The organism is Streptomyces mirabilis (assembly GCF_039503195.1).
Taxonomy (GTDB): domain Bacteria; phylum Actinomycetota; class Actinomycetes; order Streptomycetales; family Streptomycetaceae; genus Streptomyces; species Streptomyces mirabilis_D.
In genome coordinates this window covers 9,160,131-9,217,801 of sequence record NZ_JBCJKP010000001.1, presented here as the reverse complement: position 1 = coordinate 9,217,801, position 57,671 = coordinate 9,160,131, and the positions used below count along the sequence as shown (strand labels likewise).

General features: G+C 71.0%; 44 protein-coding genes and 2 pseudogenes (2 of these 46 cut by a window edge). 13 read left to right on the top strand and 33 right to left on the bottom strand.

Going from position 1 to position 57,671, the window contains the following annotated elements; all coding sequences use genetic code 11:
• The 6 genes in view from AAFF41_RS41825 to AAFF41_RS41800 are tightly spaced (at most 44 nt apart) and all read right to left on the bottom strand, a layout consistent with a single transcriptional unit that may run on beyond the window.
• Nucleotides 1-1,849, bottom strand: the 5' portion of a protein-coding gene (locus AAFF41_RS41825; RefSeq protein WP_343325692.1) for an alpha-mannosidase. Its footprint begins 1,169 nt before the window's first position; 1,849 of the gene's 3,018 nt are visible here — the first part of the coding sequence; its start codon is at nt 1,847-1,849; its stop codon lies beyond the left edge, outside the window.
• Nucleotides 1,850-1,892: 43 nt separating this feature from the next.
• The gene (locus tag AAFF41_RS41820) at nt 1,893-3,905 is read right to left on the bottom strand and encodes an endo-beta-N-acetylglucosaminidase (protein ID WP_343325691.1); all 2,013 of its coding nucleotides are present in this window, start codon (nt 3,903-3,905) and stop codon (nt 1,893-1,895) included.
• The gene (locus tag AAFF41_RS41815; protein WP_343325690.1) at nt 3,902-5,161 is read right to left on the bottom strand and encodes a glycoside hydrolase 5 family protein; all 1,260 of its coding nucleotides are present in this window, start codon (nt 5,159-5,161) and stop codon (nt 3,902-3,904) included. Before AAFF41_RS41815 ends, AAFF41_RS41820 begins: the two co-directional genes overlap by 4 nt.
• 37 nt (nt 5,162-5,198) lie before the next feature.
• A complete protein-coding gene (locus AAFF41_RS41810; protein WP_425526206.1) occupies nt 5,199-6,116 on the bottom strand; it encodes a carbohydrate ABC transporter permease in 918 nt (305 codons plus the stop codon).
• Between the two features lie 44 nt (nt 6,117-6,160).
• On the bottom strand, nt 6,161-7,057 hold the full coding sequence (locus tag AAFF41_RS41805; RefSeq protein WP_319749168.1) for a carbohydrate ABC transporter permease: 897 nt from the start codon (nt 7,055-7,057) through the stop codon (nt 6,161-6,163).
• Between the two features lie 8 nt (nt 7,058-7,065).
• A complete protein-coding gene (locus tag AAFF41_RS41800; RefSeq protein WP_343325689.1) occupies nt 7,066-8,358 on the bottom strand; it encodes an ABC transporter substrate-binding protein in 1,293 nt (430 codons plus the stop codon).
• A gap of 220 nt (nt 8,359-8,578) precedes the next feature.
• On the opposite strand from AAFF41_RS41800, the gene AAFF41_RS41795 reads away from it, so the two are divergent.
• The gene (locus AAFF41_RS41795; RefSeq protein WP_319749170.1) at nt 8,579-9,622 is read left to right on the top strand and encodes a LacI family DNA-binding transcriptional regulator; all 1,044 of its coding nucleotides are present in this window, start codon (nt 8,579-8,581) and stop codon (nt 9,620-9,622) included.
• 109 nt (nt 9,623-9,731) lie between these two features.
• Here the strand turns inward: AAFF41_RS41795 and AAFF41_RS41790 are convergent, their stop codons facing one another.
• The 3 genes from AAFF41_RS41790 to AAFF41_RS41780 are packed head-to-tail and all read right to left on the bottom strand — an operon-like array spanning nt 9,732 to nt 15,511.
• Nucleotides 9,732-11,264 (bottom strand): alpha-L-fucosidase, encoded by a 1,533-nt coding sequence (locus tag AAFF41_RS41790; protein WP_343325688.1) that lies wholly within the window; start codon nt 11,262-11,264, stop codon nt 9,732-9,734.
• Nucleotides 11,265-11,283: 19 nt separating this feature from the next.
• The gene (locus AAFF41_RS41785; protein WP_319749172.1) at nt 11,284-13,179 is read right to left on the bottom strand and encodes a family 20 glycosylhydrolase; all 1,896 of its coding nucleotides are present in this window, start codon (nt 13,177-13,179) and stop codon (nt 11,284-11,286) included.
• Entirely contained in the window at nt 13,172-15,511 is a 2,340-nt protein-coding gene (locus tag AAFF41_RS41780; RefSeq protein ID WP_319749173.1) for an alpha-L-fucosidase, read from the bottom strand. Before AAFF41_RS41780 ends, AAFF41_RS41785 begins: the two co-directional genes overlap by 8 nt.
• Before the next feature lie 252 nt (nt 15,512-15,763).
• Here AAFF41_RS41780 and AAFF41_RS41775 point away from each other — a divergent pair, with 252 nt between their 5' ends.
• On the top strand, nt 15,764-17,107 hold the full coding sequence (locus AAFF41_RS41775; RefSeq protein ID WP_343325687.1) for an amidase: 1,344 nt from the start codon (nt 15,764-15,766) through the stop codon (nt 17,105-17,107).
• A gap of 28 nt (nt 17,108-17,135) precedes the next feature.
• On the opposite strand, the gene AAFF41_RS41770 is transcribed toward AAFF41_RS41775, so the two are convergent.
• Nucleotides 17,136-17,618: a GNAT family N-acetyltransferase gene (locus AAFF41_RS41770; RefSeq protein WP_319749175.1), complete on the bottom strand. Its 483-nt coding sequence runs from the start codon at nt 17,616-17,618 to the stop codon at nt 17,136-17,138.
• Nucleotides 17,619-17,677: 59 nt separating this feature from the next.
• A complete protein-coding gene (locus tag AAFF41_RS41765) occupies nt 17,678-17,851 on the bottom strand; it encodes a hypothetical protein (RefSeq protein WP_165853954.1) in 174 nt (57 codons plus the stop codon).
• Between the two features lie 568 nt (nt 17,852-18,419).
• On the opposite strand from AAFF41_RS41765, the gene AAFF41_RS41760 reads away from it, so the two are divergent.
• The 4 genes from AAFF41_RS41760 to AAFF41_RS41745 all read left to right on the top strand — a co-directional run bounded on the left by AAFF41_RS41760 (nt 18,420) and on the right by AAFF41_RS41745 (nt 22,847).
• On the top strand, nt 18,420-19,724 hold the full coding sequence (locus tag AAFF41_RS41760) for a permease (RefSeq protein WP_343325686.1): 1,305 nt from the start codon (nt 18,420-18,422) through the stop codon (nt 19,722-19,724).
• A gap of 106 nt (nt 19,725-19,830) precedes the next feature.
• A complete protein-coding gene (locus AAFF41_RS41755) occupies nt 19,831-20,286 on the top strand; it encodes a hypothetical protein (protein WP_319749177.1) in 456 nt (151 codons plus the stop codon).
• A 25-nt stretch (nt 20,287-20,311) separates the two neighbouring features.
• On the top strand, nt 20,312-21,112 hold the full coding sequence (locus AAFF41_RS41750; protein WP_343325685.1) for an SDR family oxidoreductase: 801 nt from the start codon (nt 20,312-20,314) through the stop codon (nt 21,110-21,112).
• A gap of 118 nt (nt 21,113-21,230) precedes the next feature.
• Nucleotides 21,231-22,847 carry a serine hydrolase gene (locus AAFF41_RS41745; RefSeq protein ID WP_343325684.1) on the top strand — a complete coding sequence of 539 codons (1,617 nt, stop codon included), beginning with the start codon at nt 21,231-21,233 and terminating at the stop codon, nt 22,845-22,847.
• An 8-nt stretch (nt 22,848-22,855) separates the two neighbouring features.
• Here AAFF41_RS41745 and AAFF41_RS41740 read toward each other — a convergent pair whose 3' ends face one another.
• From AAFF41_RS41740 to AAFF41_RS41715, 6 genes are all read right to left on the bottom strand, one after another.
• Nucleotides 22,856-24,379: an SDR family NAD(P)-dependent oxidoreductase gene (locus tag AAFF41_RS41740; RefSeq protein ID WP_211179149.1), complete on the bottom strand. Its 1,524-nt coding sequence runs from the start codon at nt 24,377-24,379 to the stop codon at nt 22,856-22,858.
• A gap of 124 nt (nt 24,380-24,503) precedes the next feature.
• Entirely contained in the window at nt 24,504-25,835 is a 1,332-nt protein-coding gene (locus tag AAFF41_RS41735; protein WP_319749180.1) for a wax ester/triacylglycerol synthase family O-acyltransferase, read from the bottom strand.
• A gap of 261 nt (nt 25,836-26,096) precedes the next feature.
• A complete protein-coding gene (locus AAFF41_RS41730) occupies nt 26,097-28,703 on the bottom strand; it encodes a PA14 domain-containing protein (protein WP_319749181.1) in 2,607 nt (868 codons plus the stop codon).
• A gap of 224 nt (nt 28,704-28,927) precedes the next feature.
• Nucleotides 28,928-30,148, bottom strand: coding sequence for a glucose-1-phosphate adenylyltransferase (glgC, locus tag AAFF41_RS41725; RefSeq protein WP_319749182.1), 1,221 nt, complete (start codon nt 30,146-30,148; stop codon nt 28,928-28,930).
• 81 nt (nt 30,149-30,229) lie between these two features.
• A complete protein-coding gene (gene glgA, locus AAFF41_RS41720) occupies nt 30,230-31,381 on the bottom strand; it encodes a glycogen synthase (RefSeq protein ID WP_319749183.1) in 1,152 nt (383 codons plus the stop codon).
• An 82-nt stretch (nt 31,382-31,463) separates the two neighbouring features.
• Nucleotides 31,464-32,207: a (2Fe-2S)-binding protein gene (locus AAFF41_RS41715; RefSeq protein WP_319749184.1), complete on the bottom strand. Its 744-nt coding sequence runs from the start codon at nt 32,205-32,207 to the stop codon at nt 31,464-31,466.
• Nucleotides 32,208-32,435: 228 nt separating this feature from the next.
• On the opposite strand from AAFF41_RS41715, the gene AAFF41_RS41710 reads away from it, so the two are divergent.
• Nucleotides 32,436-33,791 (top strand): DMT family transporter, encoded by a 1,356-nt coding sequence (locus AAFF41_RS41710; RefSeq protein ID WP_343325683.1) that lies wholly within the window; start codon nt 32,436-32,438, stop codon nt 33,789-33,791.
• A 39-nt stretch (nt 33,792-33,830) separates the two neighbouring features.
• Here the strand turns inward: AAFF41_RS41710 and AAFF41_RS51875 are convergent.
• Both AAFF41_RS51875 and AAFF41_RS51870 read right to left on the bottom strand, forming a co-directional pair.
• Nucleotides 33,831-34,229 (bottom strand): annotated as a pseudogene (locus tag AAFF41_RS51875) (M23 family metallopeptidase); the annotation flags it as partial.
• Between the two features lie 143 nt (nt 34,230-34,372).
• Nucleotides 34,373-35,042: pseudogene (locus tag AAFF41_RS51870) on the bottom strand (transglycosylase family protein); the annotation flags it as partial.
• Nucleotides 35,043-35,314: 272 nt separating this feature from the next.
• Between AAFF41_RS51870 and gndA the strand changes: the two are divergent.
• Nucleotides 35,315-36,754 (top strand): NADP-dependent phosphogluconate dehydrogenase, encoded by a 1,440-nt coding sequence (gndA, locus tag AAFF41_RS41700; RefSeq protein ID WP_319749187.1) that lies wholly within the window; start codon nt 35,315-35,317, stop codon nt 36,752-36,754.
• A gap of 127 nt (nt 36,755-36,881) precedes the next feature.
• Nucleotides 36,882-37,091, top strand: a complete 210-nt coding sequence (locus AAFF41_RS41695) for a hypothetical protein (RefSeq protein ID WP_343325681.1) — start codon at nt 36,882-36,884, stop codon at nt 37,089-37,091.
• Nucleotides 37,092-37,379: 288 nt separating this feature from the next.
• Here the strand turns inward: AAFF41_RS41695 and AAFF41_RS41690 are convergent, their stop codons facing one another.
• The 9 genes from AAFF41_RS41690 to AAFF41_RS41650 all read right to left on the bottom strand — a co-directional run bounded on the left by AAFF41_RS41690 (nt 37,380) and on the right by AAFF41_RS41650 (nt 45,936).
• The gene (locus tag AAFF41_RS41690; RefSeq protein ID WP_319749188.1) at nt 37,380-38,027 is read right to left on the bottom strand and encodes an aspartate/glutamate racemase family protein; all 648 of its coding nucleotides are present in this window, start codon (nt 38,025-38,027) and stop codon (nt 37,380-37,382) included.
• On the bottom strand, nt 38,027-38,371 hold the full coding sequence (locus AAFF41_RS41685; protein WP_319749189.1) for a GNAT family N-acetyltransferase: 345 nt from the start codon (nt 38,369-38,371) through the stop codon (nt 38,027-38,029). The genes AAFF41_RS41690 and AAFF41_RS41685 overlap by 1 nt, the downstream gene beginning before the upstream one ends.
• 60 nt (nt 38,372-38,431) lie before the next feature.
• Nucleotides 38,432-38,851, bottom strand: coding sequence for an aspartate 1-decarboxylase (gene panD / locus AAFF41_RS41680; protein ID WP_097223864.1), 420 nt, complete (start codon nt 38,849-38,851; stop codon nt 38,432-38,434).
• Between the two features lie 330 nt (nt 38,852-39,181).
• Nucleotides 39,182-40,330 carry a vWA domain-containing protein gene (locus AAFF41_RS41675; protein ID WP_343325680.1) on the bottom strand — a complete coding sequence of 383 codons (1,149 nt, stop codon included), beginning with the start codon at nt 40,328-40,330 and terminating at the stop codon, nt 39,182-39,184.
• A complete protein-coding gene (locus tag AAFF41_RS41670) occupies nt 40,323-41,237 on the bottom strand; it encodes an AAA family ATPase (protein ID WP_319749191.1) in 915 nt (304 codons plus the stop codon). Before AAFF41_RS41670 ends, AAFF41_RS41675 begins: the two co-directional genes overlap by 8 nt.
• Nucleotides 41,230-42,156, bottom strand: coding sequence for an XdhC family protein (locus AAFF41_RS41665; RefSeq protein WP_319749192.1), 927 nt, complete (start codon nt 42,154-42,156; stop codon nt 41,230-41,232). The genes AAFF41_RS41670 and AAFF41_RS41665 overlap by 8 nt, the downstream gene beginning before the upstream one ends.
• A 111-nt stretch (nt 42,157-42,267) precedes the next feature.
• A complete protein-coding gene (locus AAFF41_RS41660) occupies nt 42,268-44,538 on the bottom strand; it encodes an aerobic carbon-monoxide dehydrogenase large subunit (RefSeq protein ID WP_343325679.1) in 2,271 nt (756 codons plus the stop codon).
• Nucleotides 44,535-45,062 carry a (2Fe-2S)-binding protein gene (locus AAFF41_RS41655; protein WP_319749195.1) on the bottom strand — a complete coding sequence of 176 codons (528 nt, stop codon included), beginning with the start codon at nt 45,060-45,062 and terminating at the stop codon, nt 44,535-44,537. The genes AAFF41_RS41660 and AAFF41_RS41655 overlap by 4 nt, the downstream gene beginning before the upstream one ends.
• Nucleotide 45,063: 1 nt before the next feature.
• Nucleotides 45,064-45,936: an FAD binding domain-containing protein gene (locus tag AAFF41_RS41650; RefSeq protein ID WP_319749196.1), complete on the bottom strand. Its 873-nt coding sequence runs from the start codon at nt 45,934-45,936 to the stop codon at nt 45,064-45,066.
• Nucleotides 45,937-46,052: 116 nt separating this feature from the next.
• Here AAFF41_RS41650 and AAFF41_RS41645 point away from each other — a divergent pair, with 116 nt between their 5' ends.
• Nucleotides 46,053-47,009: a LysR family transcriptional regulator gene (locus AAFF41_RS41645; protein ID WP_319749197.1), complete on the top strand. Its 957-nt coding sequence runs from the start codon at nt 46,053-46,055 to the stop codon at nt 47,007-47,009.
• A gap of 345 nt (nt 47,010-47,354) precedes the next feature.
• Here AAFF41_RS41645 and AAFF41_RS41640 read toward each other — a convergent pair whose 3' ends face one another.
• Entirely contained in the window at nt 47,355-49,607 is a 2,253-nt protein-coding gene (locus AAFF41_RS41640) for an ATP-binding protein (RefSeq protein ID WP_343325678.1), read from the bottom strand.
• Nucleotides 49,608-49,977: 370 nt separating this feature from the next.
• Nucleotides 49,978-50,781: an intradiol ring-cleavage dioxygenase gene (locus AAFF41_RS41635; protein ID WP_343325677.1), complete on the bottom strand. Its 804-nt coding sequence runs from the start codon at nt 50,779-50,781 to the stop codon at nt 49,978-49,980.
• A 449-nt stretch (nt 50,782-51,230) separates the two neighbouring features.
• Here AAFF41_RS41635 and AAFF41_RS41630 point away from each other — a divergent pair, with 449 nt between their 5' ends.
• Nucleotides 51,231-53,024: a molybdopterin-dependent oxidoreductase gene (locus AAFF41_RS41630; RefSeq protein WP_343325676.1), complete on the top strand. Its 1,794-nt coding sequence runs from the start codon at nt 51,231-51,233 to the stop codon at nt 53,022-53,024.
• Between the two features lie 235 nt (nt 53,025-53,259).
• A complete protein-coding gene (locus tag AAFF41_RS41625; RefSeq protein ID WP_319749201.1) occupies nt 53,260-53,592 on the top strand; it encodes a cupin domain-containing protein in 333 nt (110 codons plus the stop codon).
• Between the two features lie 371 nt (nt 53,593-53,963).
• On the opposite strand, the gene AAFF41_RS51865 is transcribed toward AAFF41_RS41625, so the two are convergent.
• The 3 genes from AAFF41_RS51865 to AAFF41_RS41615 form a co-directional block, all read right to left on the bottom strand.
• Nucleotides 53,964-54,659 (bottom strand): transposase, encoded by a 696-nt coding sequence (locus AAFF41_RS51865; protein ID WP_425526205.1) that lies wholly within the window; start codon nt 54,657-54,659, stop codon nt 53,964-53,966.
• 154 nt (nt 54,660-54,813) lie between these two features.
• On the bottom strand, nt 54,814-55,050 hold the full coding sequence (locus AAFF41_RS41620) for a hypothetical protein (protein ID WP_319749202.1): 237 nt from the start codon (nt 55,048-55,050) through the stop codon (nt 54,814-54,816).
• Nucleotides 55,051-55,188: 138 nt separating this feature from the next.
• Nucleotides 55,189-55,824, bottom strand: a complete 636-nt coding sequence (locus AAFF41_RS41615; protein ID WP_319749203.1) for a TetR/AcrR family transcriptional regulator — start codon at nt 55,822-55,824, stop codon at nt 55,189-55,191.
• A 101-nt stretch (nt 55,825-55,925) separates the two neighbouring features.
• On the opposite strand from AAFF41_RS41615, the gene AAFF41_RS41610 reads away from it, so the two are divergent.
• Nucleotides 55,926-57,671 carry the 5' portion of an MMPL family transporter gene (locus AAFF41_RS41610; protein WP_319749204.1) on the top strand. It continues 630 nt past the right edge of the window, so the window shows 1,746 of its 2,376 coding nt (coding positions 1-1,746); the start codon lies at nt 55,926-55,928; the stop codon falls past the right edge of the window.

Sequence of the window (57,671 nt, the reverse complement as noted above, 5' to 3'; positions counted from 1 at the left end):
CCGCCAGCGCCCGCTGCGCCGCGTCGATGATGCCGGTCAGCTCCTCGGCGACCCGCTCGTACGTCCTGCGCGCCTCCCGGTGCACCCAGGCGATGGACGAGCCGGGCAGGATGTCGTGGAACTGGTGGAGCAGGACCGTCTTCCAGATGCGGTCCAACTCCTCATACGGGTAGGGGAATCCGGTCCGTACGGCGGCGGTCGCGGCCCAGAGTTCGGCCTCACGCAGGAGGTGTTCGCTGCGCCGGTTGCCCTGCTTGGTCCTCGACTGGCTGGTGAGCGTGGCGCGGTGCAGTTCGAGGTACAACTCGCCGACCCAGACAGGGGCGTTCGGGTACTCGGCCTCGGCCTTCTTGAAGAACTCCGTCGGGGTCTCCCACACCACGGTGGCGGAGCCTTCGAGGTCACGGACCCTGGCCGCCTTGGCCACCATCTCGCGGGTGGTACCGCCGCCTCCGTCACCCCAGCCGGTGGGGGCGAGGGAGTGCCGGGCGGAGCCCTTGTCCTTGAAGTTCTTTGCCGCGTGCGCGAGTTCGCTGCCCCGCATGGAGCAGTTGTAGGTGTCGACGGGCGGGAAGTGCGTGAAGATGCGGGTGCCGTCGATGCCCTCCCACTGGAAGGTGTGGTGCGGGAACTTGTTGGTCTGCGACCACGAGATCTTCTGGGTGAGCAGCCATTTGGAGCCCGCCGCCTTGATGATCTGCGGAAGTCCCGCGGCGAAGCCGAAGGTGTCCGGCAGCCAGGCCTCGTCGTTCTCGATGCCGAACTCGTCGAGGAAGAACCGCTTGCCGTGCACGAACTGACGGGCCATCGCCTCCGAGCCCGGCATGTTGGTGTCCGACTCGACCCACATACCGCCCGCGGGCACGAACCGACCCTCCGCGACCGCCTTCTTCACCCGCGCCCACACCTCGGGCCGGTGCTCCTTCACCCAGGCCCACTGCTGGGCCTGGGACATCGCGAAGACGAACTCGGGCTCGTCCTCGATGAGCGCGGTCATGTTGGAGGTGGTCCGCGCCACCTTGCGGACGGTCTCGCGCAGCGGCCACAGCCACGCCGAGTCGATGTGCGCGTGCCCGACGGCGCTGATGCGGTGCGCGGACGGGACGGCGGGCTCGGCGAGCACCCCGGCCAGCCGTTCGCGGGCCGCGGCGGCGGTCGCACCCACGTCCTGCAGGTCGACCGCGTCGAGCGCCTTGTCCACCGCGCGCAGGATGTCCCAGCGCCGCGCCGACTCCACCGGCAGCTCCGCCATCAGCTCGCCGAGGACCTCCAGGTCGAGCACCAGCTCCCACACGGTCTCGTCGAGGACGGCGAGGTCCATCCGGGTGAGGGTGTACTGCGGCTCGCTGCCCGCGGTCTCCTTGTCGCCCAACTGGGTGGGCAGGAAGGGATGGTAGTCGAGGATCACCGGGTTGGACGCGGCCTCGACGTGCAGCCGGACCTCCTCGCCGCCCTCGACCGGGGCGCCGATGCGCACCCACTGGTTGCGCGGGTTGAGTCCCTTCACCGGAGAGCCGTCGGGCCGGTAGACGAGCCCCTCGCACTGGAAGCCGGGCATGTTCTCGTCGAAGCCGAGGTCCAGCAGGGCCTCGACGGTCTTCCCTGCCCACGCCTCCGGGACGGTCCCGGTGACCCGGAACCAGCTGGTGCCCCACGGAGCGCCCCAGCGCGCACCCACCTCGATCGGCTCGGGTGTGGCCGCGAGCCCCTCGGCGACCGGCACCGGCTCACCGGGAGCGTGCCACACCGCGACGTCCAGCGGCACGGACTCGGGGTACACGGCGGGTCGGATACGCTCGTCGAGGACGCGCTTGAGGCGGGCTTCGACCAGGGTGCGGTCGTCATGCATGGGGTGCTCCGTGGGGTGAAGATGGTGCGGGAAGGTGGTCCTGCTACCAGGTGTGGGTGGTCGTGGCGGCGGTCGAGACGGTGAACAGCTCCCCCACCGCGCGCACTTCGAACCCCCCGGACGACTCGCCCTGCTCGGCGGTGAGACCGCCGACGTAGAACGCGCTCTGGCAGGTGCCGCCGAGGAAGCGGCGCGTGCCGTCGGGGAGCGTCCGGTACAGCTCGTAATGGCGTACTTCGCCGGGGGCGCCCTGCCAGGCGAAGCGCAGGTTGCCGCCGTCGGCGCCGGTGACGCGCAGGTCGGTGGGTGCGGCGGGGGTGAGCACGGCATCGCGGACCGCGAGCCCGCCCAGGCGCCAGCGCACCGGACCACTGCTCGCCGTCAGCCGCACGCCCAGCGCGTGCGCGGTCCCGCTCAGTCCGGTCAGCGGCACGGTGGCGGTCTCCCAGCCGTCGCCCGAGGACGTGAGCGGGAAGTACGTGTACGGGGGCGCCCCGCCCGCCGCGCTCGGCTCGGCGGTGGCGACGGCCAGCTCCACGGCGGCGGCGCCCGCGTCCGTGCGGTAGGTGAGCTCGACCACCGTCTCCGCGGTGAGCGGCAGCCTCGTCGCGTACAGGTCCAGCGTGGTGGGCGCGTCGAGGGCGCCGGCGACGAGCAGGCTGCTTCCGCCCCGCCAGGCGTCCGCGAAGTCGAAGGTGACGGCGGGGCGCTGTCCGTCCGTCCGCACGACCCAGCGGCGGGAGGGCAGCCGGTCCTGGAGACCGAGGTGGTTCCAGGCCTGGTCCGAGGTGACCTCGCCGTCCTCGCACCACTTCAGCCCGTGGCCGGTGTTGAAGACGGTCGCGAACGGGAGTGAGGCGACCGTCGAGCGGTCGGCGACGGAGACGGCCGGGGCGCGCCAGCTCGCGCTCGTGTCGGGCTTGGAGGGGTCGAGGGAGGAGCCGGTCCAGAACAGGTCGTCGGCGGCGTGGAAGTCGCCGGGGGTCCGGCTCGCGGGCAGGTGGTTGCGGGTCCACTCGGGCCGGTAGAAGCCGAGCGAGGTGACGTGGGCCTTGGCGCTCGGCACGATGGCGTCCCAATTGACGGAGGCGCCGGTCCCGTTGGCCTCGACGTCGAGGCCCGCCCACAACTCGTAGGGACTGCGCCCGAGTTGCTGGGCCGTCGTCGCGGAGGAGGCCAGGCTGCTCTGCGACCAGCGGAAGTCGACGAACATGGAGTCGGCGGCCTGGAAGAACGTCTTGTTCTGGTTGTTCAGGGCGCCCTGCCAGCTCACCGAGCCGCTCACGGTCATCGCGTCGTACCAGGTGACGCGCTGCCCCTGAGCCGTCCCGAGCGACTTCAGTTCGTTCATGAAGCCGAGCATGGCGGTGGCGAGCGCGGTGTTCCCGCCGCTGGTCTCCGCGTTGATGAACCATCCGTCGAAGCCGTACGCCGCCGCCACCGCGACGAGCCGCGCGGCGAGCGGGTAGTGCCCGGCGGAATCCTTCTGCACCAGGTCGCGGGTCCACTGGAGCTGTCCGCCGTAGGCGACGGGCGGCAGGAAGACATTGCCGAGGACGGGCACACCGTGCCGGTGGGCCGCGTCGACGATCGGGGCGTTCGGCGCGAGGATCAGGCCCTCCCCCGCCGAGCCGCCCCAGAAGACGAGTTCGTCCAGATACGCCCAGTGGGTGAGGGCGTAGTAGTCGGCGGTGGCGGCGCCCTGCGCGGGGTTGCTCGACGTGGGGCCGAAGGAGACGAGGGACTGGATACGGGCCTGGCCGCTGCGGGCGGTCGTGTTGGCCGGGGTCGGAGTGAAGCGCGCGGCGAGCGGCACGGTCGACGCGTTGAACGCCAGGTCGGCGTCGGTCGCGGCGCTCCATGCCTTGAGACTGCGCCAGGTGATCCCGGTGCCGGGGGTGCCCGAGGGCAGCGAGTCGGGGTACCAGTAGGAGGCGTACGGCGGTGCCGCGGTCGCGGCGGCCTCGGTCGCCGCGACCGCGGGCAGACCGGGCAGGGCGGGCAGCAGCGCGGCGGCGGCGCCGGCGAGCAGGACGGTGCGTCTGGTGGGGTTCACGAGCGGGTTTCTCCTTGTGGGATGGGGAGTACCTGATCGGGACTGACGACTTCGGTGATGCCGCGCGCGGCGAGGTGTTCCTTGTCGTCCGCGCGCGCGTCGAGGACGGTGGTGGGGCGGGCGCCGTCGGCGGTGAGCCGGAAGAACGCCTCGAAGACGGGGCCGCCCGGGGCGCACAGCGAGCGGACGGCGGGGTCGGCGGGGACGATCAGCGCCGTGGTCCGGGGGGCGGGCGCGTGGTGGTGCTCGTGGGCGGCGCGGGCCAGCGTCCGCGCGCTGTCCTTGGGACGCCGGCCGTTGGTCAACAGGCCCAGCCCGTATTCGAGTTCGGGGAAGTCGGCGAGGTCGCGGGAGACGTCGTGGGAACACCACCAGGTGATGCCCCACAGGTCGGGGCAGTCCAGCGCCGCCGCGACGGTGGCCTCGGTGAAGGCCGCGGCGTGCTCGGGCGGGATCAGGGGGGCGGGTGCGCCGACCTCCTGGAGCCAGACCGGCCGGTGCGGGTCGTCGGCCCAGGCCTTGCTCAGCTCGATCAGATACGCGGCGTGGTGTTCGGTCGGCACGGAGGTACGGCCGTGTCGCTGGGCGGTGCCGTTGAAGACCCAGGAATGTACGGCCGTGACGGCGCCGCGGCGGGCGGCCTGGCCCGGGGTGAACGGCATGTCGTCCTGGTACCAGGTGGCGTCGTACTCGGCGTGCAGATGCAGCCTGCCGGGGGCGCCCTCCTCGCAGGCGGCGAGCATCCGCTCCAGCCAGGCGTCGATCTGGGCGCTGCTCGCCCGGTCGGGGTCCGGATGGGGCGGGCCCGCCGAGAACTGGTTGACCTCGTTGCCGAGCGTCATGCCGATGAAGTGCGGGCGGTCGGCGAGGGCCGCGGCGAGCGTACGCAGATAGGCCGCCTGGCCGTCGAGGACCTCCGGGTCGGTGAACAGGTTGCGCCGGTGCCAGGTCCGCGTCCACGCGGGCAGGAAGTCGAAGCTCGACAGGTGCCCCTGCAGACCGTCCACGTTGACGTCGAGCCCCCGCTCTCCGGCCGCGTCGACGAGCTGGAGCAGCTGCTCGACGGCGCGCGGGCGGATCAGCGCGCGGTTGGGCTGGAAGTAGGGCCACAGCGGGAAGACCCGGATGTGGTGGAGGCCCAGCGCGGCGATGGAGTCGAGGTCGGCGCGTACGGAGTCGAGGTCGAAGTCGAGCCAGTGGTGGAACCACCCTTCGCTGGGCGTGTAGTTGACGCCGAAGCGCACGGCAGAAGGCATGCGGGATCCTTGCGAAGCGAATCGGGACAGCGGGAGGTCAGCCCTTGACGGCGCCCTCCCCCACCCCGCGGAAGAAGTACCGCTGCAGGCAGGCGAAGAGGGCGATGAGCGGCGCCACGGCGATGACCGTGCCCGCGGCGACGAGCCGTTCGTCGTTGGCGAAGGTGCCGTGCAGATAGTTGAGGCCGATGGTGAGGGTGAACTTCGAGGGGTCGCTGAGCACGATGAGCGGCCACAGGAAGTCGTCCCAGGCGCCCATGAAGGCGAAGATCGCGACGACGGCGAGCGTGCCCTTCACCGAGGGCAGCGCGATCCGCAGGAACCGCTGCCAGGTGTTCGCGCCGTCCACGAAGGCCGCGTCCTCGATCTCGTACGGCAGGTTCAGGAAGGCGTTGCGCATCAGCAGGACGTTCATCGCGCCGACGCAACCGGGCAGGACGACCCCGATGAGCGTGTTGTTCAGGCCGAGCTCACGCATGGTGGTGAACTGGGCGATGATGATGCCCTCGACGGGGACCAGCATCGCGAGGATGAACACGAGGGTCGCCACGCGCCTGCCCCGGTAGCGCAGACGGGCCAGGGCGTAGCCCGCGAGGGCCGAGCCGACGCAGTTGGTGACGACGTTGGCGCCGGCGACCTTCAGGGAGTTGAAGGCGTAGTCCCAGACGGGGATGGTGTCGGCCACCCGCTTGTAGTTGTGCAGCGTGGGATCGCCCGGCAGGAACTTCGGCGGTGAGCTGAAGATGTCCTCGGTCGGACCCTTGAGCGAGGTGGACAGCTGCCACAGGAACGGGCCGACGGTCAGGGCGAGGACGGCGAGCAGCAGTAGGTAGCGCAGGGCCAGTTCCCAGCCGCGGACACGGCGGCCGTGCTCGTCGGTGACACGGCGGCGACGGGGCCCGCGCCCGGCCGGCGGACGCCGCTCGACGTCGCGCTCGTTCGCCAGCACGCTCACGCGTCCTCCTTCCCGCACGCTCACACGTCCTCCGTCCGGCGCGCTCACGCGTCCTCCTTGCGGTCGGCGCGCAGCACGAGGAGCATCAGCCCGACGGTGACGACGAAGACGACGACCGAGATGGCGGAGGCGTAGCCGACCCGGCCGGTCAGTCCGGTGCCGGTGCGCTGGACGAGCATGACGAGGGTGGTGTCCTCGCCCGCCGGGCCGCCGTCGGGGCCCGCCATCAGGTACACCTCGGAGAACACCTTGAAGGCGGCGACCGAGGAGAGCGCGGCGACCAGCACCATGGTGGAGCGGACGGCGGGCACGGTGACCGTGAGGAAGCGCCGGACCGCGCCCGCGCCGTCGACCGAAGCGGCCTCGTGCAGCTCGCGTGGCACATTCGCGAGCGCGGCCAGATAGATGATCATGTAGTAGCCGAGGCCCTTCCAGACCGTGACGGCCATGGCGCTCAGCAGGAGCAGCCACTGGTCGCTGAGGAAGCCGACCCTGCCGACGCCGATCGACTCCAACAGCGAGTTCACCAGGCCGCGTTCATCCAGGAGCCACACCCAGATCAGGCCGACCACGACGATGGACGCGACCACCGGAGTGTAGAAGGCCGACCGGAAGAAGGTGATGCCGGGGATGTTCTTCTGGACCAGCAGCGCGAGCAGCAACGGCAGCAGGACGAGCGCGGGGACGACCCCGAGGACGTACAGCGTGCTGTTGCGCAGCCCGATCCAGAACATGTCGTCGTGCAGCAGCTCGCGGAAGTTGGCGAGGCCCACGAACGTGCCCGGGATCAGGGTGCGGCGGTCGGTGAAGGCGTTGACCACGGTCGAGACGAAGGGATAGAGGATGAACACGCCCACGACCAGGAGGCCGGGAGCGGCGAACAGCCAGGGGCTGGTCGGCAGTTGGCGCCGTACCCGGGCGGTGCTGGACGAACTCGCCATGGCCCCGCTCAGCCCTGCTGCTTGAGCAGCGTGTCACAGGCCTTGACAGCGTTGTCAAGAGCCGTCTTGGGGCTCTCCTTGCCCTGCAGGGCCTTCGCGACCTCGTTGCGCAGCGCGGTCTTCATCTGCTCGCTGAAGAGGACCGGCGTGTAGTTGACCGCGTTCTTCAGGGACTTGGCGGCGGCGATCCGCACGCGGGTCTCGTCGGTGCCGTCCTCCTTGGTGAAGTACGGGTCGTCGAGCGAGCCCGCGGTGCTCGGGAAGATCGCGACCTTCTTGGCGAAGGACATCTGGTTCTGCGCGTCGGTGACGAAGTGCGCGAAGGCGACCGAGGCGGGAGTGTGCTTGGTGCGCGAGTTGACCATCACGCCCATCACGTACATGTTCACCTTGCTGGTGCTGGTGATCTGGTCCGTGATGCCGATGTTCTTGTAGAGGTTCGGGGCCTGCTTCTTGAAGTTGCCGAGGTCCAGGGCGCTGCCGGGGTTCATGGCGACGGCCTCGGTGAGGAACTTCTTGCCCGAGGACTCCGGGGTCGCGGTCAGCGCCTGCGGGTCGAGCGCCTTCGCGTCGTACAACTCCTTGTACTTGGTGAGGAGTTCGACTCCCTTGGCGTCGTTGAAGGCGAAGGCGGTGCCTTCCTTGTTCATCAGCTCGACGCCGTAGCGGCCGAAGTCCTCGATGGTGGGCACGTTGGCGAGTGTGGCGACCTTGCCGTCGCTCTTCTTCGCCAGCTGCAGGGCGTCGGCGAAGAGTTCGTCGTACGTCGTCGGCGGCTTGGAGGCGTCGAGGCCGGCCTCCTCGAACAGGGACTTGTTGTAGAAGAGCGGGCCGGTGTTGAGGTACCAGGGGAAGGCGTACGTGCCGGTCATGCCCGGTATCTGGTGGCTGGCCCAGGCGCCGTCCAGGTACTCCTTCTTGTACTGCGCGGCGGACTTGTCGAGGTCGAGGGCGAGGCCCGCCTTGGCGAGCGGGGCGACGAGGTCCGGCGAGACGTTGACGACGTCGGGCAGGGTGCCGCCGGCCGCGTCCGCGCTGATCTTGTCGGCGTAGCCCTCGGCGGGCTGGTCGACCCACTTCACATGGGTGCCGGGGTACTTCTTCTCGAAGTCGGCGATCACGCCCTCGAAGTACGGCTTGAAGTTGGCCCTCAGGTTCCAGGTCTGGAAGGTGATGTCGCCCTCGACCTTGCCGGAGGCGTCCGTCGAACCACTGCCGTCACTCCCGGAGCCGCAGGCGCTCAGCGGCAGGAGAACGGCGACGGTGGCAGCGGCGGCGAGAGCTCTGCGGGAGATGCGCACGGATGGGGCTCCTCTTGCAACAGGGGTAACGGTGCCGGGGCAGACCTTGCAGCCAACTCGCCGGGCAAGTCAATGGATTTGGCTCAGCTAAATTCATTAGTGCCACAACATGGCTGGTCACAGACGTTCCCCCAGCCCCTTGCAATCGATCACTAATGCGCTTTAGATTGCCTCAGCTCAAGCGCATTAGTACACCAGCTCAGCAGAACGGGGAACAGGGTTGCCAGCCAAGCGGTCACCCGCGCGCCGACCGACGATGAAGGACATCGCACAGCGCGCCGGGGTCTCCGAGAGCGCGGTCTCCTTCGCGCTCAACGACCGGCCCGGAGTCTCCGAGATCACCCGCGACCGGGTCCGTCGCGTGGCCGAACAGCTGGGCTGGCGGCCGAGTACGGCGGCGCGCCAGCTGTCCGGCGAGGGCGCGGCGACGGTGGGTCTCGTGGTGGCCCGTCCCGCCGACACCCTGGGCGTGGACTCGTTCTTCCTGCAGCTGATCTCCGGCATCCAGGAGGTGCTGGCCGAGCGTCATCTCGGCCTGCTCTTCCAGGTGGTGGAGGACGTGGCCGACGAGTGCGCGGTCTATCGACGCTGGTGGGCCGAGCACCGCGTGGACGGCGTCATGGTCGTCGACCCGCGGACCGACGATCCGCGTCCGGACCTCCTGGAGGAGCTGGGTCTGCCCGCCGTGGTGATCGGCGGCGTACCGGACGCGGGGCACCCGGGGATCTCCACCGTCTGGGCGGACGACGCGGGCGCGATGGCCGCGGTGGTGGACGAGCTGTACGCGCTCGGCCACCGCCGGATCGTGCACATCGCGGGCCTGCCGGGGCTCGCCCACACCGAGCGCCGGATCCGCACCCTGCGCGCGGAGGCCGAGCGGCGGGGGCTGACGGAGGTGCGCTCGGTCCCCACGGACTACTCGGACGCGGAGGGCGCCGCCGTCACCCGCCGCGTCCTGGAGAGCGGCACCCCGCCGACCGCGCTGGTCTACGACAACGACGTGATGGCCGTCGCCGGCGTCGCCGCCGCCACGGAACTGGGCTTCCTGGTACCGGGCGACGTCTCGGTCGTCGCCTGGGAGGACTCGCCCCTGTGCCGCATGGTCAAACCCTGGCTGTCCGCCCTCTCCCGCGACACCGTCCAGTTCGGCCGCACGGCCGCCCAGGAACTCACCGCACTACTGGACGGCGGTCCGGCCCGGACGGTGCAGGTACCGGTGCCGCGGCTGATCGAACGGGAGAGTACGGGGCCCCGCGAGGCTTGAGAGGGTGAGGGGCGGGGCGGACGCGCGGCCGAAGACGCCGAGGAAAGGACCCGGAGCCGCAGACGCTGAGGGGTGGACGCCGTGCGGGGCGTCCACCCCTCGGTATGCGTCAGATCCGTGAGCGATGCAGGGCGAACTCCGCGATCCGCGCGGTCCGCCGCGACCGCGTCACCCGAAGGCGCCAGCGCCGGGCCCGTACCGGCGCGGAGAGCAGCAGGATCCGGCTCGCTCCGATCGTGCCGGCCCCGGCCACCCGGCTCCAGGCGCCCGCTCCGTACGCCTCGACCACGAAGCTCTCCACCTGCTGGCCGTGCCGGATGTCCTCGGCGAGCCGGATCCGGTCCACCTCGCGTTCCGTACCGAGATCGACGGTGAAGACCCCCGGGGAGGAGCGGACCACGGTGCCACGCGCCAGGTCCTCCGGCAGCTCCCGGTCCACGCGTTCGCGGAACTCGCGCAGCCGCACCACGTCGGCGGCCGGCAGCAAGCCCTGCGTGTCGGGCGGGATGTTGAGCAGCAGCACCGAGTTGCGGCCGACCGAGCGGAAGTAGATGTCGGTCAACTCGTCCACGCTCTTGGGCCGCTGGTCGGCGTGGTAGAACCAGCCGTCGCGGAGGGACACATCGCACTCGGCCGGCCACCACTGCAGGTAGTCGGCCACCGGTCGGGCCGCCACGAGTGCGGCCCGGCTGCCCTCGTCGGGTGCGTCGTAGGCGAGCGCGTAGTCCGTGCGGCCGTTGTCCTTCCGCGTGACCGGTACGACGCTCCACTCGTCCTCGCGGGCGAGCCCGCCCTCGTTGCCGACCCAGCGCACATCGGGCCCGGACACGGCGATCGAGGCGTCGGGGGCGAGGGCCCGGACCAGCGCGTACCAGCTGTCCCAGTCGTACTTCTCCACCTTGTCGGGCGGAATGCGGCCCTGTGCTCCGTCGAACCACACCTCGTCGACGGGTCCGTACTCGGTGAGCACTTCGTAGAGCTGGTTGAGCATATGGGCGCCGTAGTCGGTGGCGTCCAGCGTGAACGTCCTCGGGTCGGTACGGTCGTCGCCGTCGACGAGCGTCGGGATGGTGCGCTCCGTGCGCGCGCTGCCGTTGGCGTAGACGCCGTGCAGGTACTGGTTCTCGTCAGCCGGTGAGATGTAGACGCCGACCTTGATCCCGTGGCGGCGCATCGAGTCGGCGAAGGAGCGCAGCACGTCGCCCCGCCCGCCGCGCCAACTGCTCGACGCCACCGAGTGGTCGGTGTAGCGCGACGGGTGGAGGACGAACCCGTCGTGGTGCTTGACGGTGAGGATGGCGAGCTCGAAGCCGCCGTCGCGCAGGGCGCGGGCCCACTGGTCGGTGTCGAGACCGACGGGCTGGAAGACGTCCGGGTCCTCGTCACCCGTCCCCCACTCCAGGCCGGTGAAGGTGTTCACACCGAAGTGCAGGAAGGCGGTGCGTCCGAGGTTCTGCCAGGCGATCTGCCGTGCGGTGGGCCGGACCTGGGAGGCCTTGCGGACCAGGTCCTCCTCGGTGTCGGAGGGGCTGACGGGGATGCGGGAGGGAGCTTCGCCGGGGGCCGCGAGGGCGACGTATGTGCCGGTGGACGCGACGAGGGCGGTGGATGCCAGGACGAAGAGGCGTCTGGAGAGGGCCATGGGGCGGGGTCTCCTCACATCAATGGACGGTCAACCGCCAGACGGACGGCGTTACTTGGTCCGATGGGTACTGGAGGAGCCGCCCTTCGTCCGTCACGTGCACCGCCATCCGTGTGATCGCGTTGACGAGCCGGTGTCCGCCGCCGCGCACCGGCTCCAGCTCCCAGCGCTGCAAGGTGTCCGCGGCGACGCACGGTGCTTCGGTCACCTCGACACCGGGGTCCAGGGGCACGTTCAGCGTGAGCTTTCCGCCGCTCACCTCCAGACAGCCGCCGCTCGTCGTGGACCGCAGGATCACATAGCCGTCCGCCGTCCGCCGGACCTGGAGAGCGGCGGTCGCGGCCCCACCGCGGAAGGTGTACGTCCCCTCGGGCACCGGCACGCGGGTCAGGTCCCGCCACCCGGGCGCGTGCCCCACGGCCGCACCGCGCGCGGTGAACTCGGCGTACGTCGGGTCGGGGTGCGCCGAGCCCCAGGTGACCTGGGCGATGTGCCGCAGGGCCGGGTCCATGGCGGTCGCGACCTCGTTCTCCGTCTCCCCGCGCCCGTTGTCCGGCCAGAGGCTGATCTTCGCCCCGGTGACGCCCGCGCGTGAGGCGAGCTTCTCGCCCTCGAAACTGCGCGGGTCCCAGCTCTGGTCGTACAGCGCCTTCGTGTCGGTGTGGAAGCCGCCGCGGACGAGGTAGAGGGAGTAGGCGGCGTTCATCAACGGATAGCCCTGCGCGATGAGTCGGCTGGGCTTGGTCGTCACGTTCAGCCAGTGCTCGACCGTCGTACCGGCCGTGACGGGCACCGTGTTGGCGCCGGTGAGACCGTCGTTCCAGATGCGCAGCTTCTTGCCCTTGGCCGCCGCGTAGGCCTGGACACGGTTGACGAAGTCGATGAACGCGTCCTGCGGGGTGGCGTTCGCGCCGTACCTGGCCCGTGCGTAGGCGAGGATCTGCGGGTACTTGGCGAAGTCGGAGCCGAGCATGTACTCGTCGGCGCCCATGTGCCAGGACCCGGACGTGAACACCTGCGCGTACTCGTCGATCAGGCCCGTGTAGTACGTGAAGGCCGCGTCCTGTGTGATGTCGAGCCGGGCGGGCTGCTTCACACCGTCGGCGTCGGTGAGCTGGAGGTCCGGGCGGTTCTGGATCCAGGGGTCCATGTGCCCGGGCGAGTTGATCTCCGGGACGATCTCGACGTGGTACTTCTCGCCGAGGGCCACGAGCCGGCGTATCTCGTCCTTGGTGTAGTAGCCCCAGGCGTTGGCCTCGGGGTGGGCGTCGCTCTTCACCTTCAGTTCGAGCAGCAGCTGGTTGAGCTTGTGATACGCCATGTCGCGTACCAGGTTCTCCAGCCAGGCCGTGGAGATGTGGACGTAGCAGGCGCAGACGCCGACACCGCGTTCCTTGTACTGCGGCACGTCGACCGTGCTCCCGGCGGGCACGCGGTCGCTCTGGGCGAGGAGTTGGAGAAGAGTGCGGGTGCCGTAGAAAGCACCGGTCTCGGCGGCCGCGGTCACCAACAGGCTGTTGCCCGCGCGCAGTTCGTAGCCCTCCGCGCCGAGCCGCGACGCGGAGGGGTCGACGCCGATCACGATGTCACCCGTGTGCGCGCCCTGCCCTACGACGGGAACGGTGCCGTGGCCGGCCACGCGCAGATCGTCGGCGAGAGTGTCCGCGACCCGGCGTGCCGCGGGGTCGCGCGCGACGATGCGCGATCCGGGGCGGATGGAGTAACTGCCATGTTCCGGGGTCCAGTTGGGGAGGGCGGGAACCGTGACGGGAGGCACCGCGGCCGTCCCCGCCTGCACCGTTCGCGCCAGCGCGGGGGCCGGCGTCGCGAGCGTCAGCAGCAGCGCCACCACGCATCCGACGACCCTCCGCGTCCACCGGCTCCGTACGGACCGTGCGGCGCGTCGGTCAGCCATCCCATTCCACCTTGAACACCCACACGTACTGCCCCGCCTTGCGGGCCGCTTCCGGCACGTCGACGACCAGCGACCCGCCGCTCACCGTCCAGGTCAGCGGCCGGTCATGACCGAGCATCGTCACCTTGTCCCCACCGCGGATCGGTACCGGTGCCTCGACGGTCAGTGTGGCGCCGGGCTCGGTCAGCGAGTGGATGTAGAACGCCTCGTTCTGGCGGACCGTGAACCGCAGGTCCTCGCCGAGCTGCGCCATCCGTGACCAGTACGTGGTGTCGTAGATCGCCTCGCCGTTGGTCCTGAGCCAACGGCCGGTCTCGCGCAGCCGGGTCTGCATGATCTCCGGGATGGTGCCGTCCGCGCGGGGGCCGATGTCCAGCAGGAAGTTGCCGTTCTTCGACACGATGTCGACCAGGCTGTGGACGACCTCCTCGGCGGTCATGTAGGCGGCGTCGGGCGTCGCCTTGTTGTAGCCGTAGCTGAAGGGGTCGAGTCCCCGGCTCGACTCCCACTTCGCGACGACCGTGTTCTCGTACGTCGTGTACTCGGGGGTGGTGAAGTCGTGGAAACCGATGCCCGAGCGGTTGTTGACGGTCACCTCGTACGGCTTGGGTCTGTTCTTGCCGTGGTTGAAGTACTCGGCGAGGACATGGAGGCTGTCGTTCGCGCCGCCGATGTCGCACCAGATGAGCGACGGGTCGTAGCCGTGGATCAGTTCCAGCATCTGCGGGGCCTGATAGTCCTTCACGAAGTCCTTGCCCGCGGTGTATCCGGTGTACGGGAGCGGCTCCAGGGTGTACGGGTTGCGCGGGGCGTGGCCCATCCACGGGTTGTCGGGGTTGAACCACTCGGGCATGGAGAAGTACAGGCCGCGGTGCAACTCGGGCGTGAACTTCTTCGAGGCGTCGAAGAGTTCACGGATCAGATCCCGCTTCGGGCCCATCTTCACGGCGTTGCGGTCGGAGACCTTGGTGTCCCACAGGGCGAAGCCCTCGTGGTGCTTGGAGGTGAGCACGTGGTACTGGGCTCCCGCGTCACGGAAGAGCTCCACCCAGGCCCGGGGGTCGAACCTCTCCGCCGTGAACATCGGGATGAAGTCGTCGTAGGCGAAGTTCTCGCCGTATGTGTCCCGGTGGTAGGCGTACACCGCGTTGTCCGGGCTCTGCAGGTGATTCCAGTACCACTCGGCGTACTGCTTGCCGACCGGAGACCAGGCGGGTACCGAGTAGACGCCCCAGTGGATGAAGATGCCGAACTTGGCGCGGTGGAACCAGTACGGGGCCTGGTGCCCGGCGAGAGAGCTCTCGGTGGGCCGGTAGTCGGGCACGCCGAGGGTCAGCTCGCGCCCGGCGGAGGTTACTTGCTGCCCGCGTCCGGTGACGGTCACCTTTCCGGGCCGCGCGGTGCCCGGTGCCGTGCCCACGCGGTTGCGGATGCCGACCCGGACGCGCGCCTGCTCGCCGGGGTCGAGGCGGACGACGTGCGCGGGCTCGACGGTGCGGGCGCCCGGCACGTCGACGCCGACCGACACCCGGTCGCCGGCGAGGACGGCGACCGTGCCCGCGTTGACGACCGTGGCCTCCACGCTCTGCGCGCCGCTCGACTCGAGCAGGGAGAAGGTGGAGTGCGCGTCCCGCAGAGCCAACGCCCGGCCCCGTGCGGCCGGTTGGAGGGAGAGCGCGAAGAGGTGGAGGGAGGCCTTGCCGGCCTCGGCGGGGTGGGTGGTCGGCAGGGTGAGGGCGACCGCCTCGCGCTGGGGGTCGATCCAGACCTCGGCCGTGCCGATCCCCACGCCGTGCTCGTCCTTCGTGCCGTCCGGCCGGTAGCGGTACGGGGCCGACAGCGACCCGCCGGTCGCGTACCAGTCCGCGCCGCCGAGCCCGGCGGTGGTCGTCGAGCCGTCGGCGTAGTGCACGGTGGCGCGGCCCGAGGCGTCGCCGTAGCTGCCCGCGGTGAGGAAGTGGGCGGAGAGATAGCGTCCGCTCGGCAGGTCGATGCGCTGGCCGAGGGCCACCACGTTGTTCCGGGCGCCCGCGGCGGCGGAGGGGAAGACGAACGCGATGCCGTCCACCTCGACGGGGCCCGCCGGGAGCTCCTCGCCGGGGAACGTGTACCCCGAGCCGTCGAAGCTGCCGCCGGGGGCGGTCGCCGTGTCGATGCCGTCGTTGTCGCTGTACGCGTCGAGCGGCACGGGGATCTGGTCGGGGACGGGAACCCACTGGCCGTGCTGCTCGACCGCCGGTCGCGCTTCGGCCGTGGCCGCGAGGGGCAGAGTGGCCGCGACGGCCACTCCGGCCGCGGCGCCCAGAACCTGACGTCTTGGATACGTGCTCATAGCGGCTCCAATTCATCGGATGTTTGATGATTGAGGCGCCACCAGATCCTGTCAATGGGGCGGGTAGGTGCGAAAGTTGAGCAAGTGATCGGATGATCTGCGACTCTGCGGAGATACCGGACAAGCGTGAGCGCGAAAGTCCAAGAAGACCGATCCGAATGTCCAAGGGCGACGGCTCTCGACGCGGCACCCCGCCGCCGGGCACAGTGCTCCTCGTACTCGCCAGTAATCCCCTGTCCCCGAGGAGCACCCGTGACCAGCTGGGTCGGCCGGACCGCTACCGAGATCGCCGCAGCCGTACGCGAGAAGCGGGCCACGCCCCACGAGGTGGTGGCCGACCACCTCGCGCGGATCGACCGGCTCGACGCGCGCGTGGGTGCCTTCCGTGTCGTACGGTCCGAGGCGGCCCTCGCGGAGGCCGACGAGCTGGCCGACCGCGCGGACCTGGCCGAACTCCCCCTCGCGGGGGTGCCCGTGGCCGTCAAGGACAACCTCGCGGTGCGCGGCGAGGCGAACCGCATCGGCTCCGCCGCGACCGCGGACACCCCCGCCGATCACGACCATCCGACGGTGGCGCGACTGCGCGCGGCGGGCGCCGTGGTCGTGGGCCTCACCAACGTGCCCGAGCTCTGCGTCTTCGGCACCTCCGAGGGTGTGCACGGCACGGCCCGCAACCCCTGGGACACCTCGCGCACGGCGGGCGGCTCCTCGGGCGGCAGCGCGGCCGCGGTCGCCGCCGGGATGGTCCCGATCGCGCTGGGCAACGACGGGATGGGTTCGCTGCGCATCCCGGCCGCGAACTGCGGCATCCTCGGCCTCAAGCCGGGGCATGGCACGATCCCGGCGGGCATCGGTCACGGCGACTGGTTCGGCATGTCGGAGAACGGGCCGCTCGCCACCACGGTCGAGGACGCCCGTTTGATGTTCGCGGTCCTGTCGGACACCGAGGCGATACGCCCCTCGGGGAACCTCGTCCGCAAGGTGGCCGTCTCCGTGCGCAGTCCGCTGGTCGGCGTGGGTGTCGGCCGCCCTTACGCGAACGCGGCCCGGGAGGCCGCGGAGTTGCTGGCCGGGGCGGGCCACGAGGTGCGGCCCGCCGACCCGCCGTACCCCTACTGGCTGGGCACCGCCGCGCTGATGCACTGGACGGCGGGCACGGCGGTCGACGCCGAGGACCTCGACCCGCGCCGGCTGGCCCGGCGGACTCGGGTGCACGCCACCGTGGGGCGCCGCTTCGTGGCCGGGGTACGCACGGGTGAGCGTCGCGAGCAACTGCGCGGGCGCCTGGAGCCGTTCTTCACGGAGCACGACGTGCTGCTCACCCCGGCACTGGCTCGGCGGGGGCCGGCCGCCGCACCGTGGCACAAGCGGGGCTGGCTGCGCAATGTGCTGGTCAACACCAACTACTCGCCCCTGACACCGCCGTGGAACCTCACGGGGTGGCCCGCGATGGCGGTGCCGTTCGGGACCCTGCCGAGCGGGGCCCCGGCGGCCGTACAACTGGTCGGACGCCCTGGATCCGAACTCGAACTCCTGGAGCTGGCAGGCCAGTTGGAGGAACTGCGGCCGTGGCGACGGACGGCGCCACTGGACTGAGCGGCGCGGTCCCTAGGAGCACGGGGCTTCACAGCGCCTTGTACATGATGTGCAGCCCCACCCACCCGTGCCGGGGGTGCTCGTAGGCGTCCGGCACGGTGCCGAGGACCGTGAAGCCGAGCGCGGTCCACAGCTTCACGGCCGGATTGGTCTCCACGACGGCGTTGAAGACCATGCCCCGATAGCCGTCGGCCTTCGCCGCGGCGAGGATGTGCTCGGCGAGCGCGCGCCCGATGCCGAGCCCGGCGCGGTCGGGGTCGACCATGAATCCGGCGTTGGCGACGCGGGCGGCGGGGCCGCCGTAGTTGGGGGTGACGTAGGCCGAGCCGACGACCGCTCCGGTGGTGTCCTCGGCGACGTACACACGCTTGCCCGGTGCCATCCACAGGGCCCGGGCCGCCTCCTCCGAGGTGCCCGGGTCCCAGGTGTAGGTCTCACCCGCGGCGACGATCCGGTGCCAGAAAGGCCAGATCCGCGGCCAGTCGTCGGCCGCGGCTTCTCTGATCAGCATGGACGTGAGTCTGGCACGCCCATGCCGTCAGCGTTCGCGATGACTCCCGCCGCGAGCGGTCAGTCCACGCTGGGCAGGATGTGGGGCTCGGCGAGGTCGTCCTCGTACCCCGCCAGGCGGATCGGGGCGGACCTGGCCCACACGTCGAGGCTGCCGAGCTTCTTCTCGGGCCGGCCTCCGCGCTCCGTGCGTTCCTTGGGGCGCTGATCGCGATTCGTCTTCTCCGGTGTCACCGCGCACTCCTTATGTGTCGGGTCACCCTCGGGACGTACAGGGCCAGACTGCTTCCGGTCGCCTGACATCCCCTCGGGTCTGAGTCGAAGGCAGTTAAGGACGCGGTGGCGCCGGTAACTCGTGTGAGAGCAGTCCGTGGTGACCGGCTGTCCCGGGACGGACCGTGGGTGTGGGTGGAACCCCTGCAGGCTGTCCGTCCGGTACAGGGTAACCAAATGAGCGGGTGCCCGCTCGATGGGGCTGAAAACACGAGGTAACTGTCTTGGGTCGATCAGTGTCCATCGGCCCTCGATCTGGGCTTATTTGATGATGTATCCCCCCTCGCGCACCACCCGTTCGGCGTAGCGGCACACCTCCCGTGACCAGGGCGGGAAGGCTCAACCCGAGGCCCGAACAGGGGTGATGGGCCGACCCGCGGAGCCTTGACCTCCCGTTGGGACGACCCTCCGAAGTCTTTGCGGAACCTTGAACCGGCGTGACCCGCCCGGCCGCCACACGGCATCTGATACCCCTAGGGGGTATAGTCCCGTGTGAATCGGGGAAGCCGGACGGGAAAGAGTGAGGCCGATGCACGCGATCCTGCACGCACTGTCCATCACCGGGTCGATGACCTGGGAGATCACCTGGGCGCTGATCCTGGGGTTCGGCCTCTCCGCCGTCGTCCAGGCCGTGGTGCGTCGCGCGACGATCGTGCGGATACTCGGTGACGACCGGCCGCGGACCCTCACGCTGGCCGCGGGGCTCGGCGCGGCTTCCTCGTCCTGTTCGTACGCGGCCGTCGCGCTGGCGCGCTCGCTGTTCCGCAAGGGCGCGAACTTCACCGCGGCGATGGCGTTCGAGATCGCCTCCACCAATCTGGTCGTCGAACTCGGCGTGATCCTCGCCCTGTTGATGGGCTGGCAGTTCACGGTCGCCGAGTTCGTCGGCGGCCCGATCATGATCGTGGCACTGGCCGTGCTCTTCCGGATCTTTCTGCGCGAACGGCTGTTGCGCGAGGCCCGGGAGCAGGCGGAGCGCGGGCTCGCCGGGTCGATGGAAGGGCATGCCGCGATGGACATGTCGATCCAGACGGAGGGCTCGTTCGTGCGGCGGCTGCTCTCGCGTGAGGGCTACACCTCTGTCGCACACGTGTTCGTCATGGAGTGGGCGGCGATCCTGCGCGACCTGGTGATCGGTCTGCTGATCGCGGGCGCGATCGCGGCCTGGGTGCCCGACGCGTTCTGGCAGTCCCTCTTCCTGGACGGCCATCCGCTCGCCGCGAAGCTGATCGGCCCCCTGGTCGGCCCGCTCGTGGCGATCGCCTCGTTCGTCTGCTCCATCGGCAACGTGCCGCTGGCCGTCGTGCTGTGGAAGGGCGGGATCAGCTTCGGCGGTGTGGTCGCGTTCATCTTCGCCGACCTGCTGATCCTGCCGATCCTGAACATCTACCGGAAGTACTACGGACTCCGGATGACCGGCTTCCTCCTGGTCACCTTCTACGCCGCCATGGTGCTCGCCGGATACGTCGTGGAGTTCCTCTTCGGCGGCCTCGGGCTCATCCCCGACCAGGCCGACGCGACGATCCCCATGGAGGGCGTCTCCTGGAACTACACGACCTGGCTCAACATCGCCTTCCTGCTGCTGGCGGCGGCCCTGGTGTGGCGGTTCCTGCGCACGGGCGGCCCGGCGATGCTGCGGATGATGGGCGGGGCACCGGAGCCGGACGGCCACGGGCACGGGACTGCCGGGGCGGAAGGCCACCACCACGGCGCACCCGCGCCGGGGGGCCACGGGCACGGGACTCCGGGGGCCGAAGGCCACGGGCACGGGACTCCGGGGGCCGAAGGCCACGGCCACGGGACTCCGGGGGCCGAAGGCCACGGCCACCACTGAACACGGCGCGCAGTTCAGGTCCCGTTGGCCGATTCGCAAGGCAGCCATGATCTGCTGGCGTCCGGAAACGGCTTTTTCCCGCGGGAGGACTCGGGAGGACTGACGCATGGAGCTGCGCAGCGTCGAGGAGCTGATGGATCTGCTGCACGCCTGCCGGGGCGCCCGGGACACCCCGGGCCGCTGTGGCGGCCGAGTGGATCTGCACGACCACGCCCTACAGACCGCCGCGCTCCTGCGCCGAAGTCGTCCCGCGGACAAGGAACTACAGGTGGCGGGCCTGGTCCACGCCGTAGGGCAACTGCTGCGGCCCGGCGACACGGCCGGACACACCGACCTGGCGGCGGACCTGGTCCGGCCGCTGCTCGGCGAGCGGGTCTCCCGGCTCGTCGGTCTGCACGCCGGCGGATGGGCCGACGACGCGGACGCCGACGACGTGCTGAGCCTGCGCCACGCGGACGAGTCGGGCAGGGTCCCCGGTCTCCACGCCGGGGTTCTGGAGGACTGGCGCACGGTGCTGGAGCTGGTGGCGGCGCAGCACTCGCGGCTCGGGGCTGTTGACTGACGGTCCGTCATGAGACGGTACGCGGATGACGACGCCGTACGGGCTTGAGGGCAGGAGCGCCATCGTCACCGGGGCCTCGCGCGGGATCGGTCTCGCCGTCGCCGAGGAGCTCTCCCGAGCGGGGGCGCGGGTGTGTGTGACGGCCCGGGACCCGGACGCGGTGGGCCGGGCCGCCGAACGGCTCGGCGGCGTCGGACTCGCGGGCTCGGTGGCCGATCCGGCGCATCTGCGGAAGCTGACCGAGCTGGCGCTGCGGGAGTTCGGGCGCATCGACGTCGTGGTGAACAACGCCGCGACCAACCAGCCGTACGGCCCGCTCATGGACGCCGATCCGGACCGCTGGCGCGAGGCGTTCACCGTCAACGTGGAGGCCCCGCTGCGGTTGGTGCAGTGTGCCTGGCGGGCCTGGATGAGCGAGCACGGCGGCGCGGTCGTGAACGTGTGCACGGAGGGCGCCGGGCATGTGGGGCCGAACGTGGGGGCGTACGGCACCAGCAAGGCGGCCCTCCTCCACCTCACCCAGCAGCTCGCCGGCGAACTCGCCCCGAAGGTGCGGGTGAACTCCGTCTCCCCGGGACTCGTCCGCACCGAGATGGCCCGGTTCGTCTGGGAGAACGCCGAGGACGAGATCGGCGCGGGGCTCCCGCTGGGCCGGATCGGCCGGCCCGAGGACATCGCGCGGGCGGTGGTCTGGCTGGCCTCGGACGCGGCCGGGTGGATCACGGGCGCCGATCTGCTGGTCGACGGAGGGACCCGGGTCCGGTCCGCGCACTCCCCCGCCGACACCGTCCACGAACGCCTGCGGACGCGCGCGCCCGACGCATAACGGCCGTGTCGGCTCCCACCGGCTCCCACCGGCTCCGACCAGCTCGGGCCCGGCTCCCGCCCGACCTCCGCGGGTCTCCGCGGGTCTCCGCAGGACAAACCCTGACAGCGCGCGTTCAATGGTGACCATGGGTGTGCGGCGACGGGCGGGACACCACCGATGCGCGGTGCTGATCGCAGCCGCCGCGGCCTCCCTGCTCGGCGCGGGCCACACCCCTTCCGCCGTCGCGGCGGCCCCGCCTCCCCAGCCGCCCCCGCAGCTCACCCAGGCCAAGGTGGACGATGCCGTCGGCAAGCTCGACGGCATCGTGCGGGACGCCATGAAGAGGACCGGCGTCCCCGGCGTCGCCGTGGCCGTCGTCCACAAGGGCCGCGTGGTCCATCTCAAGGGCTTCGGCGAGCGTCGGGTCGGACGGTCCGGGGCCGTCGACCCGGACACCGTCTTCCAGCTCGCGTCCTTGTCCAAGCCGCTGGCCTCGACCGTGGTCGCGGGGGTCGTCGGCGGCAGGACGCTCGCCTGGGACGACCCCGTCGCGGCGCATCTGCCCGGCTTCGCCCTCAAGGACCCCTGGGTCACGACGCACGTCACGTACGCCGACCTCTTCTCCCACCGCAGCGGACTGCCCGACCACTCCGGTGACCTCCTCGAGGACCTCGGCTACGACCGGACCTACATCCTGGACCACCTGAAGTACGAGCCGCTCGGCCCGTTCCGCGCCAGTTACGCCTACACCAACTACGGGGTCACCGCCGCGGCCCAGGCGGTCGCGAACGCGAAGGACACGTCCTGGGACAAGCTCTCCCAGGACACGCTGTACGGCCCCGCAGGCATGAAGAACACCAGCTCCCGCTTCTCCGACTACGACCGGGCCAGGGACAAGGCCGTCACCCATGTGAAGAACACGGACGGCACCTGGCAGCCGAAGTACGTCCGGGACGCCGACGCCCAGTCGCCCGCGGGCGGCGCGAGCTCCACGGCCCGTGACATGGCCACCTGGATGCGACTGCAACTCGCGAACGGGAAGCTGGACGGCAGACAGATCATCCCCGCCGCCCCGCTGGAGCGCACTCACCTGCCCGAGATCGTCGCTCAGCCCCCGCAGGCCCCGGCCGGCCGCGCGGGCTTCTACGGCCTCGGCTGGAACGTCGGCTACGACGACCAGGGCCGGCTGCGCCTCAGCCACTCCGGTGCCTTCGAACTCGGCGCCAACACCAATGTGACGATGCTGCCCGGCGAGCAGCTCGGCATCACCGTCCTGACCAACGGGGCGCCGGTGGGCCTCGCCGACTCGGTCGCGCTGAACTTCTTCGACATTGCCCAGCACGGGAAGCCCACGACGGACTGGCTGCCTCTGGTCGACCGGGTCTACCGGCAGCAGGAGCAGCAGGGCCGCTCCCCCACCGACTACGCCAGACCCCCGCGGAACGGGGCCGTGGCCCGCGCCGCCGACAGGTACACGGGCACCTACGACAACGCCTACTACGGTCCGCTGACCGTCACGGCCGCGCACGGCGAGCTCAGCATGAGCCTGGGCCCGAAGCACACCACCTTCCGGCTCACCCACTACGACGGCGACACCTTCGCTTTTCGGACCGTCGGCGAGAACGCGACCGGGCTCTCGGGGGTGACCTTCGAGGTCGGTCCGGGTTCACCGGGGTCCGGCGGGTCGAAGGCGTCGCGGGTGACCGTCGAGGCCTTCGACCACGACGGCCTGGGCACCTTCACCCGTCGCTGAGGACGCGGTCACCACTTGCCGGGCGCGTAGTCCTTCATGAAGACGCCGTACAGGTCCTCGCCCTGCTCACCGCGCACGATCGGGTCGTACACCCGGGCCGCGCCGTCGATCAGGTCGAGCGGGGCGTGGAAGCCCGCGTCGGCGAGACGCATCTTGTCGGGGTGCGGGCGCTCGTCGGTGATCCAGCCGGTGTCGACGGCGGTCATCAGGATGCGGTCCTTCTCGAACATCTCCTGGGCGCTGGTGCGCGTGAGCATGTTCAGGGCGGCCTTGGCCATGTTGGTGTGCGGGTGGCCCGCGCCCTTGTAGCCGCGGTTGAAGACGCCCTCCATGGCGGAGACGTTCACGATGTACGTGCGGTCGGCCCCGGAGGCCGCCATCGCCGCGCGCAGCCGGCTGATCAGGATGAAGGGGGCCGTCGAGTTGCAGAGCTGCACCTCGAGGAGCTCGACCGGCGTGACCTCCTCGACCGACTGGATCCAGCTGTTGGTGTCGTGCAGGTCGGGCACGAGGCCGCCCGCGTCGATGGCCGTACCGGCCGCGATCCTCTCCAGGGAGGCCGAGCCGGACACCAGGGCCAGGTCCGTGACGTCCTGCGCGGTCAGCGCGCCACCCCCGGCGACCGGGAGCGCGGCGACCGCGCCGGAGCCGAAGGTGCCGATGACCTCGGCGGGCGGCAGCTCACCGGCGGGCAGCGGGCCGGACTCGGCGGCGAGGAGCTCGCTGTAGGCGCCCGGGGAACGGCGAACGGTCTGGGCCGCGTTGTTGATCAGGATGTCCAGCGGGCCCTCGGCGGCGACCGAGTCGGCCAGGGCCACGACCTGCGCCGGGTCGCGCAGGTCGATGCCGACGATCTTCAGTCGGCCGATCCACTCGTCGCTGTCGGGCATGGCCTTGAAGCGCCGGATCGCGTCGTTCGGGAAGCGCGTGGTGATGGTGGTGTGCGCGCCGTCGCGCAGCAGCCGCAGCGCGATGTACATGCCGATCTTGGCGCGGCCGCCGGTGAGCAGCGCGCGCTTGCCGGTGAGGTCGGCGCGGGCGTCGCGGCGGGCGCGGTTCTCCGCGGCGCAGTCCTGGCAGAGCTGGTGGTAGAAGTAGTCGACCTCGACGTACCGCTTCTTGCAGATGTAGCAGGAGCGCGGGCGCTGGAGTATCCCCGCGATCTCGCCGGCGTCGGTGACGGAGGAGGGCAGGATGCCCTCGGTCTCGTCGTCGATGCGCTGAGCGGAACCGGTCGCGGTGGACTCGGTGACGGCCTTGTCGTGGGCGGTCTTGGCGGCCCTGCGCTCCTGGCGGCGGCGCTGCTTGACCGTGCGGTAGACGCCCGCGGTGGCGCGGCGCACGGCGATGGCGTCCGGGTGGTCGACCTCGATCTTGTCGAGCTCGTCGAGCACGCTGAGGCAGACGGCCAGCCGCTCCGGGTCGATGCCCGGCCCGTAGGAGACCGCCTCCCCGTCCACGGCGGAAGCCGCCCGGTCGTCCTCAGCCGTGTCCACGGCGAGAGCCGCCTGGCCGTCCTCTGTCACCGTCATCGCGTGTGCCGTTCCTCGGGTCTCGCGCCGCGCTCGAACCGCGCTCGCTTTCGAAGGCGGAATTTTACGGAGCAAGGGGGCAAGGCGCCAAACCCGAGATGATCACCGGTCCCCGCGGGCCGTTTCAGGGGCCGCAGGCGATGATCAGCGTCTCCACCTCCTCGGTCAGCGCGCGAGCCAGCCGGTGCAGGTCCGGCACGGCCTGTGCGTCGGCGACGAGCCCGTAGTGGACCCGTCCGCGGTACGTCGACACGGCCACCGCCAGCGCCTGGCCGCGGGCCAGCGGGGCGAGCGGATAGACCTCGGTGAGCGGGCAGCCGCCGAGCTTCAGACCGAGGCTGGGCAGCGGCACGCTGGTGACCAGGATGTCGAAGAGCAGCCGGGCCGCCTGGCCGACGACGGGACCACCGAGGCGGTGGCCGAGCGGCGGCACATGGTCGGCGAGCAGCGCGACGGCGCCCGCTCCCCGGTTGGGACCCGCGTCCTTGTTGGCGTCCATCGCCGTACGCACCGAACGGAGTCGGCCGAGCGGGTCCGGGTCGTCGACGGGAAGCCGTATCAGGTAACCGGAGAGCCGGTTGCCCTGCGGGTGCGCGGTGCGCGGGCGGCGCCTGGAGACGGGGATCAGGGCGCGGGGCGCGACTCCCGCGCTGCTGTCACCGCGTTCGTCGAGCCAGTTGCGCAGGGCGCCGGCGACGACGGCGATCAGGACGTCGTTGACGGTGCCGCCGACGGTCTTGCGGACGCGGTGCACATCGTCCAGGTCTAGGACGACGCCCGCGATCCGGCGGGTGCCGGTGGGCTGCGAGGTGAGGGCGGGCGAGGAGCGGGCACCGAGGGTGGCGCGGGCGACGGAGCTGCCGATGTCGAGGGCGCGGCCCAGGTCGGAGAGGGTTCCGCGGACCAGGTCGGGCAGTTTGCGGACGTCCGGGAGCAGTCCGCGGGGCGGCTCCGCGGGGCGCGGGCGGGGCTCGGGCAGGTCCAGTGGGTCCATCAGGGCGGCGGCGAGCATCAGTGCCCGCAGACCGTCGGCCAGCGCGTGGTGGAACTTGAAGAACACGGCGAACGAGGTGCCGTCCTCGCCGGGCAGGACGTGCGCCTCCCACGGGGGCCGGCCGCGCTGGAGCGGGCGTTCCATGAGCCGGCCCGCGGCGGCGGGGAAGTCCGCGGTCGGCGCGTGCAGCCGGACGTGGTCGAGGGGCTCGAAGTCGGGCGCGGGTTCCCGGGCCGCGCTCCCGAAGTGGGGCGGGAAGGCGAGGGGCTGCCAGACGTCGCGGATCCGCATGCGCAGCCCGGGCACCCCGGCGGCGCGGACCGCGAGCAGTTCGGCGGCGTGCGCGCCCGCGGTCGGCGAGTGCGCGGAGAAGACACCGAGGGCGCCGAGGTGCATCGGGTGCTGGGCGGACTCGATGTTCCAGAACGCCAGGTCGAGTGGTGCGAGGAGATCAGGAGTCAAAGGCTTGCTCTCGCTTCGACGACAGGGTGAGCAAGCAGTCAAACCCCGACAGGCGATTACGGTCAAGTACGATCAAGCTACGCTCAGTTAACAGCAGATTAAGTCCCGCCCCCGCGAAAGGGGCGGGACACAAGGGGCACGTGAGGTCGGATCAGGATAGGCGTCCCGAACGCGGCACGCGCGCCGACGCGCGGCCACGCGAAGGACCGGAAGCGCCGGGTCGCCCGAAGGACCGCGAGCGCCCTCGAAGGACCGGAGGCGTCAGGTTGCCGGGCAGCCCGTGGGGGTCGCCCGGGACGCGTCGGCGATCAGCGCCTCGTGCGCCGCTCTCAACCTCCCCACGTCCGGCTTCACGACCTTGCGGTCGTAGGTGAGGAGCCCGTTCAGCTCGCCCTCCACGTCCGAGATCTGGGTGTAGACGGCGCCGTTGCTCCCCCGGCACGCGAGTGCCCGTACCTCGGCGAGGCGGGCGAGGTAGTCGTCGGTGTACGCCGACGGGTCCACGTCCACGTACGACTGCTGAACCGACCAGGCGTGCCCGGGGACGGCGAGCCCCAGGCCCCCGTACTCGCCGCTGACGAGCGCGCGTCCGCCGTCGGGAGCCGGTGGCAGCGCGGGGCTCGGATAGCCGTGTTCGTCCATGATGTCGCCGGTGCCGCCGTCGGCCCCCAGGTTCAGCCCCGACATGCCGTTGACGAGCCGGGTCGGATCCCAGGCCTTGGCCTGGTCGGCGATGCGACCCTCGTCGTACTGGCCCCAGCCCTCGTTGAAGGTCACCCACATCACGACCGACGGACTGCTGATGTGCTGGTCGATCATCAGTTTCATCTCGCGCTCGTACTCGGCGCGGGCCGCGGCGCTCGGGTTCACCCCGGCGGTCATGGCGGGCATGTCCTGCCAGACCAGCAGGCCGAGCCGGTCCGCCCAGTAGAACCAGCGGTCGGGCTCCACCTTGATGTGCTTGCGCACCGCGTTGAAGCCCATCGCCTTGTGCATGCGCAGGTCGTACGCGAGGGCCTCGTCCGTCGGCGCCGTGTACAGGCCGTCGGGCCAGAACCCCTGGTCGAGCGTGGCCATCATGAAGACGGGCTTGCCGTTGAGGACGGTGCGCGGGGTGCCGTCGACCTTCTCGACGGAGATCGAGCGCATCCCGAAGTAACTGCCGACGCGGTCGCGCCCGACGCTCACCCTGAGGTCGTAGAGGAACGGGTCGTCCGGCGACCAGAGGTGCGGATGGGCGATCTTCAGGGTCAGCGGCCGTCCGGTGCGGCCGGTGACGGTGGCGACCTTCCGCCCTCCCTCGTACGCCGTCGCCGTGACCGGCAGCCCGTCGCGCACGCCCTTCGGTTCCACGGTGAGCCGGCCGCCGTCGACGTCCGGAGTGAGCTTGAGCGAGTCGACGTGGTCCGGGGCGACCGGCTCCATCCACACCGTCTGCCAGATGCCGGAGGTCGGGGTGTACCAGATCCCGCTGGGGTCGAGGCGCTGCTTGCCGAGCGGCGGGTTCTCGCCGGACGCGGCGTCGGTCGGGTCGTACACGCCGACGATCAGTTCCTGGCTGCGGCCGGGCTTCAGCGCGTCGGTCACGTCGACGCCGAACTTGTCGTAGCCGCCCCGGTGTTCGGCGACCCTGACCCCGTTGACGTACACCTCGGACTGCCAGTCGACGGCACCGAAGTTGAGCAGGAGCCGTCGGCCCGAGCCGATGTGCCAGTCGGCCGGGACGGTGAAGGTGCGGCGGTACCACATGCGGTCCTCGTGGCGTTCGACGCCGGACAGCTGGGACTCCACGGGGTACGGGACGAGGATGTGCTCGCCGAGCGTCTTCCCGACCGGGGGTTGCTCCCCCGCGGTGGCGGCGGCGAACTGCCAGCGCCCGTTCAGGTTGCGCCAGGCGTCACGCGTGAGCTGGGGGCGGGGGTACTCCGGCAGGGCGTTGTCCGGCCCGACCTCGTCGGCCCACTTCGTGCGCAGTTCGTACGTGGAGTGGTTGGGGCCGCTGCTCCAGAAGGCGCCGATCGCCTTGCCGTCCCCGGCGGCGGCGAGGCCGCCCGTGCCGTCGTAGCGCAGGTCGGCGTTGCCGCGTGCGGTGCCGGTCTTGTCGCCGACGACGGGTTCCTTGAGCGTGACGAGGAGGGATCTGGGGTCGGCGGGGTCCAACGCGGCCGCTCCCAGCGGCCACTTGGCGCCGCCTATCACGGCCTGGAGGTGGTCGACGACGGCGGCCGGGGGCGCGGCCAGTTCCCGTGCGAAGTCGAGCCTGAGGGTGCGGCCGTCCGGCTGGACGGTGGTCGCGAGGGCGCCGTCGTAGTCGTAGCCGTCGGGCAGCAGGAACGCCGACTGCGGGATCGTCACCTTGGCGCCGCCGGGTTCGGTCCAGCGCAGATGGAGGTTGGAGCCGCCGTAGTGCTCGAAGTACTCGAGCTTGAAGTCATAGGCGTGGCCCGCCGTCAGATCGATGGGCTCGGAGGTCTGTTCGCGATCCCAGTCGTCCACCCAGTGGTCGATGACGGGTCTGCCGTCGATCCAGAGGCGGAAACCGTTGTCGCCGATGATCGAGAAGGTGGTGGCTCCGCTCTTCTCCGGTACGAGTTTGCCGGTCCAGCGGACACTGACATCGTTGTCCTGGCCCGTCGCGAAGCGCAGCCGGGGTTCCAGGTCGTCGAAGTCGAGTCGCGGGTCGAAGCCGGTGGCCTTGAGTTCGTGGAAGTCGAAGGCGCCGGGGGCGGACTGGGTGTAGTAGTCGCCCTTCAGTCCGTGGACCGCGACGGGATCGTCGGCCGCGGCGGGCACGGAGGCGAGTCCCGCGGCGCCGAGGGCCGCGGCGAGCAGTAACGCGAGTCGGTCTCTGAGTCGTCCGAAACGCACGGATCCTCCTCTGTGAGGACGGGTGGGGGGACGGTGGTGAGGACGGTTGCCGGACGGGCCCGGGATGGGTGTGGGGCGGGTGGCGCGGCTCTTGCTCGGACGGAACAACGTTGTCACCAACGGCAGTTGGCATGACAACACGGGGTTCCACTTTCTGTCCAGGGACATGACAAAGGCCCCGGTGGGCACGGACGCACCGGGGCCGTCATCGTCATGGGCGGCGACTACGGCACGATCCGGCCCTTGCCCAGCGCGATCACCCCGCCCTTGGAGACCGTGTAGAGATCCGCGTCCCGCTCCGGGTTGACGCCGATCGTCGCGCCCGGCGGCACCTCGACGTTCTTGTCGAGAACCGCGCCGCGCACCACCGCGCCCCGCCCTATGTGGACGTTGTCGTGCAGGATCGAGCCCTGGACGACGGCTCCCGGGTCGACCACGACACCCGGCGAGAGCACGGACCGCGTGACCTGGCCCCGGATCAGAGAGCCCGCGCTGACGATCGACTCGCTCGCGATTCCCCCGGCGTTGAATCTCGCCGGGGAGAGCTGTCCGGAACTGGTGTAGATGGGCCAGCTGCGGTTGTAGAGATTGAAGGCGGGGCGTTCGGCGATCAGGTCCATGTGGGCGTCGTAGTAGGCGTCGAGGGTGCCCACGTCACGCCAGTAGCCCTGGTCGCGGGTGGTCTCGCCGGGCACGTGGTTGTCGCTGAAGTCGTAGAGCTGCGCCTCGCCGCGGTCGGTGAGCATGGGCAGAATCGATCCGCCCATGTCGTGCACCGAGTGCACGTCCTCGGCGTCCCTCTGGAGCGCCTCCACCAGAGCCTTGGTGGTGAAGATGTAGTTGCCCATCGAGGCGAAGACGCACTCGGGGTCGTCGGCCAGGCCCGGCGGGTCGGCGGGCTTCTCAAGGAAGCCCTCCACGGTCTGCCCGTCGGAGCCGGGGCTGATGACCCCGAAGGAGGACGACTCGGCGCGCGGCACCCGTATCCCGGCGACGGTCACACCCGCGCCGCCCTCGATGTGCTGGGCGAGCATCTGCCGGGGGTCCATGCGGTAGACGTGGTCGGCGCCGAACACCGCGATGTAGTCGGGCCGTTCGTCGTGCACGAGGTTGAGGGACTGCAGGATCGCGTCCGCGCTGCCCAGGTACCAGCGCGGGCCGAGCCGCTGCTGTGCCGGGACCGGTGTGACGTAGTTGCCGAGCAGGCTCGACATCCGCCAGGTCGTCGTCACATGGCGGTCCAGGGAGTGCGACTTGTACTGCGTCAGGACGCAGATGCGCAGGATGTCGGCGTTGACGAGATTGGAGAGTACGAAGTCCACCAGGCGGTACGTCCCGCCGAAGGTGACCGCGGGTTTCGCGCGGTCCGCGGTGAGGGGCATGAGCCGTTTGCCCTCTCCACCCGCAAGTACGATTCCCAGTACCGAAGGTCCACCGCGCCGCATGCCGCCGCCCCTCTGAGCCCGGTTGAGCCGCTCCCGCTGTGCCGGGCCGGCCCCGTTGCTTGAACTGCACCTGTCCGATGGTTACCCCGGTTTGAGGACTTCCTCGTAAAGCTGGACGGTCCGCCGGGCCACCGTGTCCCATCCGAACTCCCGCACCGCGCGCTCCCGTCCGGCCTCACCCATCCGCCGGGCGGCCCGGGGGTCGGCGAGCACGGAGTCGAGGGCGAGCGCCAGACCCGCCTCGAAGTTCTCCTCGATCGGCACCAGGACACCCGTCACGCCGTCCTCGACCACCTCGGGTATCCCTCCGACCCGCGACGCCACCACGGCCGTTCCGCAGGCCATCGCCTCCAGGTTGACGATGCCGAGCGGCTCGTACACCGAGGGACAGACGAAGACGGCCGCGTGCGTGAGGAGTTGGACGACGTCCGGGCGGGGCAGCATCTGCGGGATCCAGTGCAGGCCCTGGCGTACGGCACTCAGTTCCTGGAAGAGGTCACGGAACTCCCGGTCGATCTCGGGGGTGTCGGGGGCGCCCGCGCACAGCACCACCTGCACGGCCGGGTCGATGTCCCGTACCGCGCGCAGCAGGTGGGGCACGCCCTTCTGGCGGGTGATGCGGCCGACGAACAGCACGTAGGGGCGGGCGGCGTCGATGCCGATGCGCTCCAGAACGTCCGTGCCGTGGTCCGGCCGGTAGAGGGCGGTGTCGATGCCGTTGTGTACGACACGCACCTTGGCCGGGTCCAGGGCGGGGTAGCAGGTGAGGATGTCCTCGCGCATGGCGCCGGAGACGGCGATGACGGCGTCGGCGGCCTCGACGGCGGTGCGCTCGGCCCAGCTGGACAGGGCGTAGCCGCCGCCGAGCTGCTCGGCCTTCCAGGGGCGCAGCGGCTCCAGGGAGTGGGCGGTCATGACGTGCGGGATGCCGTACAGGAGCTTGCCGAAGTGGCCGGCGAGGTTGGCGTACCAGGTGTGCGAGTGGACGAGTTCGCGGCCTTCGAGGGCGGCGGCCATGGCGAGGTCCACGGAGAAGGTGCGCAGCGCGTCGTTGGCGCCGTCGAGCGAGGTCCACGACCGGTGGCGCACGACGCCGCCCGCGGCGCCCTCGCCCCAGCAGTGCACGTCCAGGTCCGTGAGGGTCCGCAACTCCCGGGCGAGGAACTCGACATGGACGCCCGCGCCGCCGTACACGTCCGGCGGGTACTCCCGGGTCAGCAGTCCCACTCGCACGCAGAGCCCCCCCGTCGTACCGGATACCGGCTGGTGCCTTTCATGGTCACCCAGAAGGGACGCTCGGGGAAGACCGCGATGCTCAGCGGCGGCCCGGAGTCCCGCCACGCGTCCGGCCCGGCGGGCGGTCGAAGCAGCAGTCGCCGCAGAGGCCGCCGCCGGGGAGCCGGTAGTAGAGGCAGCAGCTGCGGCGACGCAGGGTACGGGGGTCGACGGTCGCGGACAGGTCGGGATGCGTGAACAGGTCGGCGGCGAGGAAGCGGGCCCGATCGGCCACGTCCGTACGGCCGTTGGCCTCGGCCCAGCGGTGCAGCTGGCGCCAGGCACCCGCGAGCGCCGAGCCCGCGTTCCCCCACAACAGGCCCTTCGACATGCGGTGTCGGGTGCGCAGAGCCGCCGCCAGCGGGGCGAGGTGGCCGTCCCGTACGACCTCTCCGATCGCCGCCACCGGCAGGGCGCGTACCTCGGACAGCCACAGGTCGTCCGGAGCGCTGCCGTCCGGATCCCACCGCAGCAGCCCCGGGTCGAGGTCCGGCAGCTGCCCGTACAGCGCGGCGGCACCGAGCGAGACCGACCACAGACGGGCCGCGAGGCCCTGCTGGGCCACCGAGACCGCGATCCGGGGCTCGGGCGCCCGCAGACTCGCCGCGACTTTCCGGACCCGAAAATTCAGAGGATCCGACCAGACATCTCTGGGATCATCGTCTCGGGGAGACGCGTACGCCTGTGCGAGCGTCGGCAGCGGGGCACGCGGCGGTACGCCGGTGCGTAGTACGAAGAAGCCGCCGAGCGAGCCGAGCGCCGCGAGTTCCGGATCGAGTTCCACGAACAGCAGTAGTACCAAGCCCCCTAGGGGTTCTCACCGGAGGGTCTCCCCCTCATGTCGCCCACCCAGGGGAGGACATGGGGCGAGTCGTACTCCATCGGCAGTACTACTCATTGCCTGCTCAGGTACGACGACGTGAACGAATGCGCGAGGCATCGTAGTGGGTATGAAGGCCGATCGTTCGCCGCGCCGGGCACAGCGTCCCCGCCGCACGCAGAGGAGGGACTCATGAGCGCGCTCGCGCTGTCCGTCCTGCTCTCGTTCGTCTCCGCCGTTGCGTACGCGGGCGGCGCGATCGTCCAGGAGCAGGTCGCGCTGACCTCTCCCGACCAGACGTACGCGCCGTTGCGCCGCCCCGGCTGGTGGGCGGCGGTCGCCCTGAGCGGCGTGGGCGGGGTGCTGCACGTGGTGGCGCTCGCCTACGGCCCGCTGAGCCTGGTGCAGCCGCTGGGCGCGCTGACCATCGTGTTCGCGCTCCCCATGGCGGCCGTCTTCGTCGGCCGCGAGGCCGGGGCGACCGCCTGGCGTGGCGCGATCATGGCCACGGTGGGCCTCGCGGTCCTGCTCGCCCTGGTCGGCTCGGCCGACTCGCAGTCCCTGAGTGACACCCAGATCACCGTGCTGGCCGTGGTGTCGGGCGGCGCGGTGGCGGCCTTCATGGTGGCGGGCCGCGCCGCGCACCGGCACCCGGCCGTGCGCAGCGTGATGCTCGCGGTGGGGTCCGGCATAGCCTTCAGCATGTCCTCGGTGTTCACCAAGACCGTCGCGGTGGACTGGTCGCACCAGGTCTCGCTCGCCGACCTGCCGAGCCTCGTCCTCATAGGCGTCTTCGCGACGGCCGGGATGCTGCTGTCGCAGGCCTCGTACCGGGGCGGCGGTCTCGCGGCGCCGCTGGCCACGCTGACGGTCGTCAACCCCGTCGTGGCGGCCGCCGTCGGCATCACGATGTTCGGCGAGACCTTCCGCTACGGCGAGACGGGCACCGTGCTGGCGCTGGCCTGCGGGGTCGTGGCGGCGGGCGGTCTGATCCTGCTCACGACCGAGCAGATCGGCAGTGCCCGGAACACCGCGGAGGTCGCCGCATCCGCCGCCGCGGAGACCGAGCCCGCGCCGGAAGCGGCCACGCCGGACTCCGCGTTGGAGGCGCTGCTGCTCGCGGCGCTGCCCGAGCAGTCCACGGGACCGGACCCCGAGCACGAGCCGACCACGGGCCACCGAGAGGCGTTCGGCGCGGGGTTCGGGGAGGGGTTCGACGCGGGGCTCGCGGAGTCGTTCGACGCCAAGCTCGGAGAAGAATTCGACGCGGGGCTCGAGAACGCACTCGACGCCGGGCTCGGAAACGGGCTCGGAAGCGGACTCGGAGCCGGGCTCGGGGAGGCGTTCGACGCCGGGCTCGCCAACGGATTCGGAGCCGGGCTCGGGAACGGACTCGGCGGGGATCGCGGCGAGGACGTCTTCGTACCGGCTCCGGCGATGGTGGGGGCCGCGGAGAGCGCGCCCGACCCGGCCGACTCGCCCGAGTCGTCCGAGGAGGACGCGCCGCCCGTGCCGGCCTATTCGGCCCCCTGTGCGGGCCCTACGTAGTGGCGACGCCTCTGCTGGACCACCACCACCGCACGCGCGTCACATCCTGACGCCGCCCGCCCTCAGGTAGGCGACCGGGTCGACGTCCGTGCCGAAACCGGGCCCCGTCCGCACCTCGAAGTGCAGATGCGGGCCCGTGCTGTTGCCCGTGGAACCGGAGCGGCCGATGCGCTGGCCGCCCACCACGCTCTGCCCGTCCTTCACCGAGATCGCCGAGAGATGGGCGTACTGGGTGTAGCGGCCGTCGGCGTGCCGGATCACCACTTGGTAGCCGAACGAGCCGCCCCAGCCCGCGCTGACGACCTGCCCCGCGGCGACCGCCTTCACGGAGGTGCCGGTGGGCACCGGGAAGTCGACGCCCGTGTGATAGCCCTTCGACCAGGAGGCACCGGCGGCGCGGTACGGCGTGCCGGTCGCGGCGTGCACGGGGGCGACGAGCGTGTCGGTCCTCTTGGCGGTGTCCGAGGACGTCTTGTGCGAGGACGGCTGGTGCGGGGACGTCTTGTGCGGGGACGGCTTGTCGGGGGTCTTCCGCTTCTTCGACGCGGACGAGGGGCTCTCGGTGTGCGCCGGGGTCTGGCCCTTGCCCCGCAGGTTCAGCCGCTGGCCCGGGAGGATCAGGTCCGGGTCGGAGCCGACGGTGCTGCGGTTCGCGTCGTACAACCGCTGCCAACCGCCCTGGACGTGGCGGGATCCCGCGATGCCGGAGAGCGTGTCGCCGTGGACGACGGTGTACATCTCGGCGGTGCCGGCCCGCGACTGGGGTGTGGTCTGCGGCTGGACGTCGCGCACGGAGCGCTTGGTGGTCTGGGGCGAGGTACCGGACCTGGTGCCGGTCCGCTCGGCGGCCGGGGTGATGTCGGGGGTGTCCCCGCCCCGGGTGAGACCGGCGCGCACCGAGCAGACCGGCCAGGCACCGGGTCCCTGGCCCTTGAGCACCTTCTCGGCGATGGCGATCTGCTGGTCCTTGGTGGCCTGATCCGCGCGCGGGGCGTAGACCTGCCCCCCGTACGCCTCCCAGGTGGACTGGGTGAACTGCAGTCCGCCGTAGTAGCCGTTGCCGGTGTTGATGCTCCAGTTGTCGGTGGACTCGCAGGCGGCGACCTTGTTCCAGGTGTCCGCGTTGGCCGCGTGTGCGACGCCGGTGCCGATCAGCGGGAGTGCCATTCCGGCGCCGCCCGCCGTGACGGTGAGTGAGGCGCGGTTGATCCTGTTCGGCTGATACCGGCGGTGCCGGCCGCGTACGGCCATGTGGGAGCCCCCTCGACATGCGTCAGGAGCGGCAAAAGTAAGCGCTGCGAACAGGCCATGACAAGAGCGCAATCGGCCGTGCTGTGCGCCCCGGGCGCCGCTCCCTCCCTCGGGAAGGCAGCGGGTCGTTCTTCTGCGTACACGTCTCCGACACGTCAGGATGGCCGGAGGAGTACTGATGAACGGGAACGACAGGATCACCGGCAGCGGCGATACCGACTCATACCGACGAATACCAGGACCTCTCACCGGATCTCTTAGGAGCCAACCGTATGAGCAACTCAGCCCAGATCGGCGTCACGGGTCTCGCGGTCATGGGGCGCAATCTCGCCCGTAACTTCGCCCGCAACGGCTACACGGTCGCCCTGCACAACAGGACCGCGGCCCGGACGCACGCGCTGGTGGAGGAATTCGGCCACGAGGGCGACTTCGTGGCGACGGAGACCGCGAAGGAGTTCGTCGAGGCGCTGGAGCGGCCGCGCCGCCTGATGATCATGGTGAAGGCCGGTGAGCCGACCGACGCGGTGATCCAGGAGTTCGCTCCGCTCCTTGAGCCCGGTGACATGATCATCGACGGTGGCAACGCGCACTTCGAGGACACCCGGCGCCGGGAGCGCGACCTGCGGGGCCAGGGCATCCACTTCGTCGGCACGGGCGTGTCCGGTGGCGAGGAGGGCGCGCTGAACGGGCCGAGCATCATGCCGGGCGGCTCGAAGGAGTCGTACGCGTCGCTCGGTCCGATGCTGGAGAAGATCTCCGCGAAGGCGCCGGACGGCTCTCCCTGCGTGACCCACTGCGGTCCCGACGGCGCCGGGCACTTCGTGAAGATGGTGCACAACGGCATCGAGTACGCCGACATGCAGCTGATCGGCGAGGCCTACCAGCTGCTGCGCGAAGTCGCCGGGTACTCCCCCGCGCAGATCGCCGACATCTTCCGCACCTGGAACACCGGCCGGCTCGACTCCTACCTGATCGAGATCACGGCGGAGGTCCTGTCGCACGTGGACGCGGCGACGGGCAAGCCGTTCGTTGACGTGGTCCAGGACCGCGCGGAGCAGAAGGGCACGGGCCGCTGGACCGTGCAGATCGCGCTGGACCTGGGCGTTCCGGTGTCCGGCATCGCGGAGGCGGTCTTCGCCCGCTCGCTGTCCGGGCACGCCGATCTGCGCGCCGCCTCCCGGGAGCTCGCGGGCCCCAAGGCGAAGCCGCTCGGGGACTCCGAGGCGGCGGCCTTCGCGGACCGGGTGGAGCAGGCGCTGTACGCCTCGAAGATCGTGTCCTACACGCAGGGCTTCCACGAGATCAGCGCGGGCAGCGACCAGTACGACTGGGACATCGACCTCGGCGCCGTCTCCGCGATCTGGCGCGGTGGCTGCATCATCCGGGCGGCGTTCCTGGACCGGATCCGCGCCGCGTACGACGCCCGGCCCGATCTGCCGAGCCTGCTGTCCGACGAGACGTTCGCGCAGGAGATCGCGGCGGCGCAGGACGACTGGCGTGAGGTCCTGGTGGCCGCCACCCGCCAGGGCGTGCCCGCACCCGGTTTCTCCGCGGCCCTCGCCTACTACGACGCGCTGCGCGCCGACCGGCTGCCCGCCGCCCTGACGCAGGGGCAGCGGGACTTCTTCGGGGCGCACACCTACCGGCGCGTCGACCGGGAGGGCTCGTTCCACACGCTGTGGGGCGGCGACCGGTCGGAGGTCGAGGCGTAGGCAGACGTAGGGGTACCAGACGTACGGGTACACGGCGTACGCGTATTCTGCGCCACCGAGGCCGTCACATCCCTGGAACCCGGGGCGTGACGGCCTCTGCCGTTCACCCGTTCACCCCGCTGTTCACGTGAGCGGGGGTCCCGGTTCGGGGTTCGGTACCGGCTCGGGGCCCGGCGGCACCGGGCCGGGCGGCACCGGGCCGGGGCTCGGCGGCACCGGGCCGGGCGGCACCGGGCCGGGGCTCGGCGGGGTCGGGCCGGGGCCCGGCGGGGTCGGCTCGGGCCCCGGCGGCTGCGGCACCGGGGTCGGCGGAGGGGTGGGCTTCGGTGGGGGGTGAGGGCCCGGATCCGGGGTCGGGTCCGGGAAGGGGTGGGGGTCCGGGAAGGGCTGCGGGTGGTCGGGGCCCGGCCCGGGCGTGGGACCCGGTTGCACCGGATCGGGGTTCGGATGCGTCATGGCGTCCTCCAGCCAGTCGATACGTCGGCCCTGGACTTGTCCCACGCGTACCCGGCCACCGCTCCCCCAGTCACCCCGTCGCGCAGGGCGTGCGGACCAGTTGGACCAGACGGACCCGGCCGGTCCACCGGTGGCGCGCCCACCCATGGCGCATCCACCCCTGGAGCGTCTACCCGAGGCGCACCGCGTCCGCGCCGGCCGCGAGCCCCGGGCGGGGGCTGGACAGTACCGGGACCGCGGTCGTGGTCAGCCGCTCGGCCGGGGTCATGGACGCCTGGGCGAGGACGATCGCGTCGGCGTCGGTGACCGAGTCGGCGGCCGTCGCCACGCTGCGGACGTACCCGTCGGTGTCGCCCGCCTCGAAACGGGCCCAGGCCCCGTCGACCAGCAGCGTACGGACCTGTACGGAGCGCCCGGCGGCGCGGGCCTCCTCCTCGACGAGGGCGACCGTCGGCTCCAAGGTGCTCTCCGAGGTCGCGACGACCACCACACGGGGGCCCGTGGCGACCGCGGCGGCGGCCATCGGACGGTCCACCCGGAGCACGGGTACCCCGGCGCCCGCCTCCTCGGCGACCGCGCCGATGGTCGAGCAGGTGCACAGCACGGCACGCGCCCCGTCGGCGACGGCCCGGTCGAGGGCCGCCCGCACCTCGCCGGCCACCGCGGCCGGGCCCTCGCGCCGGGCCCGGGCCAACAGTTCCTCGGCCACCATGTGCCGCAGTTCCAGCCCCTGGTGGTCCTCGTCGCGCAGCGCGTCGAAGACGGGGATGTGCAGGGGCGAGGTGTGCAGCAGGGCGAGCGGACCCGGCCGGTTCATCAGAAGCGCCCGGGGTGCGCCTCGAGCCACGCCATCGCCGCTCCCAGCAGCTCCGGGTCGGCCGCCGGAGCCTCCTCGGGGTGACGCGCCGCCCACTTCACGACGTACGGGCACAGGGGCGCGACCACGATGCCCTCGCGCGCGGCGATGCCGTACAGCTCACGGGTGAGGGAGCCCGCGATGCCCTTCCCCTCGTGCTCGGGTTCCACGATGGTGTGCACGGGGACGAGGGCGCGTGCGGGGGCCTCGAGGACGAAGTACTCGATGTGGCCGACCACTTCGCCCCCGGCGATCGCCTCGAGGCGGCCACCCGCACGGTCGTCGCGGATCTCTGTGTCGCTCATGGGCAACTCCTCGCGTCCTCAGGTCATCTGCTTGCTCAGCCGCTGCCCCGGGCCCGGGGTTCAGACGGTGACCGCCTGCGGGCTGCGCTCCTGGTCCGAGCCCGGCACCGGTTCGGACGGATCGGCACCGAGGGCCACGATCCGGTTGTCGTGGTCCACGTGCACGACCCTCGGCCGCAGTGCCCGCGCCTCGGCGTCGGAGACCTGAGCGTAACTGATGATGATCACCAGATCTCCGGGATGCACGAGATGGGCCGCCGCTCCGTTGATCCCGACGACCCCCGAACCGCGCTCGCCCTCGATGACGTACGTCTCCAGGCGGGCGCCGTTGGTGATGTCGACGATGTGCACGAGCTCACCCGGCAGCAGATCCGCGGCGTCGAGCAGGTCGGCGTCGATCGTGACGGATCCGACGTAGTGCAGGTCGGCCTGGGTGACGGTGGCACGGTGGATCTTGGACTTGAACATGGTGCGCAGCATTTGGGTGCTCCTGCTGTTCGGCTCCCTGCCTGCTTGTGCAGGTCAAGGGCGGTTTCACTCTACAATGGCCGGCTTCCCACTGATTTCCCGCCTGCTGTTCGGATATCGGCACCGACCGATTGCTGAGTTTCCTGATCCCATGCGAGGCAGTCCAATGCAAGGCAGGCGTGGAGGCGTCCCGGTACATCCGCTCCGCCCTCGGGGTCGACAGGCGGAACCAGGGTACGGAACGGCACTCCGGCCCGCACTGAGAGCCCCGTCACTGAGCATGAACTGACGAAGGTTCAGAGGGCGGCGCCGCCTTCGAGGGCCCGGCATCGACGGGCAGCGTCACCGGCGGCGGCGGGGGGCGGACAGCGCAGCGGTGAAGTCGCCCAGGGCCGCGAGGTTGTGGGCGCTGACGACGGCGTCGCAGTAGGGCAGCGCCGCGGCCATGCCGGCCACGAGCGGACGGTAGCGCGGGCTCGCCGTGCGCGGGTTGACCCATACGACGCGGTAGGCGACCCGGGACAGCCGTGCCATCTGGGTGGCGAGTTCGGCGGCCGTTCCGGTGTCCCAGCCGTCGGAGATGATGGCGACCACGGCTCCGTGCGCCATGCCGGGCCGGCCGAACCGCTCGTTGAACTCCGCCAGGCACTCCGCTATCCGGGTGCCCCCGGACCAGTCCGGGGCCGCCCGGCCCGCCCGTGCCAGGGCGTCGTCCGGCCCGGCCCGCCGGAGGACGGGCGTGAGGCGTGTGAGGCGGGTGGCGAAGGTGAAGACCTCGGCGTGAGTGGCGCGGGCGGCACAGTAGAGCAGTTGCAGCATCGCGCGGGCATAGGGCTCCATCGATCCGGAGATGTCGCAGAGCACGATGAGGTCGCGGGGGCGGGCGCGAGGCACGAAGCGGCGTAGCCGCAGCGGGTATCCGCCGGTGCGCCGGCTGGCGGAGAGGGTGCGGCGCACGTCGATGCGCGCACCGTGGTGTGCGGTGCGGCGCCGGCGGGACGGCCGGGTCGGGGTGCGAAGCACCATGGTGCGCATCACTTCGGAGAGCCGCGCCAGTTCCTCGGCGGACAACTCCGCGAAGTCGCGGCCGGCGAGACGGTCGAGCGGACTGGCCGCGAGGGGTACGGGCGCCTCCCGCGGCTGTGCGTCGGCCTCCCGGCCGCGTCCGTCCCCGGTGGCCTTCCGAGTGCCGGGGACGCGGCCGGGAACGGTGCCCCTGAGCGATCGGGCCGGGTCGCCCGGTTGCCCGCGTTGTGCTTCGCGGTCGACCGGGCCGCCGAAGACCTCGCGGAAGACCGCGTCGAACGGTTCGATCTGCTCGGGGTCGGACACCAGGGTGGCGAGCGCGCAGTGCCGCAGCTCGCGCGTCGTCGACGGTGCCAGCAGGGTGAGCGCCCGAGCGAAACTCCGGGTACGGTCGGGGCCCACCGCGATCCCCGCACCGTGCAGGGCGGCGGTGAACGAGGCGGCCAGTTCCGGCAGGTCAGGCATCGGACCCGGATCCGGCCTCGGCGTCGACCAGCTCCGCCAATCCGGCCCGGCGCACGGCCTGCAGGTCCTCGGCGTACTTGAGGACCACTCCGAGGGTGCGGTCGGCGGCGTCGGCGTCGAGAACGGAGAGCCCCAGCGCGTGCAGCGCGCCGGCCCAGTCGATCGCCTCGGCGATGCCGGGCGGCTTGGTGAGCTCCTGCCGGGCACGCAGGCGCGCCACCCCGCGCGCCACCTGGGCGGCCAGCCACCGGGCCGACTCCGGTAGCCGTCTGCGGATGATCGCGGCGACTCGTGCGGTGTCCGGGTAGTCGATCCAGTGGTAGAGGCAGCGGCGTTTGAGGGCGTCGTGCAGGTCCCGGGTGCGGTTGGAGGTCAGTACGGCCACCGGCGGCACCACGGCCGTCCGGGTGCCGAGCTCGGGGATGGTGACCGCGGCATCGGCGAGCAGTTCCAGCAGGAACGCCTCGAACTCGTCGTCGGCGCGATCCACCTCGTCGATGAGCAACACCGCCGGGCGCGGCCCCGGGTGGCATAGCGCGGCGAGCAGCGGACGTGGCAGGAGATAGTCCTCGGTGAACAGGTCGGCGTCGCGCAGGGGCTCTCCGCGGGACTCGGCCAGCCGGATGGCCAGTAGTTGCCGTGGATAGTTCCACTCGTAGAGGGCCTCGGCCGAGGACAGTCCCTCATAGCACTGCAGCCGGATCAGCGGGGTGTCGAGCACGGCGGCGAGCGCGCGGGCCGCCTCGGTCTTGCCGACGCCGGGCTCGCCCTCCAGGAGGATCGGCTGCCGCATGCGCACGGCCAGCAGCAGCGCCGTGGCCAAGGCGTCGTCGGCCAGGTAGCCGACGGCGTCCAGACGCGAGCGCAGGGCGGCGACATCGGGTACGAGGGCGTCGAGGTCAGGCATGCGCGTACCGGGAGGGGTCGTCGGCGAAGGCGTGCTGGCACCCCGGCCCGCAGAAGTACACCCTGCCGGCGGCCAGGTCGAGTGAGAGGGTGGCGGGCGTGATCGCCACGGGCATGCCGCACACGGGATCCACGTTCTCGGCCACGGCCTGCGGCGCGGCGGATCCGGCCGCGGGGCGTGCGGCTCGGGCCACCTCCGGCCGCAGTGCGATGATCTCGGCGTACACCGACAGCGCGATCTCCGCCGGGGTCCGCGCGCCGATGTCCAGGCCGGCCGGGGTGTGGATGCGCGCGCGTCGTTCGTCGGTGATGTCCAACCCGGCGAGCACCGCCGCGCCACGCTTGGGACTGGCCACCAGCCCGATGTACGGGACCCCGGATCGTGCGGCCTCGATCAGTACCTTCTCCTCGTCGCGCCCGTGGGTGGCGACGACGACGACGTCCAGATCGGGCGGAAGCGGCTCCCCGGGCGAGGCCGGCCGGGCGTCGAGGCCGAGCACACGACCGACGTCGAGCAGGGCGCGGGCGATGGGGGCGTGACCGTAGACGTAGGCCAACGCCGGGGGGAGGTTGGCCTCCAGGAAGATGTCGAGCGTGCCGCCCGACAGGCAGGGGTTGGCCACCGTGACCAGACCTTCGACGGGATCCCGCGCGCCTTCGCCGCCGGTGTTCGCGGCGGGCGTGATCCTCAGCAGCAGCGACTCTCCGGTCTCCAGCACCCGCAGGCCCTGCAGTTGCACCGTCGTCTCGGCGCAGGTGCCGCCCACGAAGCCCTCGACGGTGCCGTCGGGCAGCACCAGCGCGCTGTCCCCGGGCCTGGCGCTCGTGGGCCGTTCCGCGTGGACGACGGTGGCCAGGACGAACGGGGTACGGCCGTGCCGGAGCACGTCCGCGCGGTTCAGCAGTTCGGTGTTCGTCATCGCCGGTACCTCAGGTGATCGCCAGGTCGGTGCGCAGCGGCCGACCCTGGGCGGCCCGCCACACCGCGGCGGGCGTCAGCGGCATGTCGACATGGCGTACGCCGAGCGGCTTCAGCGCGTCGACCACGGCGTTGACCACCGCGGCTGGTGAGCCCACCGTGGCGGACTCGCCGACACCCTTGGCTCCGATGGGGTGATGGGGGAAGGGGTGACGGTCTCGCCGAGCTCCCAGGACGGGCATTCGACCGAGGTGGGCAGGAGGTAGTCCATGAACGACCCGCCGAGACAGTTGCCGTCCTCGTCGAAGGCGATCACCTGCATGAGCGCCATGCCGAGGCCGTCGGCGAGTCCGCCATGCACCTGACCCTCGACGATCATGGGGTTGATCCGGTTGCCGCAGTCGTCCACGGCGATGAACCTGCGGACCTTCACCTGGCCGGTGTCCGCGTCCACGTCGACGACGCAGATGTAGGCGCCGAAGGGGAAGGTGAGGTTCGGCGGGTTGTAGACGCACGTCGCGTCCAGGTGGCCCTCGACGCCCTCGGGCAGCTCCAGGTTGGAGTGTGCGGCGAGCGCGATCTCGGTCATGGTCCGTCCTTGGTCGGGGTCGCCCGTGACATACCAGCGGCCCTTCTCCCACTCCAGGTCGTCCGGGCTCACTTCGAGCATCGCGGAGGCGACGATCTTCGCGCGTTCGCGCACCTTGCGGGCGACCATCGCGGCCGCGGCTCCGGACACCGGCGTCGAGCGGGATCCGTAGGTGCCGAGCCCGAACGGGGTCTGGTCGGTGTCCCCGTGCACCACCTCGACGTCCTCGGGCGGGATGCCCAGTTCCTCGGCGACGATCTGGGCGAACGTCGTCTCGTGGCCCTGCCCCTGGGTCTGTACGGAGATCCGCAGGACGGCCTTGCCGGTCGGATGCACGCGCAGCTCGGCGCCGTCGGCCATGCCAAGACCGAGGATGTCCATGTGCCTCCGCGGGCCGGCGCCGACGGCCTCGGTGAAGAAGCTGACCCCGATGCCCATCAGCTCGCCGCGCTCGCGCTTTTCGGCCTGCTCCCGGCGCAGGTCCTCGTAGTGCGCGATGTCCATGGCCAGCCGCAGGGCGCGCGGGTAGTCGCCGGAGTCGTACTCCCACCCCGTCTGCGTCTTGTACGGGAACTGCCCCGGCCGCAGCAGGTTGCGCATCCGCAGCGCGGCCGGGTCCGTGCCGAGTCTGTCCGCGAGCACGTCGACCATCCGCTCGACCAGGTACACGGCCTCGGTGACGCGGAACGAGCAGGCGTAGGCGACGCCGCCGGGCGCTTTGTTGGTGTAGACGCCCGTCACGGTGCAGTGTGCGGCGGCCAGGTCGTACGAGCCGGTGAAGACGCCGAAGAAGCCGGCCGGGAACTGCGTCGGCTGTGCGGTGGCGTTGAACGCGCCGTGATCGGCGATGACATGGACGCGCAGGCCCAGGATCCTCCCGTCCTTCGTCGCCGCGATCTCGCCGTGCATGTGGTAGTCGCGGGCGAAGGAGGTGCTCATCAGGTTCTCCGAGCGGTCCTCCACCCACTTCACCGGCTTGCCGGTGACGATCGAGCCGACGACCGCGCACACGTAACCGGGGTAGATGCCGACCTTGTTGCCGAAGCCGCCCCCGATGTCCGGGGAGATGATCCGGATCTTGTGCTCCGGGATGCCGGACACCATCGCGTAGATCGTGCGGTGGGCGTGCGGGGCCTGGGTGGTGGACCACACCGTCAGCTTCCCGGTGATGGCGTCCATGTCGGCCACGGTGCCGCAGGTCTCCAACGGCGCCGGGTGCACCCGCGGGTAGAGCATGTCCTGCTCCACCACGACGTCGGCGGCCGCGAAGACCTCGTCGGTTCGCTCCTTGTCGCCCGCCGACCAGTCGAAGATGTGGTTGTCGCTCTGATGCTCCTTGTCGTCGCGGATCACCGGCGCGTCCGGGTCGAGCGCCCGGCGGGCGTCGACGACCGGCGGCAGCGGTTCGTATTCCACGTCGATCAGCTCGAGGGCGTCCCGGGCGGCGTACCGGTCCTCGGCGACGACGAAGGCGACCTCCTGGCCCTGGAAGCGCACCTTGTCGGTGGCGAGCACCGCCTGCGTGTCGTACGAGAGCGTGGGCATCCAGGCCAGCCCGAGACCGGCCAGGGTCTCCCCGGTGATCACTGCCTTGACCTTCGGGTGCGCCTCGGCGGCGCCGGTGTCGAGGGACACGATCCGGGCGTGGGCCAGTGGGCTGCGCAGGATCGCGCCGTACAGCATCCCGGGCAGCCGTACGTCGTCGACGTAGGTCCCGTGGCCGCGGACGAACCGCGCGTCCTCCTTGCGGGGCATCCGTCCGAAGCCGACCGGCCGTTCCTCGGTGGTCGTCATGCCCGCACCTCCTCGCGGCCGGGCGCCGGCTCGGTGTCCGCGTCTGCGTCCGCAGTCCGCGCCCCACCGCCGTGCTCGGCGGCCCAGCGGATGGAGCGCACGATGTTCTCGTAACCGGTGCAGCGGCACATCTGTCCGGAGATGGCCTCGCGGATGTCCTCCTCCGACGGATCCGCGTCGTGGTCGAGCAGCCAGCGTGCCGTCATCATCATCCCCGGCGTGCAGAAGCCGCACTGCAGGCCGTGGCAGGCGATGAATCCCTGTTGCACCGGGTCGAGTTCGGCCCCGTGCGCCAGGCCCTCGACGGTCCGCACCTCGTGGCCGTCGGCCATCACCGCGAGTACGGTGCAGGACTTGACCGGCGTCCCGTCCAGCCAGACGGTGCACACCCCGCAGTTGGAGGTGTCGCAGCCCCAGTGGGTGCCGGTGAGTCCGAGTTCGTCGCGCAGGAAGTGCACGAGCAGCAGCCTGGGTTCCACGTCCCTCGTGTACTGCTCGCCGTTCACGGTCACCGTGATCCGCATGTCACGCCTCCTGCCCCTGGGCACGCGCGGCGGCGGCACGCAGCGCCCGCGTGGTGAGCTCCCCGGCCAGATGCCGCTTGTAGTCGACCGGGCCGCGCTGATCGGCCGTCGGCCTGCACTCCTGCGCGGCGATCCGGCCCGCCTCGGTGAAACCCTCGTCGTCCGGCCGTCCGCCGCGCAGGAAGTCCTCCGCCTGCTCGGCCACGAACCGTCGAGCACCCACCGCGGTCAGTCCGATCCCTGCCTCGGTGATGACCCCGTCGGAGATCTCCAGCACCGCTCCCGCGGCGACGACCGCCCAGTCACCCACCCTGCGCTCGACCTTGCGGTAGGCGCTGGCGTGCGAACGGATGGGCACCCGGATCTCCACCAAGAGCTCCGCTTCGTTCAGCGCGGTCTCGTACGGCCCGAGGAAGAACTCCCTGATCCCGATGGTGCGCCTGCCTCCCGGGCCCTGGGCGACCAGGGTCGCCCGCAGTGCCGAGAACGCCGCGGACAGGTCCTCCGACGGATCGGCCTGGCACAGCGAGCCGCCCACGGTGCCCCGGTTGCGGACGAGCGGATCGGCGATGACCCGTTCCGCGTCCCTCAGGATGGGGAAGTGTTCGCCGACGACCGGCGAGGCGAGCAGCTCCGCGTGGCGGACCATCGCTCCGACGGCCAGGTCGTGCCCGTCCACCCGGATCATCGCCAGCTCGCCGAGGCCGTTGATGTCGATCAGGGCTTCGGGCTGGGCCAGCCGCAGCTTCATCATCGGCAGCAGGCTGTGTCCGCCCGCCACTACCCGGGCCTCGGGGCCGTACCGTGTGAGCAGCTCGATCGCCTGCTCGAGGCTGGTGGCCCTCTCGTACTGGAATGCAGCCGGAACCTGCATCGGGCCCTCCTCGGACGCTGTGCCCGTTGCTGCATTGATGCTGCGCTCTTCCACACTGGTCCCGCAATGGGTGTATAAGCATTCACTTATCGCCCTACATGAGAGAAAATCGGAAAGTGACCGTTACGCAGCTCAGCACCTTCGTGCTGGTTGCCCGGCTCGGTTCCGTGGGCGCCGCGGCGCGGACTCTGAACGTGAGCGAGTCCGCGGTGTCACAGGCGCTCGCCGCGCTGCGCAGCCACTTCGGCGATCCACTCATCCGGCGCACCGGCGGTGGGGGGATGCGTCTGACGCCCGCCGGGGCGCGGCTGCTACCGGTCGCGTCGCGGATGGTCGCGCTGAGCGCGGACGCCGAGGCGGCGGTGCGGGCGGCCCGGGGTGCGCCCGACGAACTGCGGGTCGTCGCCACGAGCACGCTGGCCGAGTTCGTGCTCCCGTCGCTCGTGGAGGCCTTCGCATGTCGCTCGGGGCGCAGGACCGAGACCTCGTTCGGGGTGGCCGCCGGCAACGAGATACGCGTGCTGGTGGAGAACCGGCTGGCTGACGTCGCGCTCGGGCCGTGTCTTGGCGCCGCCCGCAGGGGCGAACTGGTCAGCGAGCCGCTGTTCCGCACCCGGTTGGTCGTGGTGATCGGCGCCGGGTCGCCGCGGCCGCCCGGTCCGCCGCCGCAGTGGTCGTGGCTGGTCGATTCCTCCGGGACCGATCCCGACGCGGACTCCGGGCGGCTGCTGCGTCGGCTCGGAGTGGCCGAGGGACACGTGCGGGTGTTCCCCAACCAGGCCGCGACCTGGGCGGCCGCCGCCGAGGGCGCGGGGGTGGCACCGGCGTTGGCCCATCTGGTGTCGCCCCGCATCCGGCGTGACGAGTTGCGCATACTGGAGACCCCTGCCACGCCGTCGGACGCCACGTGGCACGCCACGGTCCTGCAGCCCGAGCATCGTTCCCCGGCCACCGACGCGTTCCTGCGCTTCCTGCACACGCCCGCAGCGACCCGCCTGATGCGCGCGCCCGGCGCCGGCGTCCCGCCCTCCGGGTTCCGGCCCCCGGTGTACGTCACCCTCTGGGGCACGTGAGAGAGCAGGCTGGCACAGCCGCAGTCCTTGAAGAAGGACGCCATGCCGCGGACGGGCTGTCGGGCCGTCTGTCGAAAGCAAGCGGGGACACCGCTGCGACGCATGCCGACCTCTTGCTGGCCCGAACGGGCACCGTCATGCCCCTGACCTGCGCAAACGTCCAAATGCTAGATCTTGGACTTGAATACGGTACGAAGCATTCAGAACTCCCTGAATTGAGCTCCCTGCCTGCTTTTCGCAGGTCAAGGGCGTTCTTCCGGCGTACTGTGGCTCGCTCTCCACCTGACGCCCACCAATGTGCGGCAGAGCCGCATCGAGAGGCCGAGCTTCCCCTGTTCCAGGTGCTCACCGCCGGGCTGCGCACCCACCCTCGGTCCGTGCGGCTGCCCACAGTGCGATCTGGGTGCGAGAGCGCAGGCCCAGCTTGTCGCGGACCTTGTCCAGGTGCGTGGCGACCGTGTGGATCGAAAGGCCGAGCCGGTCCGCGATCTGCCGGTTGGTCAGCCCTTCGGCGACCAGTTCGGCCACCGTGGACTCCCTTACGGTGAGCCGGAGCCGCTCGTCGGTGGCGCGGACATCGCGCCTCGTTCGGTCCTCGCCACTCCCTGCGCCGAGCGCGTACGCGACCAGCCGCTCTCCGCGCAGCCCACGGGCACCGGCGACGGCAGCGTCCTGCGCCGCTGCCGACAGCCGTGTCCGGGCACGCGCCGCCGCCTGTTCCATCCTGTGCCACCAGGGAGCCTCGGGCTCCGTGTCCAGGCGGCGCCGCGCCCGCACGCTCGCCTCGTACAGCCGCAGCGCACGCTGCATGTCGCCGCTCTCCGCGGCCACGAGGGCCAGGCCCTCCACGGGGTACAGGGCGTGGAAACTGGCCCCTGGAGCGATCCGCAGCACCTCGGCGAACAAGGTCTCCGCGCTGCGCAGACGCCCCAAGGCCAGCCGTACGGCCCCCGCGGTGTGCAGCGCGGCCGCGGTCCGAGGCCATGGCGCTTGCTGCCTCAGCACGGGTAGACACCGTGACATCAGTTCGTCGGCCTCCAGCTCCCCGCCGGCCTGAAGCAGCGCCCAGGCCAGGTGATGGGTGCACCAAGCAGTGTCCTGTGGCCTGCTGGGGGAAGCGACGACCTCCAGGCACTCCCTCAGATCCGCGACGGCCTCGGCGAACTCACCCCGGCACAGTCGCGCCGCCGCCCGGGCGTCCAGGGCATTGGCCAGTCCGGCGGCGTCACGACGCATCCGCTCGCTCTGCACCGCCTGCTCCCCCAGGCGCAGTGCCTCGTCCAGATCGGCCTGCTGGCAGGCCACACGTGCGGCGAGCGCCGGCACCTGCCCACCCAGCGCCCGGCCCCCCGCTCCCCGCAGTAGTCCGGTGAGCAGCGCACGGGCGGCCGACGGCTGCTCCTGCTGGTAGTGCACACGCGCCAGTTCCAGTGTCAGCCGCACCAGTACGGCATCGCCGTGGCCGGCGCCGCAGGCCAGTACCGAGACGAGAGTGTCCCGTTCCGCCGCGAGCGGGCTGCCGGCCTGGTCGGCGAACACCTCCCCGCGGCTCCGCCCGGCCAACTCGGTCAGCCACGCGAGCGCCCGGCGCAGGGTGGCGTGCAGCTCGCCGGATGCACGCAGACGGTCCAGGGCGCAGACACGGATGGCACTCGACTGCCTGAAACGTGTGGGCGCCGTCTCTCCCGGCAGACGTACGACGAGCGACTTCGCTTCCAGGGCGCACAGGATGCGGAAGACCTGCCGCCGGCCTATGCCGTCACCGGCGCAGACTGCTTGCGCAGCGGTCGCGTCGAACCCGCCGACCAGGACCGAAAGGCGCCGGAAGACCGCCTGCTCGGCCGGATCCAGCAGCCGATGGCTCCAGTCGACCGCCGCGGCGAACCCGCTGTGGCGTGCGGGTCCGGTTCTGCTTCCCCCGGTCAGAAGGTCCAGCTGGGAGAACTGGTCGTCCAGCCCTGCCAGGATGTCGCTCAGCGCGAGCGCACCGACGTGGCGGGCGGCGAGTTCGACGGCGAGCGCCAGGCCGTCCAGACGCCGGCAGATCTCGGCCACCAGGTGGCCGTTGCCGCGATGGAGCGTGAACCCCGGGGAGTTGCTCGCGGCGCGGTCGACGAAGAGCCGTACGGCATCGGACTGCATGAGGGCCGTCACATCGTCTCCGGCGTCAGCCGGCGGCAGGTACAGCTCGCCGACCCGGAACACGGTCTCTCCGGGCACCCTCAGGGCCTCCCGGCTGGTGGCCAGGATCCGCAGACGGGGGCAGCGGCCCAGCAGGATCGCCGCCAGCCGGGCGCACGGCTCGGCCAGATGCTCGCAGTTGTCCAGAATCAGCACCCGGGAGGCGTCACCGATCGCCCGGACCAGCACGTCGACGCCGGTCCGGCCCGCTCGTTCGCCCACCCCCAGCGCGGCGGCCACGGACTGCGTCACCAGCGTGCTGTCTTGGAGTGAGGCGAGTTCCACGAGGTCGACTCGTGCGAAGCGCTTCGGTAATCCCTTGGCGAACTCCAGCGCCAGCCGGGTCTTGCCCACACCGCCCGCACCGGTCAGCGTGAGGAGGCGCGAGCTCCTCAGGAGGGTACGCAGGGCCGACAACTCGTGCTGGCGACCGACGAAGGAGTCGAGCGCCGGCGGCAGGACGCTCCCCCCGGCCGTCGAGACCGCAGGCGTGACACCCGAAGCCGCCCGTCGCCGAAACGCCAGCTGCCGGCAGGCGCTGGAGCAGTATCGAGCCGGCCGACCCCCGTGCGGGCTCACGATCAACGTCGCACCGCACACATCACACGTTCGACTCCGGCTCATCCCCGTTTCCTGGCCGTACCGCCCCGGAACGAAACCATCGCCTTCAGCCACGTGTCTCTACGAAGACTGCGCGGGTCGGCTTCGGCAGGAGCAGTGCGGCCGCAGTCGCGCGTGCGATGTCCGACCCCGTGGCAGGGCCGGCCACCGCAGGCATCCAGATGCGTCAGGGGGTGGTGGCGGGGTCGATGCCGAGTACGACGGTTCCGGTCACTCCCTTGCCGAGATCGCTGCCTGCCTGGGAGAGGGTCAGCAGGGTCGAGGATCCCCCGTTCCGGTAGATGCCGTCCCGCGCGTTGAGGGTGCGGGTGACCGTGTTGTTCCGGTACGGGGACAGGGCGGCGATCCTGGTGTTGTACGCCTCCGGGAAGTAGAGCTGGCCCGTATGGGACACGTGGCCGCCGTGGTACGTCCCGTTGGACACGCTGCCTCCCACATGCGTCTTGACGTGGATGTGGAGGGCCCGGCCGACGTACCAGCCGGGATAGACGGTGGTGAACTCCGCAACACCGGCGGGGTCGGTCAGCTGCACGCCGCGCAGGAAGGTGGTGTCCGGGGTGGAACCACCAGCGACATAGCCGGAGTAGACACCGAGGGCGTCGCAGTGCCAGATGTCGACCGCCGCCTGGGGCAGCGGGGCGCAGGTCGCTGCGTCGACCACCGTCACGCGGAGAGTCAGCGCAACACCCGCCTTCCCCTCCGTGATGTCCTTGCGGACCGTCTCCAGGTCCAGGTAGTACGGCCCCTCGGTCTGCTCGGGCGTGAGGACACAGGCGGCAGCCGGCCGGGCCGCGGCCTGGTGCTCCGTGGCGGCGGTCGCCTGCGTGGCGGCGAGACCCAGCGCGGCCACCCCGAGGGTGGCGCCGCCCAGGGTGGCTATGACGGACCTGCGGGTGGCACCTGCGGGAACGTCCGACGGCTCGAGGCCGCGCTGCGGTTCTGCGGTGTTGTGGTGGGGGATGTCAGTCATGGCGTGAGCATGGCGCCTGTGACGGCCCATGGGATCGCACGGACGACCCACGAGGCAACCGCGTTACGAAACCCTCCATCGGTGCCGCGTGCGCTCCGTGCATGGCCGCCGCGCCCACGACCGACCGGAACAGCAGGACGAGGGCCTGACGTCGTCCTGGGCCATGCGCGGGCGGCGATGCTCCAACAGGCCCAGCAGGTCCGGTCGTTCACTCCCCACCGCGACGGGGGTACGGGGTCGGAGCTCGATGAGAGGCGACTGGACGTGCAACCGCGCGAGCCACCCCATCGTCGCGACCAGGTTGTGCTGCGTTGCCCTGATCGTTGCACGTGCGGGTCTCTGCCTCAGGTGGTCAGATGGATCGGTCCGCCCACCCTTGCGGTGGGCTCGGTCACTGCAGCCTTGCGGCCGGTGCAAAGGCGTGGGGTCCGGCACGGGAGGTCGATGGCATGTCCGATGACGAGCACGTGACGGGTGACGGTGCGCTGCCGCACGCGTCGGGTGCCTCCTCCCAGCCCCCCGGAGGTTTCCGCTCGAACCTGACGCGAGGTGACGACGTCGTCGACGTGGCGACCTGGGCGGGCTCCATTCCGGCTTCCAGCGGGGTCGCTCCGCGGGTGCGCTTGGGCAGCAGGTGGTTCAACCTGCTGTGGCTGCTGCCGATCGGCTTCGTGGGTTTGCTGGGGTGCGTCGCCGCGGCGAAGGGACTGCGGGGCATGCCGTCGGTGCAGCGGTTCATCGCCGAGTATCCCGGCATCGACCCGCGCGCGGATCGCGACGGCGCCTACCTGGGCGTTCCGTCATGGGCACGATGGTCGCACTTTTTCAACCTGTTCTTCATGCTGTTCACCCTGCGGTCGGGCCTGCAGATCCTGGCCGATCATCCGCGCCTGTACTGGACCCGGCACAGCACCCCGGGGCGGGAATGGTTCCGGATGCAAGAGCCCGTCTCCGCCGACCCGCTGTGGACCGCGAAGCAGGACTCGATCGGCCTGCCCCGCGGGGTCGGCCTCCCCGGGATCCGGCACTCGATCGGTCTGGCCCGGTGGTGGCACCTGGGGGTGAACACGCTGTGGCTGCTCAACGGTCTCGTCTTCTACGTGATGCTGTTCGCCACCCCCCAGTGGAAACGCCTGGTCCCCACCAGCTGGAGCGTCTTGCCCAACGCCGCTTCTGCGGCCATCCAGTACTTGTCGCTCAACTGGCCGCGGGAGAACGGCTGGGTGGCGTACAACGGGCTCCAACTGCTCGCCTACTTCGTCACGGTCTTCGTCGCGGCTCCCCTTGCGTTGATCACCGGGCTGGGTATGTCACCGGCGCTGTCCACCCGCTTCAAGCGGCTCAGCCGGGTGCTGAGCATCCAGACCGCCCGGTCTGTGCACTTCCTGGTCTTCACCTGGTTCGTGCTGTTCATCGTGATCCACGTGAGCCTGGTCTTCACCACCGGCCTGCTCACCAACCTCAACCACATCGACAGCGGCCGCAACGACAGCAGCTGGCTCGGATTGTGGATCTTCCTCGGCTGGATGGCGGTGGTCGTCGCCGCCTGGGTCGCGGCCACACCGCTGACCCTGCGTCACCCCCGGGTCGTGCAGCGCGTCGGATACGCCCTCATCGGCCCCGCTCAGCGCCTGTTCGAACACGTCGATGTCTCCCCCGGCGAGTACACCGAGAAAGACATCTCCCCCTACTTCTGGCACAACGGCCGCTACCCCGACTCTGCCGAGTACAAGGCCCTGCAGTCCGGCGGTTTCGCCGACTACCGGCTGCGCATCGGCGGCCTGGTCGCCCACCCGGTCGAGCTGTCCCTCGACGACCTGAGGAAACGGTCCGCGCACGAGCAGATCACCCAGCACTTCTGCATCCAGGGCTGGTCCGGTGTCGCGAAATGGGGTGGCGTGTCCATGGCCACGATCCTCGACCTGGTCCACCCCGACCCGCAGGCCAAATGGGTGGTGTTCTACTCCCTGGGAGAAGGCTCCGACGGCGGTACCTATTACGACGCCCACCCCATCGAACACATGCGCAGCAAGCTCGCCATGCTCGCCTACGACATGAACGACCAACCGCTGCCATTCGGCCACGGCGCGCCGCTACGGTTGCGCAACGAGCTCGAACTCGGCTTCAAACAGGTCAAATGGATCAAGGAGATCGAGTTCGTCGCCGACTTCTCCGACATCGGCAGCGGCTTTGGCGGATACAACCAGGACCACGAATTCTTCGGCTACCGGCAGTCCCTGTAACGTCCGGCCACTCGGTCGGCGCGTGACACTGTCGGCGATGGCGAGCAGCTCGTCGGCGAGCCGCGGTAGTCCGCTGCGGGCTGTGGCCCGCAGGCACCGAGCAGGTCCGGACCGGCCTACGAGGAAGCCTCCCGCCCCGGGGAGACGCGGGACCACACCGGTGAGGCCCGTCGTCACGTGGCCCGCCCGGGCCACCCCGAGTTGCCCTGGCTCATCGAAGCGGGAGACTGGTGGGGTGCAGAGAGCCTCCCTGGAAGTGCTGGCCCGTCAACAGCTGGAGTTGGCAGCCGCCGCGGGTGCTGGTCACAGTGCGAACACCGTCTATGGCGGCCGCGAGAGGGTTCTGCGTCAGACAGTCATCGGCATGACCGAAGGCGCCAGTCTCGCCGAGCACGAGAACCCGGGCGAGGCGACGGTGCAGGTCTTGCACGGGCGCGTGCGACTGTCGGCAGGTGAGCTGTCATGGGAGGGCCGCACGGGGGACCTGCTCATCGTCCCTGACTCCCGCCACAGCCTCGAGGCGCTCGAGGACTCCGCCGTCCTGCTGACGGTAGCCAAGCTGTCCTGACCTGCGTCCCGCACCACGGCCACGTCGGCGGCGTGCGTCCACCGCGCGGCGTGGATCGCCCAGATGGCTCGTCTGTCCGAGCCCTGTGAGCAGCGTCACCTGAAACCATGTGCGGGTGACGACGGCCCATCCCTTGACGAAGGATCGCCATGCGCTCCACCGCTTCCCGCACCCAACGGGGCAGAGGGACCCCTCGGAACCCCCCTGTCTTGCGGTGCCTCAGCTTCGCCGGCTGGTGCGTATGGGAGTGGATCTGCTCGTGCACCCGGTAGACGTCGTCCGCTGACGAGCTCGTGCACGGTAGGACGTTGTTGATGTGCACCGCGCGGGCTTCCCCGTTTCGTAGACCGCAGCCCACCATCATGACGATCTCAAGCGCGAGATTTTCGCCGGCGACTGTCAGCGCCTTCTTCACATAGGCGAGGGAGGGGACGACCACCTTCTCGCGGACATACCCCGGTTCCTGGACGCCCTTCACAGGGTCGTCCGCCATGGCCCCTTTGCCATAGGCGTCCCGCAGGACGGACTTCAGGGTGCGGAATCCGCCTGCCCGCGGTGTCGACCCGTACGGCGACCGCCCACGAGGCACGGCGGGCGGCGGGGGAACCGGCCGAGCCAACCGCCAGTCGGCCACGGGCTCCAGGACCGTGGCGGCGGCGCACTGCTCCCAGGTCTCCTGCGCGACCGCTTCCGTCATCTCGGCCTGACGCGCCTCGTACGGTCCCGCAGCCACTGCTCGGCAGGAACAGCCGCCGGTTGACCGGCACATCCAGAGTGTCGGACACGTGCCAGAGACCGAAGCCGCGCTGACCGTGGAACGTCTGGTCCGTGCCCGGGTCCAGACCCTCGTGGACGCCCACGGACCGATCGCCGACCTTCGGTATCGGCATCGGCCGCACCACCCCCACGTGCGGGACGCTGACCTGCTGAAGGTGTCCGGCCAAGGCCCGCCGCACCGGCATCCAGTCCCAGGTGGAGCTGCTGGACAAGTGGTGCAGGCTGTGCTCCATGGCCGCCCCGCCGACGTGGGCACCGATGGTGCGGATCGTCTTGCGTCTCTCGGCCAACAGCAGACCGCGCAGGTACAACTCCCCCTTGCGCGATCCCCAGGGCCGTGGGGGCCGTGGAGGCGGAGCTGGCCAAGGGGGCCGGGCAGGCCGTAGGTGCCGTCGATGTACAGCTCAGTGGCCGGCCCGGAGTGCTCCCGGCGGCGGCCCTCGCCTACCCGGTGGGCCGGGCGCTGGCCTCCGGGACGTGGGTGCCGCGTGCGGCGCTCATGTCCGCCGCGACCCGGCTGCCGGTCACCACTCCGGCGAACTGAGCCGGCCTGGCAGGGGAATCGGCCGCGCGTGCGGACAGCAGCGACCCGGCCATGGCCGTCGTGACGAGAGCCGTGATCACCAGCACGGTGAAGGCCGTTCCGGCGAGGACGCCCATGCTCACGCCGGCGTTCAGCACGACGAGTGCCCTCGTACCCGGACACGTTCCCTCGCGCTCCTCCCGCTGAACAGCCCACGACACAGAAGCACTGCCCAGGCGGAGGCATCAACCCTGACTCTTCGCTCATGAACGGTGCCGAGCCGTCGGCGTCGCCCCCTACGAGGTGCCCCCCTCCGCATCCGTCAGCGTCGCGAAGGCCGCGTGGGCGAAGTCGAGGACGCCGATCTCGTCGCGCGTCGCCTCCGGCAGGCGGGCGTAGGTGAGTCGCAGGGCACGCAGTACGCCCACTCCCGCGCGGGCCAGAACGGACGCCCGCAGCACGCTTTCCGGCGCGGCCGGGTCGGCACCGTCCAGCGTCATGCGGTCCAGGAACGCCGATGCGACGGCTTCCTCCAGGTCGAACAGGAGGAAGCGTTCGCCGCGCCCGGACGGAGCGGTCGACAGGGGCTGCGGTCCGGCGAGGAGGATCCCGGCGGCCCAGTCGTCGCGACCGGCGAGCTCCAGGACGGCGTTGCGCAGGGCCGCAAGGGGAGTTTCACCCTGTGGGCGGGCCCGGATCGCCTCCTCCAGCAGCGGGATGAAGTCCCGGACGTGCTGCAGGATCAGGCTCTCCTTGGAGGGGAAGTAGCGGAAGAAGGTCCGCTCCCCGACGCCCGCGGCGGCGGCGATGTCCCGCACGGTCGTCGCCTCGTAGCCGTTGTCCTGGAACAGCCGCGCCGCCGCGTGGATCAGCGCCTCATGCGTGCGCCGCTTGTTCTGTTCCCTGCGTCCCGGTTCTGTCGCGCTCTCCACACCCCGAGTATCCCAGTCCCGAGAAAATTTGGCAGTCCTGCCATTTTGTTATTGTGGCAGGACTGCCAGTTTCTGGGACCGCTTTCTCACCATGGAGCGCCATGCCCGCCTTCCTTCACCGCCTCGGGCGCCTCGCCTTCCGCCGCCGACGACGCATGCTGGCCCTGTGGCTGGCGCTGGTCGCGGCCGCCGTGGTCTGCATGACGGCCTTCGGCGGCACCGGCAAGCTCGACAACACCTTCTCGATCCCCGGCTCCGAGTCCCAGCGGGCCCTGGACCGGATGAAGACCGACTTCCCCACCTTCTCCGGCACGAGCGCGCAGATCGTGTTCACCGCGACGGACGGCCAGAAGGTGACCGACCCGGCCGACAGCGCCCGTATCCGGGCCGCCCTGGACGCGGCCGCGTCCGCGCCCCAAGTCGCCACGGTGGTGAGCCCGTTCGACGCTCACACCGTCTCCACCGACGGCACCACCGCCGTCGCGCAGGTGCGCTACGAGGTCCCGCAGAGCGCGTTGGAGCCGAACGCGCTGGACGAACTCACGTCCGCCGTGGCCGGAGCGAACCAGCAGGGCATGCGGGTCGACATCGGCGGCTCCGCGTTCGGCAACGCCCCGTCGGAGTCCCACCGAAGCGACATCATCGGCGTCGGCGTCGCCCTGGTCATCCTCACTCTGACCTTCGGCTCCCTGCTGACCGCCGGAATCCCCGTCGTCACGGCGCTCTTCGGTGTCGCCACGGCCATCTTCGGTGCGCTGTCGCTCACCGGGACCGTCTCGATCTCCTCGACCGCGCAGAGCCTGGCGCTGATGATCGGGCTCGCGGTCGGCATCGACTACGCCCTGTTCATCGTCAGCCGTCACCGGTTCCACCTCGCCCACGGCATGGAGCCGGAGGAGTCGGCCGCGCTGGCGGTGGGCACGGCGGGCAGCGCCGTGGTGTTCGCCGGACTCACCGTGGTCATCGCGATGACCGGCCTCACCGTGGTCGGCATCCCCTATCTGACGGCCATGGGACTGGCCGCCGCCGGCGCGGTGCTGATCGCCGTACTGGTCGCGACCACCCTGCTGCCCGCGATCCTCGGCTTCGCCGGTACCCGCCTGACGCCCGGGCCGGGCTCCCGCGCGATGTGCCGTGAGCAGGCCGTCGGCGGTGCGGGCGAGGACGCCGTCGGCGCCACCGGCGACAGCCTCGCGAGCGCCACCGGGGAGAACGTCCTGAGCGGTACCGGCGACAACGTCGCCGGCGGTACCGGGGAGAGCGTCGCCGGCGGTACCGGCGAACACGTCGTGAGCCGTGCCGGCGAACACGTCGCGGGCGCGGCCGCCAACGCCGCCGAGCGCTGGTTCCGGCTCGTCACCCGCCGCCCCCTGCTGACCCTGGTCGCGGTGGTGGCCTCCCTCGGCGCGCTCGCCTGGCCCGCCCACGACATGCGCCTCGCCCTGCCCGACAACGGCACCGCGCCCGAATCCTCCTCTCAGCGCATCGCCTTCGACAGAGTCGGCGAGAAGCTCGGGCCCGGGTTCAACGGCCCGCTCCTCGTGCTGGCCGACACCAGCCACAGCTCCGACCCCACCACGGCCGCCCAGCGGGTCGCCGCCACCATCGGCGCGCTGCCCGACGTGGCCACCGTCGGCAAACCCGTGGCCAACCCGGCCACCCACACCGCGCTCATCCAGGTGATACCGGACAGTGCCCCCAGCGACCCGGCCACCAAGACGCTGGTCAACTCCATCCGCGACGACCGGGCCGCGATCCTGCGGGACACCGGCGCCACCGTCCAGGTCACCGGCAGCACCGCCGTGAGCGTCGACGTCGCCGGGAAGCTCAACTCGGCGCTGATCCCC

Coding starts and splice junctions, on each gene's coding strand:
- AAFF41_RS41815 (WP_343325690.1), bottom strand. CDS start 5,161: ATGCCTTCTGCCGTGCGCTTCGGCGTCAACTACACGCCCAGCGAAGGG.
- AAFF41_RS41805 (WP_319749168.1), bottom strand. CDS start 7,057: ATGGCGAGTTCGTCCAGCACCGCCCGGGTACGGCGCCAACTGCCGACC.
- AAFF41_RS41790 (WP_343325688.1), bottom strand. CDS start 11,264: ATGGCCCTCTCCAGACGCCTCTTCGTCCTGGCATCCACCGCCCTCGTC.
- AAFF41_RS41785 (WP_319749172.1), bottom strand. CDS start 13,179: ATGGCTGACCGACGCGCCGCACGGTCCGTACGGAGCCGGTGGACGCGG.
- AAFF41_RS41780 (WP_319749173.1), bottom strand. CDS start 15,511: ATGAGCACGTATCCAAGACGTCAGGTTCTGGGCGCCGCGGCCGGAGTG.
- AAFF41_RS41770 (WP_319749175.1), bottom strand. CDS start 17,618: ATGCTGATCAGAGAAGCCGCGGCCGACGACTGGCCGCGGATCTGGCCT.
- AAFF41_RS41760 (WP_343325686.1), top strand. CDS start 18,420: ATGCACGCGATCCTGCACGCACTGTCCATCACCGGGTCGATGACCTGG.
- AAFF41_RS41755 (WP_319749177.1), top strand. CDS start 19,831: ATGGAGCTGCGCAGCGTCGAGGAGCTGATGGATCTGCTGCACGCCTGC.
- AAFF41_RS41750 (WP_343325685.1), top strand. CDS start 20,312: ATGACGACGCCGTACGGGCTTGAGGGCAGGAGCGCCATCGTCACCGGG.
- AAFF41_RS41745 (WP_343325684.1), top strand. CDS start 21,231: ATGGTGACCATGGGTGTGCGGCGACGGGCGGGACACCACCGATGCGCG.
- AAFF41_RS41740 (WP_211179149.1), bottom strand. CDS start 24,379: ATGACGGTGACAGAGGACGGCCAGGCGGCTCTCGCCGTGGACACGGCT.
- glgC (WP_319749182.1), bottom strand. CDS start 30,148: ATGCGGCGCGGTGGACCTTCGGTACTGGGAATCGTACTTGCGGGTGGA.
- AAFF41_RS41710 (WP_343325683.1), top strand. CDS start 32,436: ATGAGCGCGCTCGCGCTGTCCGTCCTGCTCTCGTTCGTCTCCGCCGTT.
- gndA (WP_319749187.1), top strand. CDS start 35,315: ATGAGCAACTCAGCCCAGATCGGCGTCACGGGTCTCGCGGTCATGGGG.
- AAFF41_RS41690 (WP_319749188.1), bottom strand. CDS start 38,027: ATGAACCGGCCGGGTCCGCTCGCCCTGCTGCACACCTCGCCCCTGCAC.
- AAFF41_RS41685 (WP_319749189.1), bottom strand. CDS start 38,371: ATGAGCGACACAGAGATCCGCGACGACCGTGCGGGTGGCCGCCTCGAG.
- panD (WP_097223864.1), bottom strand. CDS start 38,851: ATGCTGCGCACCATGTTCAAGTCCAAGATCCACCGTGCCACCGTCACC.
- AAFF41_RS41675 (WP_343325680.1), bottom strand. CDS start 40,330: ATGCCTGACCTGCCGGAACTGGCCGCCTCGTTCACCGCCGCCCTGCAC.
- AAFF41_RS41670 (WP_319749191.1), bottom strand. CDS start 41,237: ATGCCTGACCTCGACGCCCTCGTACCCGATGTCGCCGCCCTGCGCTCG.
- AAFF41_RS41665 (WP_319749192.1), bottom strand. CDS start 42,156: ATGACGAACACCGAACTGCTGAACCGCGCGGACGTGCTCCGGCACGGC.
- AAFF41_RS41660 (WP_343325679.1), bottom strand. CDS start 44,538: ATGACGACCACCGAGGAACGGCCGGTCGGCTTCGGACGGATGCCCCGC.
- AAFF41_RS41655 (WP_319749195.1), bottom strand. CDS start 45,062: ATGCGGATCACGGTGACCGTGAACGGCGAGCAGTACACGAGGGACGTG.
- AAFF41_RS41650 (WP_319749196.1), bottom strand. CDS start 45,936: ATGCAGGTTCCGGCTGCATTCCAGTACGAGAGGGCCACCAGCCTCGAG.
- AAFF41_RS41635 (WP_343325677.1), bottom strand. CDS start 50,781: ATGACTGACATCCCCCACCACAACACCGCAGAACCGCAGCGCGGCCTC.
- AAFF41_RS41630 (WP_343325676.1), top strand. CDS start 51,231: ATGTCCGATGACGAGCACGTGACGGGTGACGGTGCGCTGCCGCACGCG.